The organism is Ensifer sp. GW101-20A05 (genome assembly GCF_059424735.1).
On the sequence record NZ_JBWKZT010000024.1, the window covers coordinates 1 to 56,221 of the forward strand.

At 59.6% G+C, this 56,221-nt stretch carries 58 protein-coding genes and 4 pseudogenes (1 of these 62 cut by a window edge); 26 read left to right on the top strand and 36 right to left on the bottom strand.

The genetic code is table 11. The features are described from left to right. Positions 1-425: 425 nt before the first annotated feature. Both AC070A_RS32165 and AC070A_RS32170 read left to right on the top strand, forming a co-directional pair. On the top strand, positions 426-986 hold the full coding sequence (locus tag AC070A_RS32165; protein WP_113737925.1) for a PIN domain-containing protein: 561 nt from the start codon (positions 426-428) through the stop codon (positions 984-986). A gap of 437 nt (positions 987-1,423) precedes the next feature. After that, a complete protein-coding gene (locus AC070A_RS32170) occupies positions 1,424-1,885 on the top strand; it encodes a hypothetical protein (protein ID WP_492383647.1) in 462 nt (153 codons plus the stop codon). 471 nt (positions 1,886-2,356) lie between these two features. Here AC070A_RS32170 and AC070A_RS32175 read toward each other — a convergent pair. Both AC070A_RS32175 and AC070A_RS32180 read right to left on the bottom strand, forming a co-directional pair. Beyond that, positions 2,357-2,853, bottom strand: a pseudogene (locus AC070A_RS32175) (L,D-transpeptidase); the annotation flags it as partial. A gap of 353 nt (positions 2,854-3,206) precedes the next feature. Further along, entirely contained in the window at positions 3,207-4,061 is an 855-nt protein-coding gene (locus AC070A_RS32180; protein WP_162771046.1) for a hypothetical protein, read from the bottom strand. Positions 4,062-4,480: 419 nt separating this feature from the next. Between AC070A_RS32180 and AC070A_RS32185 the strand changes: the two are divergent. After that, positions 4,481-4,758, top strand: a pseudogene (locus tag AC070A_RS32185) (type II toxin-antitoxin system Phd/YefM family antitoxin). Positions 4,759-4,806: 48 nt separating this feature from the next. On the opposite strand, the gene AC070A_RS32190 reads toward AC070A_RS32185, so the two are convergent. Beyond that, positions 4,807-5,193: a type II toxin-antitoxin system VapC family toxin gene (locus AC070A_RS32190; protein ID WP_113737928.1), complete on the bottom strand. Its 387-nt coding sequence runs from the start codon at positions 5,191-5,193 to the stop codon at positions 4,807-4,809. Continuing rightward, complete coding sequence (locus AC070A_RS32195) at positions 5,193-5,447, bottom strand: type II toxin-antitoxin system VapB family antitoxin (RefSeq protein ID WP_057251454.1); 255 nt, start codon at positions 5,445-5,447, stop codon at positions 5,193-5,195. Before AC070A_RS32195 ends, AC070A_RS32190 begins: the two co-directional genes overlap by 1 nt. Positions 5,448-5,882: 435 nt before the next feature. Here AC070A_RS32195 and AC070A_RS32200 point away from each other — a divergent pair, with 435 nt between their 5' ends. Then, complete coding sequence (locus AC070A_RS32200; RefSeq protein WP_057251455.1) at positions 5,883-6,089, top strand: cold-shock protein; 207 nt, start codon at positions 5,883-5,885, stop codon at positions 6,087-6,089. A 345-nt stretch (positions 6,090-6,434) separates the two neighbouring features. Further along, positions 6,435-6,680: a hypothetical protein gene (locus AC070A_RS32205; protein WP_492383648.1), complete on the top strand. Its 246-nt coding sequence runs from the start codon at positions 6,435-6,437 to the stop codon at positions 6,678-6,680. Here the strand turns inward: AC070A_RS32205 and AC070A_RS32210 are convergent. From AC070A_RS32210 to repA, 6 genes and pseudogenes are all read right to left on the bottom strand, one after another. After that, a pseudogene (locus AC070A_RS32210) lies at positions 6,665-7,552 on the bottom strand (site-specific integrase); the annotation flags it as partial. The gene AC070A_RS32205 and the pseudogene AC070A_RS32210 overlap by 16 nt on opposite strands. A gap of 21 nt (positions 7,553-7,573) precedes the next feature. Further along, positions 7,574-7,996, bottom strand: coding sequence for a type II toxin-antitoxin system VapC family toxin (locus tag AC070A_RS32215; protein ID WP_058324702.1), 423 nt, complete (start codon positions 7,994-7,996; stop codon positions 7,574-7,576). Continuing rightward, positions 7,993-8,244, bottom strand: coding sequence for a FitA-like ribbon-helix-helix domain-containing protein (locus AC070A_RS32220; protein WP_057251457.1), 252 nt, complete (start codon positions 8,242-8,244; stop codon positions 7,993-7,995). Before AC070A_RS32220 ends, AC070A_RS32215 begins: the two co-directional genes overlap by 4 nt. A gap of 501 nt (positions 8,245-8,745) precedes the next feature. After that, positions 8,746-9,960, bottom strand: a complete 1,215-nt coding sequence (repC, locus tag AC070A_RS32225; RefSeq protein ID WP_113737553.1) for a plasmid replication protein RepC — start codon at positions 9,958-9,960, stop codon at positions 8,746-8,748. Positions 9,961-10,166: 206 nt separating this feature from the next. Then, the gene (gene repB, locus AC070A_RS32230) at positions 10,167-11,186 is read right to left on the bottom strand and encodes a plasmid partitioning protein RepB (protein WP_113133067.1); all 1,020 of its coding nucleotides are present in this window, start codon (positions 11,184-11,186) and stop codon (positions 10,167-10,169) included. Beyond that, the gene (repA, locus tag AC070A_RS32235) at positions 11,183-12,406 is read right to left on the bottom strand and encodes a plasmid partitioning protein RepA (RefSeq protein ID WP_162733654.1); all 1,224 of its coding nucleotides are present in this window, start codon (positions 12,404-12,406) and stop codon (positions 11,183-11,185) included. Before repA ends, repB begins: the two co-directional genes overlap by 4 nt. 479 nt (positions 12,407-12,885) lie before the next feature. On the opposite strand from repA, the gene traI reads away from it, so the two are divergent. The 11 genes from traI to trbI are packed head-to-tail and all read left to right on the top strand — an operon-like array spanning position 12,886 to position 22,822. Further along, complete coding sequence (traI, locus tag AC070A_RS32240) at positions 12,886-13,521, top strand: acyl-homoserine-lactone synthase (RefSeq protein ID WP_113737552.1); 636 nt, start codon at positions 12,886-12,888, stop codon at positions 13,519-13,521. After that, the gene (gene trbB / locus AC070A_RS32245; RefSeq protein WP_113737551.1) at positions 13,518-14,483 is read left to right on the top strand and encodes a P-type conjugative transfer ATPase TrbB; all 966 of its coding nucleotides are present in this window, start codon (positions 13,518-13,520) and stop codon (positions 14,481-14,483) included. The genes traI and trbB overlap by 4 nt, the downstream gene beginning before the upstream one ends. Next, on the top strand, positions 14,473-14,847 hold the full coding sequence (locus AC070A_RS32250; RefSeq protein ID WP_057251463.1) for a TrbC/VirB2 family protein: 375 nt from the start codon (positions 14,473-14,475) through the stop codon (positions 14,845-14,847). The genes trbB and AC070A_RS32250 overlap by 11 nt, the downstream gene beginning before the upstream one ends. Further along, positions 14,840-15,139, top strand: a complete 300-nt coding sequence (locus AC070A_RS32255) for a conjugal transfer protein TrbD (protein WP_112997045.1) — start codon at positions 14,840-14,842, stop codon at positions 15,137-15,139. The genes AC070A_RS32250 and AC070A_RS32255 overlap by 8 nt, the downstream gene beginning before the upstream one ends. 10 nt (positions 15,140-15,149) lie before the next feature. Beyond that, positions 15,150-17,600, top strand: coding sequence for a conjugal transfer protein TrbE (locus AC070A_RS32260; RefSeq protein ID WP_113133063.1), 2,451 nt, complete (start codon positions 15,150-15,152; stop codon positions 17,598-17,600). Next, the gene (gene trbJ / locus AC070A_RS32265; protein WP_425989226.1) at positions 17,593-18,369 is read left to right on the top strand and encodes a P-type conjugative transfer protein TrbJ; all 777 of its coding nucleotides are present in this window, start codon (positions 17,593-17,595) and stop codon (positions 18,367-18,369) included. The genes AC070A_RS32260 and trbJ overlap by 8 nt, the downstream gene beginning before the upstream one ends. Then, positions 18,366-19,583 (top strand): P-type conjugative transfer protein TrbL, encoded by a 1,218-nt coding sequence (gene trbL / locus AC070A_RS32270; RefSeq protein WP_425989223.1) that lies wholly within the window; start codon positions 18,366-18,368, stop codon positions 19,581-19,583. The genes trbJ and trbL overlap by 4 nt, the downstream gene beginning before the upstream one ends. Before the next feature lie 24 nt (positions 19,584-19,607). Then, the gene (trbF, locus tag AC070A_RS32275; protein WP_113133061.1) at positions 19,608-20,270 is read left to right on the top strand and encodes a conjugal transfer protein TrbF; all 663 of its coding nucleotides are present in this window, start codon (positions 19,608-19,610) and stop codon (positions 20,268-20,270) included. A gap of 17 nt (positions 20,271-20,287) precedes the next feature. After that, complete coding sequence (trbG, locus tag AC070A_RS32280) at positions 20,288-21,097, top strand: P-type conjugative transfer protein TrbG (RefSeq protein WP_113737549.1); 810 nt, start codon at positions 20,288-20,290, stop codon at positions 21,095-21,097. A gap of 3 nt (positions 21,098-21,100) precedes the next feature. After that, positions 21,101-21,538, top strand: a complete 438-nt coding sequence (locus tag AC070A_RS32285) for a conjugal transfer lipoprotein TrbH (RefSeq protein ID WP_113133059.1) — start codon at positions 21,101-21,103, stop codon at positions 21,536-21,538. Positions 21,539-21,547: 9 nt separating this feature from the next. Then, positions 21,548-22,822 (top strand): IncP-type conjugal transfer protein TrbI, encoded by a 1,275-nt coding sequence (trbI, locus tag AC070A_RS32290; RefSeq protein ID WP_113737548.1) that lies wholly within the window; start codon positions 21,548-21,550, stop codon positions 22,820-22,822. Positions 22,823-22,875: 53 nt separating this feature from the next. Here the strand turns inward: trbI and AC070A_RS32295 are convergent, their stop codons facing one another. Both AC070A_RS32295 and AC070A_RS32300 read right to left on the bottom strand, forming a co-directional pair. Next, the gene (locus AC070A_RS32295; protein ID WP_113479959.1) at positions 22,876-23,589 is read right to left on the bottom strand and encodes an autoinducer binding domain-containing protein; all 714 of its coding nucleotides are present in this window, start codon (positions 23,587-23,589) and stop codon (positions 22,876-22,878) included. A gap of 152 nt (positions 23,590-23,741) precedes the next feature. After that, complete coding sequence (locus AC070A_RS32300; RefSeq protein ID WP_057251472.1) at positions 23,742-24,497, bottom strand: response regulator transcription factor; 756 nt, start codon at positions 24,495-24,497, stop codon at positions 23,742-23,744. Between the two features lie 613 nt (positions 24,498-25,110). Here AC070A_RS32300 and AC070A_RS32305 point away from each other — a divergent pair. Then, complete coding sequence (locus tag AC070A_RS32305; RefSeq protein ID WP_113737547.1) at positions 25,111-25,869, top strand: response regulator transcription factor; 759 nt, start codon at positions 25,111-25,113, stop codon at positions 25,867-25,869. 1 nt (position 25,870) lies between these two features. After that, complete coding sequence (locus AC070A_RS32310; protein ID WP_113133054.1) at positions 25,871-27,217, top strand: amidohydrolase family protein; 1,347 nt, start codon at positions 25,871-25,873, stop codon at positions 27,215-27,217. A gap of 11 nt (positions 27,218-27,228) precedes the next feature. Here AC070A_RS32310 and AC070A_RS32315 read toward each other — a convergent pair whose 3' ends face one another. The 4 genes from AC070A_RS32315 to AC070A_RS32330 form a co-directional block, all read right to left on the bottom strand. Continuing rightward, entirely contained in the window at positions 27,229-28,563 is a 1,335-nt protein-coding gene (locus tag AC070A_RS32315; protein WP_113737546.1) for an MmgE/PrpD family protein, read from the bottom strand. A 43-nt stretch (positions 28,564-28,606) separates the two neighbouring features. Further along, entirely contained in the window at positions 28,607-29,656 is a 1,050-nt protein-coding gene (locus AC070A_RS32320) for an ornithine cyclodeaminase (RefSeq protein ID WP_113737545.1), read from the bottom strand. A 221-nt stretch (positions 29,657-29,877) separates the two neighbouring features. Further along, positions 29,878-30,189, bottom strand: coding sequence for a HigA family addiction module antitoxin (locus AC070A_RS32325; RefSeq protein ID WP_112997037.1), 312 nt, complete (start codon positions 30,187-30,189; stop codon positions 29,878-29,880). Positions 30,190-30,327: 138 nt separating this feature from the next. Beyond that, positions 30,328-30,705 carry a helix-turn-helix domain-containing protein gene (locus AC070A_RS32330; RefSeq protein ID WP_162728181.1) on the bottom strand — a complete coding sequence of 126 codons (378 nt, stop codon included), beginning with the start codon at positions 30,703-30,705 and terminating at the stop codon, positions 30,328-30,330. A 147-nt stretch (positions 30,706-30,852) separates the two neighbouring features. Between AC070A_RS32330 and AC070A_RS32335 the strand changes: the two genes are divergently transcribed. Beyond that, complete coding sequence (locus tag AC070A_RS32335; protein ID WP_057251479.1) at positions 30,853-31,077, top strand: helix-turn-helix domain-containing protein; 225 nt, start codon at positions 30,853-30,855, stop codon at positions 31,075-31,077. A 9-nt stretch (positions 31,078-31,086) separates the two neighbouring features. Here the strand turns inward: AC070A_RS32335 and AC070A_RS32340 are convergent, their stop codons facing one another. The 7 genes from AC070A_RS32340 to AC070A_RS32370 form a co-directional block, all read right to left on the bottom strand. Then, entirely contained in the window at positions 31,087-31,941 is an 855-nt protein-coding gene (locus AC070A_RS32340) for a carbon-nitrogen hydrolase family protein (RefSeq protein ID WP_057251480.1), read from the bottom strand. Beyond that, a complete protein-coding gene (locus tag AC070A_RS32345) occupies positions 31,938-32,588 on the bottom strand; it encodes an RraA family protein (protein WP_113479958.1) in 651 nt (216 codons plus the stop codon). The genes AC070A_RS32340 and AC070A_RS32345 overlap by 4 nt, the downstream gene beginning before the upstream one ends. A 32-nt stretch (positions 32,589-32,620) precedes the next feature. Then, positions 32,621-33,487 (bottom strand): TauD/TfdA dioxygenase family protein, encoded by an 867-nt coding sequence (locus tag AC070A_RS32350; RefSeq protein ID WP_112997034.1) that lies wholly within the window; start codon positions 33,485-33,487, stop codon positions 32,621-32,623. A 113-nt stretch (positions 33,488-33,600) separates the two neighbouring features. Continuing rightward, positions 33,601-34,683 (bottom strand): ABC transporter ATP-binding protein, encoded by a 1,083-nt coding sequence (locus AC070A_RS32355; RefSeq protein ID WP_113479957.1) that lies wholly within the window; start codon positions 34,681-34,683, stop codon positions 33,601-33,603. After that, on the bottom strand, positions 34,680-35,483 hold the full coding sequence (locus AC070A_RS32360; RefSeq protein ID WP_057251484.1) for an ABC transporter permease: 804 nt from the start codon (positions 35,481-35,483) through the stop codon (positions 34,680-34,682). The genes AC070A_RS32355 and AC070A_RS32360 overlap by 4 nt, the downstream gene beginning before the upstream one ends. Further along, on the bottom strand, positions 35,480-36,262 hold the full coding sequence (locus AC070A_RS32365) for an ABC transporter permease (protein WP_425989344.1): 783 nt from the start codon (positions 36,260-36,262) through the stop codon (positions 35,480-35,482). Before AC070A_RS32365 ends, AC070A_RS32360 begins: the two co-directional genes overlap by 4 nt. A 130-nt stretch (positions 36,263-36,392) precedes the next feature. Beyond that, on the bottom strand, positions 36,393-37,424 hold the full coding sequence (locus AC070A_RS32370; protein ID WP_255571501.1) for an ABC transporter substrate-binding protein: 1,032 nt from the start codon (positions 37,422-37,424) through the stop codon (positions 36,393-36,395). Positions 37,425-37,660: 236 nt separating this feature from the next. Here AC070A_RS32370 and AC070A_RS32375 point away from each other — a divergent pair, with 236 nt between their 5' ends. Then, a complete protein-coding gene (locus AC070A_RS32375; protein ID WP_057251487.1) occupies positions 37,661-38,350 on the top strand; it encodes a helix-turn-helix transcriptional regulator in 690 nt (229 codons plus the stop codon). A 46-nt stretch (positions 38,351-38,396) separates the two neighbouring features. Here AC070A_RS32375 and AC070A_RS32380 read toward each other — a convergent pair whose 3' ends face one another. The 7 genes and pseudogenes from AC070A_RS32380 to traA all read right to left on the bottom strand — a co-directional run bounded on the left by AC070A_RS32380 (position 38,397) and on the right by traA (position 46,726). Next, positions 38,397-39,656, bottom strand: coding sequence for a flagellin (locus AC070A_RS32380; RefSeq protein WP_492383675.1), 1,260 nt, complete (start codon positions 39,654-39,656; stop codon positions 38,397-38,399). 198 nt (positions 39,657-39,854) lie between these two features. Continuing rightward, a pseudogene (locus tag AC070A_RS32385) lies at positions 39,855-40,247 on the bottom strand (flagellin N-terminal helical domain-containing protein); the annotation flags it as partial. A gap of 292 nt (positions 40,248-40,539) precedes the next feature. Next, on the bottom strand, positions 40,540-40,818 hold the full coding sequence (locus AC070A_RS32390) for an HU family DNA-binding protein (RefSeq protein ID WP_057251489.1): 279 nt from the start codon (positions 40,816-40,818) through the stop codon (positions 40,540-40,542). A gap of 250 nt (positions 40,819-41,068) precedes the next feature. Then, positions 41,069-41,692 carry a lysozyme family protein gene (locus tag AC070A_RS32395; protein ID WP_057251490.1) on the bottom strand — a complete coding sequence of 208 codons (624 nt, stop codon included), beginning with the start codon at positions 41,690-41,692 and terminating at the stop codon, positions 41,069-41,071. A gap of 12 nt (positions 41,693-41,704) precedes the next feature. Further along, positions 41,705-42,868, bottom strand: a complete 1,164-nt coding sequence (locus tag AC070A_RS32400; RefSeq protein ID WP_113479953.1) for a conjugal transfer protein TraB — start codon at positions 42,866-42,868, stop codon at positions 41,705-41,707. After that, the gene (traF, locus tag AC070A_RS32405; RefSeq protein WP_244495630.1) at positions 42,858-43,361 is read right to left on the bottom strand and encodes a conjugative transfer signal peptidase TraF; all 504 of its coding nucleotides are present in this window, start codon (positions 43,359-43,361) and stop codon (positions 42,858-42,860) included. Before traF ends, AC070A_RS32400 begins: the two co-directional genes overlap by 11 nt. A 59-nt stretch (positions 43,362-43,420) precedes the next feature. After that, positions 43,421-46,726 (bottom strand): Ti-type conjugative transfer relaxase TraA, encoded by a 3,306-nt coding sequence (gene traA, locus AC070A_RS32410; RefSeq protein WP_113479952.1) that lies wholly within the window; start codon positions 46,724-46,726, stop codon positions 43,421-43,423. Between the two features lie 249 nt (positions 46,727-46,975). Between traA and traC the strand changes: the two genes are divergently transcribed. The 4 genes from traC (at position 46,976) to AC070A_RS32430 (ending at position 49,732) form a co-directional block, all read left to right on the top strand. Next, positions 46,976-47,245: a conjugal transfer protein TraC gene (traC, locus tag AC070A_RS32415; RefSeq protein WP_057251494.1), complete on the top strand. Its 270-nt coding sequence runs from the start codon at positions 46,976-46,978 to the stop codon at positions 47,243-47,245. Between the two features lie 4 nt (positions 47,246-47,249). Then, positions 47,250-47,465, top strand: a complete 216-nt coding sequence (gene traD, locus AC070A_RS32420; RefSeq protein WP_057251495.1) for a conjugal transfer protein TraD — start codon at positions 47,250-47,252, stop codon at positions 47,463-47,465. Further along, complete coding sequence (gene traG, locus AC070A_RS32425; RefSeq protein WP_113479951.1) at positions 47,452-49,374, top strand: Ti-type conjugative transfer system protein TraG; 1,923 nt, start codon at positions 47,452-47,454, stop codon at positions 49,372-49,374. Before traD ends, traG begins: the two co-directional genes overlap by 14 nt. 97 nt (positions 49,375-49,471) lie before the next feature. Further along, positions 49,472-49,732 (top strand): WGR domain-containing protein, encoded by a 261-nt coding sequence (locus tag AC070A_RS32430; protein ID WP_057251506.1) that lies wholly within the window; start codon positions 49,472-49,474, stop codon positions 49,730-49,732. Between the two features lie 110 nt (positions 49,733-49,842). On the opposite strand, the gene AC070A_RS32435 is transcribed toward AC070A_RS32430, so the two are convergent. Then, positions 49,843-50,154, bottom strand: coding sequence for a DUF736 domain-containing protein (locus tag AC070A_RS32435; protein WP_057251497.1), 312 nt, complete (start codon positions 50,152-50,154; stop codon positions 49,843-49,845). A 425-nt stretch (positions 50,155-50,579) separates the two neighbouring features. Here AC070A_RS32435 and AC070A_RS32440 point away from each other — a divergent pair, with 425 nt between their 5' ends. Further along, positions 50,580-50,759: a hypothetical protein gene (locus tag AC070A_RS32440; protein ID WP_112997027.1), complete on the top strand. Its 180-nt coding sequence runs from the start codon at positions 50,580-50,582 to the stop codon at positions 50,757-50,759. Between the two features lie 395 nt (positions 50,760-51,154). On the opposite strand, the gene AC070A_RS32445 is transcribed toward AC070A_RS32440, so the two are convergent. From AC070A_RS32445 to AC070A_RS32465, 5 genes are all read right to left on the bottom strand, one after another. Next, on the bottom strand, positions 51,155-52,009 hold the full coding sequence (locus AC070A_RS32445) for a DUF932 domain-containing protein (RefSeq protein WP_112997289.1): 855 nt from the start codon (positions 52,007-52,009) through the stop codon (positions 51,155-51,157). A gap of 647 nt (positions 52,010-52,656) precedes the next feature. Then, positions 52,657-53,253 carry a mobile mystery protein B gene (locus tag AC070A_RS32450; RefSeq protein WP_057251500.1) on the bottom strand — a complete coding sequence of 199 codons (597 nt, stop codon included), beginning with the start codon at positions 53,251-53,253 and terminating at the stop codon, positions 52,657-52,659. Continuing rightward, positions 53,250-53,711, bottom strand: a complete 462-nt coding sequence (locus tag AC070A_RS32455) for a mobile mystery protein A (protein ID WP_113480223.1) — start codon at positions 53,709-53,711, stop codon at positions 53,250-53,252. The genes AC070A_RS32450 and AC070A_RS32455 overlap by 4 nt, the downstream gene beginning before the upstream one ends. Positions 53,712-54,097: 386 nt before the next feature. Then, a complete protein-coding gene (locus AC070A_RS32460; protein WP_113480224.1) occupies positions 54,098-54,385 on the bottom strand; it encodes a helix-turn-helix domain-containing protein in 288 nt (95 codons plus the stop codon). Between the two features lie 5 nt (positions 54,386-54,390). After that, positions 54,391-55,728, bottom strand: coding sequence for a type II toxin-antitoxin system HipA family toxin (locus tag AC070A_RS32465; protein ID WP_113480225.1), 1,338 nt, complete (start codon positions 55,726-55,728; stop codon positions 54,391-54,393). 287 nt (positions 55,729-56,015) lie between these two features. Here AC070A_RS32465 and AC070A_RS32470 point away from each other — a divergent pair, with 287 nt between their 5' ends. After that, positions 56,016-56,221, top strand: the 5' portion of a protein-coding gene (locus AC070A_RS32470) for a mechanosensitive ion channel domain-containing protein (protein WP_112997291.1). 1,285 nt of this gene lie beyond the right edge of the window; only the first 206 of its 1,491 coding nucleotides appear in the window; the start codon lies at positions 56,016-56,018; the stop codon falls past the right edge of the window.

Genomic DNA, 56,221 nt, shown 5'->3' on the forward strand with positions numbered 1-56,221 from the left:
GAGTGGCTGTTGGACGTTAACGGTTTGTCGCTTCGCCATCGCGCTTTTAACGGCCTCGTTTCGAAGTGCTTTGTACAAATAAGAAATGCGTTAGAAATTGCTCCGTTGCAAGCGTGTTTTATTATGTGAATGGAAGGCCGCCAGAACCGAAACAGCATGAAGGATGACCAATCTCCCGCAAGTGTCCACGAAAACGCGCCAGCGGCCTTCAATGGAGGAAATGCCGCAGCAATCATCGCGTGAATTCGCTAAAGGTCAGCGCAGATCAACACGACCCGCAGCTATCTGCGCGATCTTAGGCGAAAGGCTCAACTCAGGATCGACTGTTCCACGGGTCTTGCGAAAGACCGAACCGAAATCGTAAGCTGGGATTCTGACTTGTCAGATTTTGCCTTTTTTTCCGGCGCACGCTCTCCGGCGCTACGATGTTTGATTTCGATGCGGCCCTTCGCTGGATGAAGTTCGATCCCGGTCGGACTCTCTCAAGGCGTCCTGACAACGAGTTGCCCTTTCTTGGGGAGCAAGCGGAAGCAGGGCCGGAACTTCTCCTCGAGACCTGCGTCTACATCGATGGTTTGCAAGGGCGGGCGCCGGAAGTTGTTGGAGACCTGCTCGAACTCCGTCACAGCAACCATTCCACGATCGCCATCCAGGAGTTGATGCACACGGTGGGCGTACTCGATCGAGCACACCCGAGTACGAAACCTGCCATTCAACAGATCAGGACGACGATTGCCATGCGGCCCCATCGCGTGTTCAGACCCGATGCGGATGTCCTCGGACGCGCCGCATTGCTGTCAGGCATGTTGGGTCGCCTCCAGGGCTATCAGCGCGATGCTCGCTTGCGAGCGCTGCACGACTGCGTCTTGTTTCTGCAGGCCCAAAAGCTCGGGCTTACCGTGCTTACCGCCAATGTGAGCGAATTCGACTATCTGCTCCAACTCATGCCAGGCGGAAGGGTCATCTTCTATAGGTCGGGCAATTAGTCTGAGCTGTAGGCTCAGTTGATCGAAGCGACTGCAGTTTCGACGGTATCCGCTCGGTGTTCGACCGACTCTGCCATACGCGGCAGAGGAAGGGGATACCAACCAAGAACCGTAAACGTCCGTGCCAGATCGAAAACGATCTCCGGATTGACGTGCTTCTCGTCGAGCAACGCGATCTGAAGGCCGCGTCTAATTGCGCCGCTATCATGCACGCCCCAGCTGAATCTCAGTTGACGTGGAAACGGCCCAGCGCTGTTCTCATATATCTCAATTCAACGCCAACTCTCAAATTACGTGCGAGGCTAACTATCTGATATCGTTCAAATGAAATTCTCACGATAGGCCCGCCGCCAGCATCGTGATTGGACAGCGCAATTGACAGGGATCACTCTATTGCTGGGGTCTGCTTTCGCAACGTCGTTTGATTGGAGGCGACAATGAAGCATCACACCTTGGAACAACTGCAGACCGTCGCACAGGTTGAGCCCTGTTTCGATCCAGACGGTATGACGTGCCGGCAGCGGCTGGAGCGCTGGGCCGAGCTTCTGGAACTAATCAGGTACAGACACCTGGACACGCTTCATGAAACCGAATTCCAGGTTATGGATGAGCGAAATGCCCTGCGCTGCGACTATTCGCCGATAACGATCGCATTTAGGGATCCGGTGCTCCGTGCTGCAGGTATGGAAACGGACACCTATGGCGAGGCGAAGCGCTTCTTCGAAATCAGCGATGACGAACTGCATGACGTTGTCTGCTACTGCCGCTTTGGCACGACGGTAAGTGCGGCGGTGGCAGCCCGCCAGGTTCGCTCGTTACTCGCCGACAAGCCGAAAGGCTTCTGGGCGTCGGTAGCAGGGTTCTTCATCGGCCGACAACCCAAGGAGCAGCCATCCTAGGATTAGGTTTCCGTACTTCGCCCGCGGACGGAGGGGGAAAGGTTGCTCAGATCATGCCGGCAACTATGATCTTCTTGCGTCCTGCGGGGATCCGCCTAGCTCTGCCGCAGGGATCGACGAACGCGAGCAGCGCCCGGCGGGCGCCACGGGGCTTCCATGCCATCGCGAGATCCCAGGTGAGATCGTTTAGCATTCCCGTGAGCGGCACCATCACCACACCGTCCACCCGCATCGAGCGCGCCCCTTCTGGCTCAAGATCGTGTGCATCAAGCGCCCGTCAGCCGACCGTGTAGCGATGGTCCTTGAACATGGGGGAAGAGTACAAAGCACCCTTTTAACAGTTCAGCCAGATCGACAGGGTGGGCGGCGGTGACGAACAGCGTCCATTCGTGGGGATCACGCTAGCGACCGTGCTCCCGCGACCATAGAAACTCACCTTTCCCGGCCGAGTTGGTATGCGGTCCGCACCGATCAATTGACGAACTTGACGACGACGCCGAACTTGACCATCCCTGCGAGTTCTTCGGCATCCCAGTTCGTCAGGCGGACGCAGCCATGCGACGCTCCCTGTCGATGAGGTCGGGGTCGGGAGTTCCGTGGATCCCATAGGTCGGTTCGGTTAAATCGATCCACACGCTGCCGACCGGGCCATTCGGTCCCTTGGGGATGATAAGAACCTTGTTGTTCTTGCCCTGCTTAAAGTTCACATTCGGATCGTACCTATAGACGGGCATCCGGGCGACGCCCTTGACCTTGTCCGTACCGTAGGGCGATGGATTATCCTTGCTTCCAACCGTCGCGGGATAAGCCGCCAGCAGCTTTCCTGCCTCTTCATAGGCGAGCACCTGTCCGATTTTTCTACTCACCTCGATCCGCTTGACATTCCCCTGTCTTGGCGGGCCCGTCCCCACAACCTGAACCGTCTTGCCGGGTGCAAAGTCGGCGCCGGCATTAAGCGCTTTCAGCAAGTGATGCGGTGTTGATGGCTACCGGCCGAAGCCCCTGGGCAGCGACGATGCCGGACGAGAGAAACAATGCCAACATTGCGATCGGAGCGATAGTGTTCGTACACGATCGAATAATCTTCGGTGCAAGTTGTTCCACACAAAGAGTTGGGACAACCTCGTGCGGGTTGTCAACCGCCGTGGGTAGGGCTGGATCGTTGAGCGGCTCCGACGCGCCGTTCATCGTATGGTCCGCCCGCCGCAACAGATGTACAGCTATAGCCCAGTCGGCCCAAAGCCGTGATTTTGGCCGACTTGGGCTTACACCGCGAAGCCGCTCCTGGCCGTAGGCTGAGAACCGCACTCACAGCGGACCGTTAGCGCGAAACCGGGGTCAGGGTCAGCACCTCGCTGTTGGTCTTGCACGAACCCGGTACGCCGTTGATGCAGCCCTTCGTGGTCTGCTTGATCGTCAGCGTAGAGCCATCGCCCGACGGACCGATCGTATAGGTGCCGCTGCCGGCGCCGGAAAAGCCGCCCCCCGCAAGCACATATTTCACAGTCCCGCCGGAGCGCGACGTTGGCGTGTAGACGAAATCCGCGGTGCCACCGGGGAACTTGCCGACGACCTTGAACGCCTCGTTCAACTTCGCCACGGTTCCGCTCACCTTGATCCGGGCGCCGCCGCCGGTGACCGTCCACGGGCCGGGACAAAGCTTGTCCAGCACATGTTCGGCAATCCGGGCAGCCTCGTCCAGATACGCATCGTCGTCTGAAAAGCCGGTGAAGCTGTCGACAAGGTCACCGCCAGGGTTGGTTCTTGTCTCTATGGTCCAGTCGGCTTTTCCGGCGCCGAATGTGATGCGGCCGCCAATCAAAAAGTCTGGTGCGATAGTACCCAGCTTCTTGATCGCCGTGGCCGGATCGGCATATTTCGACTGCTGAAACTTCTGTTCCTTGATCACCTCGTCGATCCGCCGCCATTCGACGACCTTTCCCGCGCACCATGCAAACTCCCCGCCGTCGCCCAGCGTGGTGACGAGGTGGTGCAAGATAACCTCGCCCAGACCATTGCCAGCAGACTCCCGACCGGGATAGTTGTCATCGGTGATTGTGCCGACCGCCAGCGCCACATCGGCTTGCTGCGCTGATGCGATCGCCGATGACAGCAAGACAAGCAAAAGCGCACAAAGCACCGGCACGAAATGCGACGCTAATGACCGAACCTGCACCTTGATGCGCCCCCGCTCACGGACCGTGCCGTTACACTGCCTCTCTAACCAGGGGTCTGTCCAACGAAATCTCGGGTGAGGTCCAGGCCATCCGATCGGGCAAATGAGTCCGCTGAACAAGGGTGAGGAAGGGACTGCAATGCCTGGATTTCCGGCGTTTCCGGTGATCCAGGGCGGCTGACATACGGCGTTTCCGACTCCAGATCCATCATGATTGATACCTGATCCTGCAGCGCAGCCGGTTGGTCGCGCCGATCAAACGGCAGGATGCGTCGAGCGCGTCGAGCGCGTCATGCTCTCGATGCACCGCTTGGCTGTCAGAAGCCGCCCTTCTATGGTTGTCGATCATCGGACCACAGTCTCCAGGGGCCTTGCCGAAATTACGACAATCCGTTCTTTCCGGAAAAAGGAGTATCAAAATGACGTCGACCGTCACCGCTGCGGCGGTTTCGAAGATTTCGGCGCCTACCAGGATGCCGCCGTGCGTGAGCCGGTGATCATCACCAAGAATGGCCGGCCGCGCATCGTGCTGCTTGCCTATGAGGATTATCTGCGGCTGTCGCGGCGCGACCGTCGCGTCGAGGCGACGGCGGACCTGCGCGGCGCCGATCGCGCCGCCGTCGAAAAGTCCGAAATGGAGCCGGGCCTTGATCATCTCAATGCCGAACTGCTGACGAACAAGCATCCTGCCGACTGATATCTCGGATCATTGCGTTTGCGGTTCCCTGGTGCAGTGGATGCCATGTCACGCCGCCTCGATGTCTGTGCGGGAGAAATCATCGCCTTTGTACAACAGCGGTTCATTGCGTGTCTTGGCCAGCGCATAGGAGAAGCAGTCCCCGTAGTTCAGGCAGGCCGGATGTCGGCCCTTGCCATAGCTGCGCCAGGCTCGCCTTGCCACCGCGATCTGTTCCGCGTCGACGGCGACGATTTCGACACCCGCCTTGTAAAGCCACAGATCGAGCTCTGCGGCACCTGCCTCGCCGAGGCGCGCCTCGATGACGATGGCGAGTTCAAGGATTGTCGCCGCGGAAATGAAGCGCCGTGGCGCGTCGACGACCTTTTGTTCGTAGGTTTCTGCTTCGGGCTCATTGAATGCGATCGCGACGATGGCGGACGTGTCGATGACCATTAGCTGGGGAGCCCGTTTTCGTCATACCCCAAGATCTCGTCGGCAGAGCGGTTGTCGACAATCGGCAGCTTGGCCCAACGCTTACGGCTGGCGGCCAGTTCCTCGAGAAGGACATCGCGACTTGCGGCATTTGCGAGGCGCCGCAGCCGTTCCTCCAGTGCGCGGCGGGTCGCCATGGTAATGGTTTCACCGGTCTTCTCGGCCAGTGCCTTGGCAAGGCGTTCCGTCTCTAGATCTTTGATGCTCAGTGCCATTCTCTGGTTCCTTGGTGCCTAATCGTCTATATTCTACCTCGCTCCGGCTGGGACACAAGCGCCAGGACATCGTATCTGGCCGAACCTTCCGGACTTTCGCGCGCAAGACTTTGGCTCTTAATCGGCTGTGATTGCCCCGAACGCAGTCGTCTGCGACTCTAAATCGATCCCTATCGATACTTAAAAGTTTTCGCTCGGGCCAATGCTGATGGCGCTGATGCGCTCAAACGCGCCTGCCGGCAGCAAAGTTGAGAAACACGCCTCCTAAGATGAAGCACCACAGAAATGATCGTGCCGTCGGAACCACGCCAGGTTGACAGTCCTTCGAGATGAATTCAGCCTTGTCCGGGGCGCGAAAGCGTCTAATTGTTCACGCGTAGAGGCAAGCCATGTCCGCCGTTGGGGCGGCACGGCAAATGATCGAAGGAAGACACTATGGCGACTGGTACCGTGAAATGGTTCAACGCGACGAAGGGGTTTGGCTTCATCCAGCCGGATGGCGGCGGCGCTGATGTCTTCGTCCACATTTCTGCGGTCGAGCGGGCTGGGCTGCGAGAGCTGAAAGATGGTCAGAAGATCACATACGAACTGGTTTCGGACCGCAAGTCAGGCAAGATGTCGGCGGACAATTTGCAGGCCTAGGCCGATTTCGCACGGCGATCTTTTGGGGAGGGCCGGGATTGCTCGGGCTTTTTCGCTTGCAGTAACGTCTGACAGAAACCACACCGCCCGGCGTGATGGCTTGGACTTACTGCGCGGTAACGCCATTATCCATTTATTGGAGCAACCACGCCTCCTGAAGCGCTTCGGTCCAACGGGCAGCGCTCCTCGTGCTCCGCTGGCGGTCACTCACGCTAGGGTGGCCCACCTCCTTCTACGCCAGACATTTTTCGTTGCGCCAAACTGTGAGGTCTAATGAACCATCGCGATTCTGCCCTTGTTGTTGATCATCATTGTCCTCATGCAAACAGAATCTCGGGAGCGATGATGAAAACGGACGACCGCGAACTCATCGTCGTGATGAAACGCTATTTTGCGGTGAAGGCCGAATTGGCCACACTTACGGCGGAGTTGGAAGCGGAGCGAAAGGCGGCCGGTGCGCAAATTGGCGTGTTCTACGATCCGCGACAAAATGCCGAGCGCGCCGCCGACCTCCAACGCTCGCATCACTTGAAGGCAGAGATGGCGTCGCTTATGCAGCGGGCCGAAGCCTGGGGAAGGGCGGTGCAGTAGCCGCTGACCTGCGCGATAGATCGGAGGCGGGAGGTGAGCCAGAAGAGCGTGAGCGCACGGCGATCGATGTTCCCCCACTGATCGATGCGCCGAAAGACCGGACCGTTCCTGAGACCGGCCTGCTCCAACCATCCTTTTAAAGCCAGCACGGGCCGACCGATCAGAAACACCTGGTCGTCATCATCGTTCGTGGTCGTCTTGGTGCGACCGAGACGGATCGACAGGCAGGGGAGGGGAGCCAGGATCTGCCGGATCGGTCTGCACGGGATCCCCATCTGTCAGGTCCTCGACACGAAGCGCGGCCACTTCCGACCGGCGACGGCCGCCGGAGGCGAAAGCGGTCAGAAGCAGTGCCCTATAGCGCAGATTGACGGGGCGCTCGCCGGCTGCAGGCCTGCAGCAGCTTTGCCAGGATATCGCCGGTCACCGCTTGTCTGCTCTTGCGTTGACGCGGCCGAGCGCTGGCTGCGGACCGCAAACCGTGGCGCCGACTTGAGCGAGGAACCATCGAAGGCGCCTGTCAGGCCGCGCCAACGGGTAAGGATCGACCAGCTCGTCAACCGGCGCCGCACGGTCTCGGGGGCATGCGGCCCGTCGGCGCTCAACAGAGGTTGGGAACGCAAGCCAACTTCCACCTCCGCCGGCATGCCATGGCTTGGATCTTCCGCGCACTTGTCCGGGTCCCAGAGATGGTGGGCGACGAACTTAAGTAGCAGGCTCTCCGGCGCCGACCAGGGGAGGGGGCTGCCCGTGGCGACGTCGTCGTCCGTCAACAGGGCAGCGAGTTGGTCGCGACGGTCGAACGGCAGGATGGCATCAAGCGCGTCGAGTTGCTCGGCTCGATGCAGTATCGAGCCGGCAGTAACGTCGATCGATTTGCGGCGTCCGCCACCTTACCTGTCCCGCCACGGGTTTATGATTACCAAACCGACATCCTCGAAATCCGGAACATTCCGAGTTGCCAGCGCGGCGCCACGCGAAAGGGCGATGGCGGCGATCTGGGCGTCGAACTGACTGATCGGGCGACCCGCTTTGCGCCGCTCAGTTGCAATCATCCCATAAACGTCTGCGGCCTCCCGATCGAACGGCAGCACGCGACCGGCGAGGTCTTGCGCAAAGATCGGCAAGATTGCCGCTTCAAGGTCGCGCCGGCGGCGACCATCGGGAAGCAGGCGTAGACCATATAGGATTTCGGCTTCAGTGATCGTGGTCGTGAAGATGGCGGCGGGAGGCTGTTCCGCAAGCCAATCGACAACCGCGGGCTCGGGAGCCGGTAACAGCAGCTCAGATATGATATTTGTGTCGAGAACGATCATATTGCAGAGAAATCCGGAGCGTCACGGATCGGTTCGCGCGCGGGAATTTGCAGCTCGACGCCGCCAAGCGGCTGCAAGCGCGCGCGGATCGCGCCAGCGAGGTTTCCCGCCGTTGTCTCCTGCTGCGCCAACACCATTTTCAGGATATCACGGGCCTCGTCTTCCATCGATCGGCCATGGGTCGCTGCGCGGACTCGCAGCCTCTGTTTCAATCGATCGTCGATGTTGCGAATGGTCATGCTGGCCATGTAAATCGCCTCCAGTCATCATTGATTGCATATAGTGCAATGATGGCATTTTTTCAATTGGAGCCACAGTTTCCGCGGCCGGAGTAGGCAAAACGTCGAGCGAAACATGGCTGTTACCCGGGACCTCGCGGTAGGGTTGGGTACAGATCGACCCAGGTCGGGACCGTTCCTGGTCGCCGACAATGAGTTGCCACTGTTCGAGGGGCGTGGCGGTAACTCGGCCGGATCTATCTCATGATAGCTGCTTCTACACCGATGGTGCACAGACGGCGGCGCCCGGATCTTCTCGGAAACCTGCTTGAGCCCCGCCACAGAAACTGTCCACCATCGAGAAGCGCATGCCTCAAGCGGGGGTCCACACGAACGGTCCGACTTTGTCGGCCGCACGTCAGAAGAAGCCAATGTGCTCTCCTCTCAGGATCGGCCGCATACTGCACGGGTTGCCACTGTCGCGTCCGGTTCCGCCAGGAACGACAATGCGAAAACCGGGACGGACATCGTCTACCCAACCTGCCGGTCGGGGCTTCCGCTCGCTCTCAACAGGGCCATCAGCATAGGGCCAAGTGAAAATTCGCCGCGTCGCGCCTTTGACGTCAGATCGCGCAAGTAACCTCCGGCCGAGTTAATGTGTCCTGCCCGCTCGAGCAAACACGCCATGGCAACCGCCGCATTTTCAGGTCCCATCACTTCGCAAGCATCCTGGTAAGCGCTCGGGCTCACCCCCAGCATCGAACGCACCACCACGGCCGCCGCCATCAAGTCGCGCCAGCTCGATATGGTCCCGCCTTGTCCGTACATCGTGATCTCAGGGCAGGCCCGCATCACCATACTCAACGGGAATGCCTTCAGCGGCTCCCTCAGTGGCGGCTTTTCTGGCTCAGCCTTCGCCCCCAGCTCGTTTCTAGAGCTAGGTTCAAGTTCATTGGTGGATTCGGTATTTGAATTCTGTATGTGACGCTCAATATGAGCATCATTGCTGCTCATATTTTCAGAAATATCCAAAACATCCAACTGATTGACTATCTCTGCGCAGAGAAGATCCATCTCTTCGAGGATCGATGCCAGGTCGTGGATCGTCGGAGATCGCGGTATCCGGGCTACGAGCGCCAGGTACACGCCTTCAATCTTGCCCCAATCGCCGCTCGCGCCTTCTTCGATCGCTGCCGAGATGAGCTTACGGGCATCGCGTCGGCGAATGGTGAGCGCCTCTTTGGTCCGGCGAAACAGTGCGCGTTCTGCCGCCATCTGCTGGGCCATCTGCGCGAGCTCCTCCGATCGGGCAAGGAGCGGGGAAAGATCGAACCCGAACGCATCCTCGATGTCGCCAGCCCTGTCCTTGCGGACATAACGCTTCCCATTTGCACTGTCTTTGCGAACAATCAGGCCAGCGTCAACGAGCGTCGCCAAGTGTCGCCGCAACGTGGCGCTGGCGATACCGTGCGCACGGACCGACAACTGAGCATTCGACGGAAAGACGATGAGAGACGCTCCCTGGCGCAGATCGGTCTCAGGATAGAAGCTCAAGAGCGCGTCAAGCACGGCAAGTGCACGATCCTGTAGCCCGAGAAGCGTCCTGGCTTCGCAGGCGTCACGAAACACTTTCCATTTGTCAGCCGTCTTGTCCGAACTGATCTCGGTGGATGCCATCTGCCGTCTTACCAGCGCAAGCGTCATCGGCCGCCGCCCGAAGGGCGTCGTCACACTTCCACTCTGCATTTCCTTCACCTCTCAAAAGGCAAAAGAAGTCCGCTCACCAAATTCGGTGCCAATCACTCTTGACGGGGATTCGTGGAAATGCGATTCTCAGATTGTCCAGATATGAGAGAGGCTTCCACTACGGCAACGTTTGGGGGCCTTTTTCTTTTGCGGTGTTCCTTTCCGTATTCCCTTGTCGAATGAGACCCTCTGACAGTGTCAGGGTTCTAATTTTCACGCTCGCGAGAGAAGCGTTCAATGAGGGCTGGCAACTCCTTCCCGACGAACTTCACGAACTCAAGTCCGAGAGGGCCGTCCGCCGAGATTCGAAGCTCCTTGGGCGACATCTTCCAGGCACCCAGTTTCATGCCATCGCTGGCCGCTAGTTCATTGCGGTCCTCTCGCGGCTGGGTCGACGGCTTTATCGCTTCGAAAGCCCGCTGGAATCGTTGATCCGACACCGATACACCGTCACCCGCATCCGTGAGCACCTGCCGAACCACAGCTAGAGAACCTGGATTGCTTGCAATGGTTTTCGCGAACTCTATCCAGCGCGGCCGCCCCACCTTGGGAGCCCGCCCGATCGCTTCGATCACATCGGCAGGTATTGATCGATAGACGCCGCGCATACGAGCGAGCTCTGCATCCGCAATCGACAGTGCCGCATAGATGTTCCGCGCTTTGATTCCGGCATCATCCATTCGCGATGCAAACAGCGTCCGCTCGATCCAGGTCAGGTCCTGCCGGCTGGCATTCTCGATGCCTTGCGCGACGACCAGATCCAGGTCGGAGATCTCAACCTCGAGCGCACGAACGGCGCGCCCAAGCTCCCTGGCAGCACGCCAGCGCCTGTGGCCATAGACAATCTGATAGCGCCCGGAGGACGACGGGTGGCGCCGAACCTGAATAGGAACCTTTTGCCCTTCGGACTCGATCGAACCCTTGAACGTCTCAAAATCGCCGGCGTCGTCGTCCGGCAGCCGGTCGGGATAGGGGGAAGGGTCGATGAACGCGGGATCCAGATCAAGGATCGCCCCCCCGCCTGTCTCGACGATCGCCCTCAAACGGTCCCGTTCAGCCCTGATGTCATCGATAGCACGATGTGCTGCACCGACGACGCCCGCGCCGACACGCGGCGACGGGGCAGGAGGTGGCACAGGGTGCGGGTCGTCTGCGAGCTTGCTCTCCAGTTCTTGAGACAGCAAACCGAAGCTCGCGACAATCGACTTGCGAGAAGACTTGCTCATGGCCGCCCCCAGCTATCGTTGACAAGGCGGATGATCGCCTCATTGACCGCATCGACGGCTTCGCGGGCGCGCTTATGGGTATCACGCCCAATCTGGCCCATTTCGAGCTCGTAGATCGAACGCTTTGCCAAGCCGGCCGCTTCAACCGCTGTGCTTTCGATGGCAGTGGGCAGGAGGACGTCTGTCCCGAACATATGCCGTAGCATCGCAACGACTTGCGACTGAGGGGCATCGTTTGGGTCATGCCGCGTCACGAGATATCGGATGAAGTCCTGGTCGAGTTGGGCACCGTTCTCATTCAAAACGCTGATCAGATCGCCCATCATCAGGAGGAACTGGCTCATGGACGCCACATCCAGCATGGCGGGGTGAACGGTGATGACCATGCTTGTAGCAGCGTAGATTGCGCTGAGCGTCAGGAAGCCAAGGGACGGCGGCGTATCGAGAAGGACGATGTCGTAGTCTTCTTCGACATCCGCCAGGGCAAGCTTCAGACGCTCGAAGAAGATTGCACCGGAGCTCGACTTATGCGCCAGGACACGAGGGGTCTCGTGCTCGTACTCCATGACTTCGAGGTTGCCGGGAACGAGATCGACGCCATCAAAGTAGGTCTTGCGGATGATGTCCCTGATCGGCCGCCGCTCAGCGTCGTCGTAGCGAAGCGCCGCGTAGATCGTTTCGTTGGCGCCGACATCGATTTCCGGCTGTGCGCCGAACATTGCAGAGAGCGATGCCTGGGGATCGAGGTCGAGTGCGAGAACGCGATAGCCTTGCAAAGCGAGATAGTGCGCAAGATGAACACAGGTCGTCGTCTTGGCGCTTCCGCCCTTGAAGTTCGCGATCGCGAGGACCTGCAAGTGCTCGCCCGGGCGTCGGCGAGGCAGAAAGCGCAGGGCCTCGGCAGGCTTCTGCTTGGCAAACAGCTCCCGAAGCTCGTTGATCTGGGCGAGGGTATAGACCCTGTGATTGTTCTCAAGGCGGCTTGGCGTCGGCCCGCGACCCTCGGATGACATCAGCTTCAGGGTCGAATCCGGTATGGATGTCAGCTTCGAAACTTCGTTGGTGAGAAATGACCTCAAGGTCTTCTCGGATTTCGGCGGGTACATGCGGGTCCGCAGCTGCTGCAGCTGGCTCGACAAAAGACCGGCGTGCCGCAAGATCTTGGCGGCAGCGTCTTCCTTGAGTTGAACGTCAGTTTCTGCGCGTCTAGCTATCGCCATTTTTCCCTCTTGGCGGCCTAAAGCCGGTTTACCGACCATTGCCCGCCAAGAGGTAGAACACGATTCTCCCGAACCGTCCAGAATTATAGGGTTAACAAAGCCTTAACGCTCAACGCGAGCCCTCAGCGTTGAAAACCGGCCTACTCCCTGAAATTGCAGTCTTTTTTGCTGAATGCAATCTAGGCCACCCGATGAGTTTACGCACACTTTTGCTCACCTGACCGACGTCGTTAGCGCGGCGATCTCCCACACATTGCACCCCACCCGCCCGAATCAGCGTCGGTGCATCAGCCACGACCGGCCACATTTCGACGTTCAAAATGCGCTGGCTATTCTCCGACGAGCCGCACATCCCTTCGGTCAGGGAAGATTTCTCTGCCCCTAGAATCGACGTGGCGAAATTTCAGGAGCATTTTTGCCCCTCGCGACGCGTCCTCAGTCGTAGCACTTCTCCTCCAATAAACGGAGGAGGACGACTGATGATGGTGATTGCCATTGAGAATGGCGGTTCGAGCGGCGCCCGGCACTTCCTCGACCAGATGTTTGCGCTCCGCGCGAAGGTCTTCGATGAACGCCTGGGTTGGCAGGTCGCCGCGCGCGATGGCCAGGAGCGCGACCAGTTCGACGATCTCCATCCCGTCTACATACTCGCTATCTCTGCAAAGAATGAAGTAGTCGGCTGTGCTCGCCTTCTCCCCGCCATGGGTCAGACGATGCTTTTGTCCGTGTTCCCGCAACTCGTCTCGGAGCAGGCGTTTCACCCGCACGCGCGGATGATCGAGAGCTCGCGCTTCTGCGTCGATACGACCACACAACGGAAGGGTCGCGGCGGTCTCCACCACGTTACCCGCCTCATGTTTGCCGGCATCCTCGAATGGTGCCTTTCGCGCGGATACACCGAGGTCGTCACGGTCACCGACATTGCCGTCGAGCGCATCCTTGGGCTTGCCGGGTGGTCGCTTCATCGGCTCGGACCGCCGCAAATGGTAGGCCAGACAACAGCCTTGGCTGGTGTTCTCTCGGTTGACGCAGGCATCTTCCAGCAAGTCAGGCCGGTTGGGTATGTCTCAACCTTCGATCGCCCCGCCGCACCGACCTCGTCGGTGTTGTCATGACGCATAGCCGCTCCCTTCCCCGCCTTGTCCGCAAGCTCGAGGAAGCCCTTGGTCCAGCAATTCGGGCTGCACTCGATGACCCGAGCGTCGTCGAGATCATGCTCAACGCGGACGGCAGCCTCTACGTGGAACGCCTCGGTCAATCGATCGCGCGCCTTGGAGAAATGGATACCGCCGCCGCCGAGATCGCAATCGGCAGCATAGCCCATGCGACAGGTACGGCGGTCGACGAACACAGACCAATCGTGTCGGCCGAGCTGCCGGTCAGTGGACACCGTTTCGAGGGGCTGCTGCCACCGATCGTCGCTGCACCATCCTTCTCCATACGCAAGCGCGCTTCGCGTCTCATTCCTCTCGAGCAGTATGTGGACGATGGCTTCATGACGGGGAAGCAGGCTCGTCTCCTAGCAAGGGCTGTTGCCGATCGGCTCAACATCCTCGTCTCAGGCGGGACCGGCTCCGGCAAAACGACACTGGCAAATGCGCTCATTTGCGAGATCGCGACGGTCGCACCGGATGACCGCCTCATCATCCTTGAGGACACGGTCGAAATACGTTGCGGCTCGCACAACGTCCTTTCGCTGCGCACCAGCGACGAGATCGACATGGCGCGCTTGCTGAAGAGCACACTCCGGCTGCGACCGGACCGGATCATCGTGGGCGAAGTCAGAGACGCGGCCGCCCTTTCTCTTCTCAAGGCATGGAACACGGGGCACCCCGGAGGCATCGCGACGGTGCACGCCAATTCCGCGCGTTCGGCACTTCGCAGGCTGGAGCAGCTGACCGCGGAGACAAGCCGGCAGCCAATGCAAGACGTCATCGCCGAAGCAGTCGATCTCGTCGTTTCGATCGAACGCACGGCGACCGGCCGGCGGCTCGGAGAGCCTATGCGCCTCATTGGACACGACGGGACTGCTTATCGACTGGAGCCTTATCAAGGAGGGGAACGGCATGCAGCGTGAAACACGAATCGCAATGGTAGCTCTCGCGGGACTGCTGACCTTCTTCAGCGGGGAACCGGTGTTCGCCGGCTCGGGCGGCGGTCTGCCCTGGGAGGGTCCACTCGAACAAATTCAGCAGTCGATTACAGGCCCTGTCGCCGGCTTCATCGCGCTTGCCGCGGTCGCCGTCGCAGGCGGTATGCTGATCTTCGGCGGCGAGCTCAACGATTTCGCCAGGCGATTGTTTTACATCGTGCTCGTCGCCGGTCTCCTGCTCGGCGCGACACAGATCGTCCAGCTGTTCGGCGCAACCGGCGCATCGATCGGCGACCATTCGCTCAACGTCTTCCACACCGAAACGAGGGGAGGCGCGGGCAATGCCTGAGGTCTTCTGCCTACTCGAGCGAAACCGTATCCATCGTGCCCTCTCTCGCCCAAACTTGCTCTTGGGCGCCGATCGCGAGCTCGTCCTCGTCACGGGGCTTGCGGCGGTCATCCTGATCTTCGTCGTCCTGACCGTCTATTCGGCCCTGATCGGCCTTACCCTCTGGATCCTGGCGATCGGCGTCTTGAGGCGGATGGCTAAAGCAGATCCCCTCATGCGCAAGGTCTACATCCGCCACATGCGCTATCGGCGGACCTATCGCCCGACCGCGACGCCATGGCGGAAGGGCTGACGGTGTCGCGATGGTCAATCTAGCGCGCTTCCGCTCGACCGAACCCTCCTTTGCCGATCTCGTGCCCTATGCCGCACTTGTCGACAATGGGGTCATCCTTTTGAAAGACGGCTCACTGATGGCAGGGTGGTACTTCGCAGGCCCCGACAGCGAGAGTGCCACGGACCTGGAGCGCAACGAAATATCGCGCCGGATCAACGCGGTTCTCGCTCGTTTGGGATCTGGGTGGATGATCCAGATAGAGGCGCTGCGGATAGACGCCGCCACATATCCGAGCGCCGACCGCTCGTATTTTCCCGATCCGATTACTCGCGCGATCGATGCCGAACGCCGGAAGCATTTCGAAAGGGAGGGGGCACATTTCGAGAGCCGCCACGGCCTCATCCTTACGCAACGTCCGCTCGAAGCAAATCGACGCGGGCTCGCGCGATATGTCTACGCCGACCCTGAAAGTCGTCAGAAGGGCTTCGCCGACGCGGCGCTTGATCTTTTTCGGACCCGTGCCCGCGAGGTCGAACAGTATCTCGCAAACTGGATCTCGCTTCGCCGCATGGCAACGCGAGAACTCGATCCAGGCAACGGAGCACGAAGACACCGCTTCGATGAGCTTTTCCAGTTCATTCGCTTTTGCATCACCGGGGAGAACCATCCGGTCAGATTGCCCGACATAGCGATGTACCTCGATTGGCTGGCAACAGCCGAGCTCCACCATGGTATCAACCCGATCGTGGACAATCACCACGTGGGCGTGGTGGCGATCGATGGGCTGCCATCGGAAAGCTGGCCCGGAATTCTGAACAATCTGGATCGCCTGCCGCTCAGCTACCGTTGGTCATCACGGTTCATCTTCCTGGATCCCGAGGAAGCTCGTGAACGCCTCGAACGCACCCGCAAGAAATGGCAGCAAAAGGTTCGCCCATTCTTCGACCAGCTTTTTCAGACGGACAGTCGATCCGTCGACCAGGATGCAATCGCCATGGTCGCCGAGGTGGAGGACGCGATCGCCCAGGCATCATCCGAACTGGTTTCCTATGGCTACTACACGCCCGTCGTCATTGTTTTTGGGGTCGACAGCGCTACTGTCCGCGACAAATGCGAGATGATCAGGCAAGCGATCCAGGCGGAAGGTTTCGGAGCGCGGATCGAAACGCTCAATGCGACCGAAGCCTATCTCGGCAGCCTCCCCGGCATCTGGTACTGCAATCTTCGCGAGCCATTGATCAATACGCGCAATCTTTCCGATCTCATGCCCCTCAACACGGTCTGGGCCGGGAACCCAACTGCACCATGCCCCTATCTGCCGCAGCAGTCGCCGCCTTTGATGCAGGTCGCCTCTGGCTCTACACCCTTCCGTCTCAACCTCCATGTCGATGACGTCGGCCATACGCTCGTATTCGGTCCGACGGGATCGGGAAAATCGACGTTGCTTGCACTGATTGCTGCGCAGTTTCGCCGCTACCTCGGAGCGCAGGTATTCGCTTTCGACAAGGGAAACTCGATGCTGCCCCTGACGCTTGGCGTCGGCGGTAATCACTACGATATCGGAGGGGAAGGGGAGGGGGCCGCTCTTTGCTTCTGCCCGCTTCTCGATCTGGAAGGGGAGGGGGACCGAGCATGGGCGAGCCAATGGATCGAGACACTCGCAGAACTGCAGGGCGCATCGATCGGGCCCGATGAACGCAATGCGATCTCCCGTCAAATCGAACTAATGGCCGGGTCCCCCGGACGGTCCCTGTCCGATTTCGTGAGCGGTGTTCAGCTCAAGGCGATCAAGGATGCTCTCCGGCACTATACGCTCGACGGTCCATTGGGCAGCCTCTTTGACGCCGAGACCGATACACTCTCGTTTGGTGACTTTCAGACTTTCGAGATCGAACAACTGATGAGCCTCGGCGAGCGCACCCTCGTTCCGGTACTCACATACCTCTTCCGCCGCATCGAGAAGCGACTGAGCGGCGCCCCGAGCCTCATCATTCTCGACGAGGCGTGGCTGATGCTCGGCCATCCGGTCTTTCGCGATCGTATCCGCGAATGGCTGAAGGTGTTGCGCAAGGCAAATTGCGCCGTGGTGCTTGCGACCCAGTCAATCTCGGACGCCGAACGTTCCGGCATCATCGATGTGCTGAGGGAAAGCTGCCCGACGAAGATATGCCTTCCCAATGCCGCCGCCCGCCAGCCGGGCGCCCGAGAATTCTATCAGCGAATGGGTTTCAACGAACGCCAGATCGAGATCATCGCGGCGGCGACGCCGAAGCGAGAATACTACGTAACCTCTCCGGAGGGCCGGCGCCTTTTCGATATGTCTCTCGGTCCGCTCGCGCTCGCCTTCACCGGTGCAACCGGCAAGGACGATCTCAAGCGCATTCGCGCGCTTCATCACGATCACGGCCGAAACTGGCCCACCCTATGGCTCAAATCGAGGGGGATTCCCGATGCGGAAACGCTTCTTGCAGATGACTGAGTTCGCGGTCCTGTCGCTCCTTGCGATGGCGGCAAGCAACTATCCGGCACGCGCTGGCGGGGCCACGGGTGCGGCCACCGAATGGACCCAGCTTGCCAATAATGCCGAGCTCATCAACCTGCTGGAAAAGTCCGGCGTCCAGATCGAGAACCAGGTAAAGCAGATCGGTCAGCTTGCCGAGCAGATCCAGAACCAGCTGAAGATTTACGACAACATGCTGCAGAACACCGCTCGCCTTCCGCACCACGCGTGGGGAAAGATCGAAGCGGATCTCCGTCGCCTACAACAGGTCGTCGATGGCGGCCGGGGAATATCCTTCTCCATGGGCAACGCCGATGACGTCCTGCGCCAGCGCTTCGCAAGCTACGCCGACTTCAAGACCGGATTGCCTGATGGGAGAACATTCTCGTCGCACTATCAGACATGGTCCGACACCAATCGCGACACCATCACCGGCACACTGAAGGCTGCGAACCTCACCGCGGCGCAGTTTTCGAGCGAAGAGGCGACGATGCGCTCGCTTCGTTCGCTCTCGGAAACCTCTGATGGGCAAATGAAGGCGCTTCAGGTCGGCCACCAGATAGCCGCCGAGCAAGTCGGGCAAATCCAGAAGCTGCGCGGCCTTGTATCCCAGCAGATGACGATGACGGCGACCTGGTACCAAAGCAACCAGACGGACAAGGATCTCGCCCAAGCCAGACGGGAGCGTTTTTTCGATGGGCCGGCCCAATTCGGTCCTGGAGGGCAGAAGATGGAGCTTCGCTGGTGAGCAAGTTCGACCTCAACACCTCTCCATTCAGCAACAATTCCGCCCAGCTAGCTCGGTCATTTGTCGTGATGTCCTGCCTACTGCTCGGCTCTGCCCTTGAGGTCCAGGCACAGGATGGAAGCGTCCTAACCGAACTCGAAAATCAGATCGCCGCCGCTGCCAAGGGGTGGGAGGCGCGGGTGCTTTCGGCCGCGCGATCTCTGTTCTGGATCCTCGCCGGTATCGAAGTGGCAATCGCTGCCGTGTGGCTTGCTCTACAGGCAGCGTCGCTCGACAGCTGGTTTGCCGAGCTCGTACGTCGAATCATCTTCATAGGCCTCTTCGCCTTCGCGCTCGAGCAAGGCCCTACCTTTGCAAAGAGCGTGGTCGACAGCCTCTTTCAGATCGGCGCCAGTGGTGGATCGGCCTCGCCGGCGGATATATTCGACGCAGGGATGCAAGTCGCTTCGCACATGTCGAAGCAGATCCAGTTCGGGCTTTTCGAAGACAATGCGCTGGCGATTGCGGCGGTCCTTGCAATGGTCGTGGTGGTGATTTCCTTCTCGCTCGTCGCGGCAATCTTCGTCGCCATCATGGTCGAGGCGTATGTCGGCCTCCTGGCCGGAATGATCATGCTGGGGCTCGGAGGTTCTTCCAATACGAAGGACTTTGCCGTGCGCTATCTCGTTTACGCGTTCAGCGTCGGGCTGAAGCTGATGGCGCTCGTGATGATTGCCCGGATCGGTTCGGAAGTGCTTTTGGGTCTCGCCAGCGCTCCGACTGGAGAAACACAGCAATTCGTCACGACGCTCGCCATCGCCGGCATCTCGGTCGTCGTCTTCATCATTGCGATCTACGTTCCAAACATTCTGCAGGGCGTCGTCCAAGGCGCATCGGTCACCGGCGGAATGGAGGCGATTCGACACGGCGGCCAGGCGGCTTCCTTTGCGACCGGCGCTGCGTTTCTCGCGGCCGGAGGGACGGCTTCCGGCTTTGCGGCGGCAAAGTCCGCCCGAGCGGCCGGTGCATCGGCTACGGCCTCAGCTCTTCACGGCATGAAGCATGGTGCCGCCGCCAGCGCGCAGGCAGCAGGTTCAGCGGCAAAGGACAAGGCAATCGGCGCGCCCGGCGCTCACGCCTCCTCCTTGATGGGCCTTGCCAACGACAAGCTCGACAACAAGGCCTCTGCCCACGGTAGAGGCAGGCGATCGCCGCCCGACCCTACAGACCACTGAAGCGCTCAAGGAGGATCATGATTGATGGCTGCCCGAGATGCCCCCGAGAACCCCTACATCGCCGCGCGCCAGGAGTGGAACGAACGCTACGGCTCCTATGTTCGATCAGCAATCGCCTGGCGCATCATCGGGACGACCGCCATGGCGATCTCGATCATCGGTTTCGGCTATGGGCTCTACCAGAGTTCGAAGGTCAAGCTCGTGCCCTACATCGTCGAGGTCGACAAGCTCGGAGCGGCCGTCAGCGCAGGCTTCCCCGAGCAGATTGACTACGCCGACCAGCGCGTTGTGCGTGCCTCGCTTGCAGGCTTCTTTGCCAGTTTCCGGTCCGTAACGCCTGACGCCGTCGTCCAGAAGCAATACATCGACCGAACCTATGCGCTGCTTCGGAACGCCGATCCGGCGACGGGCAAAGTGAACGCCTGGTTCCGGGACAATTCGCCGTTCGAAAGGGCGCGCCGCGCAACCGTCGCGATCGAGGTGAACAACGTGGTGGCGCTTTCGGACCAGACCTACCAGGTCGACTGGACCGAGTTCGAACGCGACCGGGCCGGCAAGGAGACCGGCGTGCGGCGGTTCCGCGGGATCGCGACGGTCACCCTGACGGCGCCACAGGATGAGGCGGTTATCCGTTTCAATCCAATCGGACTCTACCTCAGGGATCTCGATTGGACGGCGCAGCTTTGACGGGAAGGAGAAAAGTCGTGAGTTACGGTAGAGCAGCCTTGCTGGCACTGATTTTGGGTTCGTTGGTGCCGAGCGGAGCCGTTTACGGCGAAGCGATCACGACGAAGGAAGCGAACGCGGCCCGGCTGTCGGCAAAATGGCGGGCAGCTTCCGGCGTTACCACGACCGGACCCGATGGCAAGGTCATCTTCCTTTACGGCGCTAGCCAACCATCGATCGTGTGCTCCCCACTCCAGGTGTGTGACATCGAGCTCCAGGCGGGCGAGATCGTGCGTGACGTGCTCGTTGGCGATACCGTTCGCTGGAAGATTGAGGCGGCGACATCTGGCGCCGCCGGCGGGCAGGCGATCCATCTCGTGATCAAGCCGTCCGAACCTTCGATAACAACGTCCATGGTGGTGACGACGTCGAGGCGCACCTACCATATCCAGCTGAAGTCTCATCCGACCCATTACATGGCGCGCGTCGGCTTTGCCTATCAGGAGGACAGGTCCGCGAGCCTCGCCGATGCCAATGCCCGGCTGGAGGCGGGCGCCGGAAGCGTCCCCGCCGAACGGCTCGATTTTACCTATTCGATCAACGGTCGAGCCCGCTGGAAACCGACACGGGTCTATTCGGATGGACAGAAAACCTACATCCAGTTCCCGAAGTCGATCGCCAGCCAGGACGCGCCAGTCCTCTTCGTTGTTTCCGGCGGCCAGAACAGGGTCGTCAATTACCGAATGAAGAGCGGGGTGATGATCGTCGATTTCGATGTTGAGCGCGCAGTTCTCGTCTCGGGCGTCGGATGGCGCCAGGAGAAAGTCACGATCAGAAGGGGAGGGTAGGTGATGAGGGGTCTTGCTGCGCCCATTCTCGTCGCAGTCCTTGTGAGTGGTTGCCAAGGTGGCGCGCCTTCGCCGACGATTGACGCGCTTCCTCAAGAAATCTCGATGAGTGCCGAAACAGCAATTGCCGGCGATATGGCAAGCCGCTTCGTCGAAGCGATGGGAAACGAGAAGCCACCTTCGATCTCTGTGTCCCCAGGCGACCGATCGGGCGAAGCGCTCGAAACTGCACTCAAGCTCTGGGGGTACCCGGTGCTCGCCAAAGAGGAACAGGCTCCGGCGAAAAATCCGGCAACTGAGGTCACCTATGGCAGCACGGCGTTCGAAGATGTCGTTCTCGTGCGGCTATCGACACCTGAGGTTACCCTGACGCGCGCTTACCGGACGAGTCCAGCAGGTGCTCAGCCCGCGACACCGCTCGCCGTCACGCGTCATCGATAGGAACCTGTCATGGCTCAATCGCTGCAGCTTTCTCACACCCCGAAACACATTCGCAGGGTCAATCGGCTACCGCTCTTTGTCGCGGGCGCGATGATGATCATTTTCTTCGCCGTCATCGTCGCCGGCCTCACCTCGCGAGGAATCGGACACCGAACCGACATTGGGGCGGAGGTGTCCTCAGGCGGTTCGGCATCATCCTTTGCCGAAAGCATCAAGCGGGGCGTCGCCGACGGCATCATCGCCGAACCGCTGGAGACAACGCGCACTGGAGGCGTTGCGGCCGAGCCTTCAACCGAGGTGCCTTCGTCGGACGTCCAAGCTGCCCCCGAGAAGACGTCGCTTCCGGCCTACGCTGCTGAAACCAGGAGCCAGGGGAATGAAGATGATTGGTTGGACCAGTTCCAGCGTGAACGAAAGGAACAGCTTCTTCGTGAGCGCCATCGGCAGGACATGGCGAGACTTCAGGCAAGAGACGCAGCCCTCGACTCTCCTCTCACCGTTGAGATCAAAGAAGGGGCGGAACCCACGAAGATGGAGAGCGCACCAAGCAGCAATATGCCCGCATCTCGTAATCCCGCAGAGGTCCTGGCAAGAGCGCTCGAGGGCAAGGAGGCAGATCCCAACCTCCAGGCATCCAAGGAGGCCTTCTTCAACTCTGACATCAAGGAGCTTGGATACTTGCCAAAGGGGGTCATTGCCGCGCAATCGCCTTTCGAGCTGAAGCGAGGCTCGGTTATTCCCGCAACGTTGATTACGGGCATAAACTCCGACCTCCCGGGTCGTATCTCGGCCCAGGTCAATCATCCGATCTATGACAGCGCCACCGGTCGCCATCTCATCATTCCCCAAGGCACCAAGCTCTTCGGCCGTTACGACGCCGAAGTCGCTTTCGGGCAGTCACGGGTGCTGGTGGTCTGGACCGACCTCATCTTTCCGAACGGTTCTACCTTGCAGATCGGCGGGATGGCCGGCACCGACGCCGAAGGCTATGGCGGCTTTAAGGACAAGGTCGATCGACATCTCCTTAGAACCTTTGGCTCCGCAGCGCTCGTCGCCTTGATCGGCGCGGGTATCGATATGTCACTTCCAACCGACCAGCGCGACAGAGGGCGCGATACGGCCTCGGACGCCGCCCGTCGCAGTTTTGCCGAGACCTTCGGCAGGGTGGCCGAACGGACAATTGCAAAAAACCTCGACGTGCAGCCCACGCTCAGCATCAGACCGGGCTACGTCTTCAACGTCCTCGTCGACCAGGATATCGTCTTTCCCGGCGCCTATCGATGAGATTGGCCAAGACAGGCACGTCCAGCTGCGGCAGCATTCCCATACGCTTGGTTTCAGATCAGCAAGCGCCGGGTGGCGGCCGCGGTCGCTTGAGACAGCTTGCAGACACCGAGCTTGTCCATGGCTCGCTTGAGATTGCGGCGCACACACGAATAGGTGATATCGAGTATGTCGGCGATCTCCAGCATCGTCTTTCCCTCGGACGACCACTTGAGGCAGGCGAGCTCCCGAGCGTTTAGCGCTGGCGTGCAATTGCTTTCCAGATGTTCCATGTTTCGCATCCTTGAGTGTAGGAAGGCTGCGGCAGTTATGCCGAGCCCGGTTATCTCGCCGGCAATGCAGCCGCGCGCACTGCTCAGTGACGATGATGTGAAGGTGAGGATGGCGAACCGTCCGAAACCGGCCGATACCGATACCGACAGCCCCGTCTTCAATCCGAAATCGGCAGCCTCCGTGTAGAAGCGCCGCAACTCCCGGCAAACTCTTGGCCGCACGTCGTCGACAGACCAGCGGAAGACCTGGGTTCCGCGCTTGGCTGTCGTCACTACCGGGTCGAGCGTCACATAGGAACGCGCAAAGTAGAGCCGCTGCCATTCAAGCGGATAGTCGGTGGCCACGAAATTATCGTTCGGATGGGCTCTGAAATAGGCATAGTGATCAAACCCGGCAGCTCCTGCCAAACGCGCAAGAGACTTGTTGATCGTGCTTGACGATGACTGGACCTGACAGAGGTCTATCACTCGTTCAAAAATGCGTCGTTCGTTCATGCGATTTCACCTCCGGCGCGTATTGGTCGGATTGAGCCTTTCGCAGGCGGGCAACGACACACGGTCTAGATGCAGGCGCCTTCGCCTGCAATCCATTGTAACACTGTCGCAACAAAACTTAACATTTCGCGGGGACGGTTCACCGGGCTAAGTCATTCAATTTCCACGGTGTGTGCCAACAGGTAGCCGCCGAGCCTCACCGTCTTCACATAGGTCGGCTCATCCGGATCGGGCTCTATCTTTTGCCTCAGACGCCGGACATGCACGTCAATGCTGCGCTCCGATGGACCGGCAAGCCCAAAGCGAGTAGCCTCAAGCAATTCCTCTCGCGAGAGGACCTTTCCAGGGTTGCGAGCAAGAGCAAGCAGGATATCGAACTCACCGGCGGTCAATGTCCTCGTCTGCCCATCGCGGTCGTGGAGCGTGCGTTTACCCGGATCTATGCGCCAGCCGTCAAACATCAATACTCGCGTATCCTCGACACGAGCCCTAGCGGAGCTGGCACGGCGCAGGAGGCTGCGCAACCGGGCAAGCGTGGCGTCTTCTTCGCCAACCCTCAAGACACAGGCATCCGCACCGGCGTTTAGTCCTTCGACAACGATGCTGTCATCGTGTCTGTCAACGATAAGAACGAGCGCAATGTCGCTCACAAAACGAACCTGCCGGCAAAACTGGAGGGATGCGGCAGATGGCAGTTTTCCCTCAACCACAAGCAGGTCAAACCTCCGGATTTTTAAGAGCCGAAGGGCCAGTGTGGCGTTGGTGAGGTGGATGTCGTAACCGTGGCCGATGAGAAGGGAGGCAAACCGACGACGCGTTTCCTCATCGTCGATCACTGCCAGAACGACTTTTGAACGGCCGGCGATCCGCTTATATTTGGACAACGAAACTCCCTGCAAAGTCGGCATGGGCATTGATTGCCATGCAACCTCTTGGGGAGCTAACGCCGCAAACGGGTCTGCTCAAGGCACAGAAATGCCCCTTAACGGTATCGCCCTTTTGAAACGCGAGCTCGATTGACGCGCATCGCCGGCCCGTGGCGGGAGGCCGACGCACGTTGTCCCCCGCCGGTTATAATGTTTTCGCGAAAACCTTATAACTCTCCAATTCTTTCGGCGCGCCACCATTGGCGAGCTCTTCGCGACATGCAATTGGCAACGAACCACACGCCCCCGAAGCGAAACGCGGACAAATGTGACACGCCGTACGTTCTCCTGGCGTTCGGCATTTGGGGCGCTCCGTCAGCCGATCATCGTTCTGCCTATCAATAGCTCCGTGTTCCGGGTTCGGCATCGCGCTCCTCCTTCAATGCCACCCAATGATGGACCCGCCCGCCGGAAGCCTCCAATTGAGCAGGCGCTGCATTCATATGGCCCGACGATCAGTCTTCCTTGCGAAGGGATCACGTCCGAATCGTCTGCAACAATTCTTAATAGAACTTCGAGCCGCAGACCTTGAGAGCGAAACCTGTGCGTGCAATCATTCGACATTGCGTCAAGCACCGCGACCGGGAGGCAAGCGATGCCTACCGCCGAAAACGGACCCTTGATCGTGGTCAGCTCGCGTGACGCGGGCTTCAGCCTCACCCATCGCCACATTCTCGCGGCAGCGGGATACTCCACTGATCTGTCGCTCGGCGCCGAAGACTTCGCATCGATCACGGTCGGAAGATCGGTCGAGGCCGTCCTGCTCGATGCCGCGGATGCAGGTGTCGCTGGCTTCTGCCAAGGCCTTAAGCAGGACACCTCAACAAGATCGGCTGCTATCATAGCACTGCTGCGAGCCAAGGCGGCCGTTGCACTTCCGGCACTCATCCGCGCCGGTGCTGACGACGTGTTCGTCTGCCCGGTTGAACCGCAACGCTACCTCGACGCGCTCAAGCACCATCTGTCGGCATTGGACGATACGCGCGCCAGGACTGGATTACTCCATGCCGGCGGACTTGCGGTCGACCCTCAAAGCCACCGCGCCACCTGGCGTGGAGAGCAGTTTCATCTGGGCCTTCTCGAATTTCGACTGCTCGGGACATTGATCGGGGGAGCGCACAAGGTTCACACGCGGCGTGAGCTGATCGAACAGGCCTGGCCGCGCGGGATCTTTGTCGATCCTCGAACTGTCAACGTTCATGTCGCCAGGCTCCGAAAAGCGCTAATCACCACGACCGGCTACGACTGGATCCGCACCGTGCGCGGCGTCGGCTACGGACTGGCGCCGCTTGCTCCTGGCTTCGACCATCCCTCGGATTACCACCCGCTCACCGATTTGCGACTGGAGGCATGACATGGACATGGTCATCGTCAATGGCAGCTTGATCACCGGAGACGGGATCACCTTTCTTGAAAAGGCCAGCGTCAGGATCAGAGGAACGAAGATCGTCGACGTGACGCCTTACCAAGTGACGGCAAACGAGGGGGACCGGATTATCGACGCGGGCGGAGCAGTTGTTTTGCCCGGCATCATCAATGCTCACGCACATGGCTGCATCGCCGGCCCTTCCATGCCATCCGGATCGCTGCCACTTTCAGCGCAGGACATCTCCTATCAACGCAACCGCCATCTGCTAAGCGGCACGACGACGCTTCTCAACGTTTGTGGTCTCGCTACTCCAGATGAAATCGGATCCGGCGCGCTTGCGTCCCACGCGTTGGACGTTCAGGTTTCGACGGCCCACACCCCGAGCAGCCTCGGGGCTGCCCGTGTCTCGGACGGAGCGGGGCTGTCGGCGCACCACCTCTCTGCCACCATCGACGACATGCTTGCGCGCGGCGCAAAAGCGCTCGGAGAAGCCGGCGGTGGTCAGACGCTCGGCGGTGGCGCCCAAGACTACCGATATCTGCCGCAAGCCATAGAGCAGGCAACCGGTGTCACCATTCACCCGAAGATCGCCCGATTGTTCAAGGAGGCGGTCCTCGGACGAAGGCTGGATGGCGCAGCGGCCGCTTCGAACGATGGGCTCGAAGCGCTCCTCGACCAATACGCCCTTATTGGCCATCTGACTGCCGCGCAACTCCGCGGGATCGTCGTTGAGACCGTCATGCCGCCGGTTCACCTTGCGATGAGGGGGCTTTCCGAGATCGCCGCCCAATCCGAACGTGTCGGAATGGCGGCGATATTCCACAACGCCGCGCCGACGGCTGCAACCCTCGTGCAGTTGGCCGAAGCCTATCCCCGAGCCCGGATGATCGCCGGGCATTCGAACCACCCGATGTTCCTGCCTGAGGAAGCTCTGACAACGGCAAGGTTGCTGAAGGAACGGGGTGTGACGATCGACGTGTCGACGCTCGACTGCATCACGACCCGATGGCGCAACGGCCCCGAAAACCTTGATCTTCTTGCGACCGAAGGGGTGATCGACACCTTGTCGACGGACTATGCCGGCGGCGATTGGGATACAATCCTTTCGGCGATCCAACGCATGATCGCCAAGAAGCAGATGCCGGCACCGCGCGCCGTGGCGCTTGCAACCGGCAACGTCGCCAAGGCAATCCCCGAACTTGCCGGCGACCGTGGATTGATCGAAAAGAGCAAGCAAGCAGACATCGTCATCTGCGACGCCCATAACCTTGCCCGTGTACGTCATGTGATCGCTAAGGGGCGCCTGGTCATCGAGAATTGCCGCATTCTTTGACGTCCGGCGTGTTAGCGAAGCGCCATGAGCAGCCCGGAGCCATGGTCATCGGGCATATCGAGAACGCCACCAACGATCTGGCGCTGCCGCTCGGGCGTAAGTACCCGACGGGTTACGCGGAGGAACTTCTCCTCGATTGCTTCGAACGACATCGGATGTTTCGGATCGCCAAGCGGGCCGAGGATCTCAGAGCACAATCGCCGAGAGGACGTCGATATCGTGACACGCGCAAGCGTCTCGACCGGGAACAGCGCATCGATCTCGTCGTTTATCGATAGCAGTACCTTCTCGGAAAACGTTGAAAGGTCCTCGCGCCCAAGGAGATCTTCCCCGAGGGGCGCCAGTGCATCACGCCCCTCGATCGCGGCGATCGCGATGCAATAGGGCAGGCTGTACTGCATGTCGACGAGGGTGGTTGGCCGACGCTTGTTGCCAAGTTTCAGCGCCCAGCCGAAGGTTTCGACTTCGACGCATTTGATGTCGCTTGCATCAATCTCGCTCCTGTCGACAAGCATAAGGAACGCATCCAGCGCGGCATGGATATAGCGGCAGCAGGCGTAGGGCTTGAAATAGGTGCCGACGAGGTGAGATCGCTCCCCGAGGTCAGCCACGATCGTTTGCCGGTTGTAGTAGTCAGGATGATCAAAAACATCAGTTGGGCCGGAGTGCCCGCCGATCGCCAGCTGGACGGCGGCGAGCCCGAGGGTTGCACTCCAGGCGATGCCCTCCTTCACGTCATTACCCGTCAGTTGTGAATAGCCCGAGCTGCCATTGGCCTGCTGGTTTGGCGCAAGCACCGCGGCGATGGCGAGCGCATGGGCGACCTGATCCTCGCGGCAACGCAATAGTCGCGCAGCTGCCGCCGCCGCTGCGACCGACGCCCAACGCCCGGTCTGACGGGTCGCGATCATTTTCGGCATTTGCGCCGACGCGATACACACACCGACGTCATAGCCAACGGAAATCGCCGAAATCAAATCGTTTGCCCCGGCACTCGTTTCGGGAAGCAGCGTCAGAACCGTGGGTATGACTGCCGCCCCCGGATGCCCACGCGCCAGCCGATGTCCGTCGTCGAGATCGAGCGCAGATGCGGCCGCAGCGTTGGCAAATACGGCGCCTGCGAGCGAAGCCGTCTGTCCCGTCGCCCAGATGGAACTCGAACCAGCCCCCATAAGTGCACGCGCTGTCGCTCTGACGGCAGTCGGACCCGGCATGTCCCGGCCGGCGATTGCCGCGCCAACAAGGTCAAGCACGCACTTCAGGGCCATGTTCCTGTCGTCACAGCTCGGCTGACGGCGTGACGTCACCAGAATGTGCTCGGCAAGAACTTCTGTGATCAAGGGCAACGTGGCCTCCCGGCAGCGGGTCTGAGCTTGGCGAGCCAGTTATCTAAACGCGTCGCTTCAAGAGCTTTTCCCAAGTCGCTTCTGCGACATAGAGATCGAGCATCGGGAGCCCGACGCAGGTCACGCAAACGGGTCCGGGGCGGGAATCTTGCCAGCCGGTTGGTGCCGACAACTCGCCAATTCCAAGCAGCGGGCCAGCCGTCTCAAGGCTCATGTCCCTGCGTGAAAAATAAAGCGAAACGCTCTGAGAGTTTCGACGGGAAACGGTCTTCAAGTCGTCGCAGATGACAGTGCCGGTGCGAAGAGCACGCTTCAAATAGGCCTCAGGGATCTCGTCGCCGCCGAGGTGGAGGGTCGCAGCATCCCTTGCAAGCTCATGATCCTCGAATATCGGTTCGCGCGCATTCGTTGCCGTGACGACAAACGCACATTCGGAAAGCGCGGAATTATCCTCCACCGGAACCAAGGCAATCGGTGTGGACGACGCTGCCGCCTCCGCAAACCGGGCGGCACTCTCCGGAAATCGGCTTCGAATAAAGATGCGCTCTATGCGCTCCGCACCCGTCAACGAAAGGCAGTCGATGACGCTTCTTGCGACCGGGCCGGCACCAAAGAGAAAGACCGATATCTTCATTGGCGTCTCGACGAAGGTCTCCAGCACCAACGAGGCGTAGGTTCCCGTCCGCGCGGCCGAAAGCGCGGTTCCATCGAAGATGGCAACGGGCCTGAGCGTCGTCTTGTCGAGAAGTAGGTAGGTCGAGGTCGACCGGGGCAAGCCGCGCCGACGGTTGAATGCATTGGCGCCGATAATCTTGACGCCGCCAAACCGAGGATTGACACTGTAGAGGGATGAGAGCTTCCACCCCAACCGTTCCGCAGCGAAAGATTCACGCTGTGCAATAAATTCGGGCATCGCCCAGAATTCGTCCTCGGGCAGAGAAAGAACGGCCTTTCCACCGACCGACGAGCCGCGTCGGATGTCGCGCCACGCTGTCTCGACCGCTTCGTGCGTCTCGGCTACAGACAGCTCCGCACCAAGATGGCGCAGTTCCTCGGTAGATACGACATTGAGGACGGGTTCGTGCAAAGTCATGCTCGCCTCCCATAGATGAAGAGCCGAGCATACGGGAATGGCTGAGGCGGCGAGGCGAAGGTTTGGAGAATGCTTGAACACGCAGGTGACGTGACGGTCAGAGCACGAAAAAGATTCGGAGACAGTACGGAAAAGTACCGGATCTGGATTGGTTCGAGCAGATTGGAACTGCGCGAGCGCTCACGGCGCGCCAGTCACCTTTGTCGATCGTACGTCGCCGCCTATGAAGCGAGGGCGTATTCCGGATCTATTTCGGGAATTGCCGCAAGGTCCTTCTCCAACGCCGCGGCCTCAATCTTGAGATCATAGCTAGCTTGCAGGTTCATCCAGAATTCAGGACTTGTGCGGAAAAACTTAGCCAACCGCAGTGCTGTATCTGTAGTTACAGCAGTCTGTTCATTCGCTAGGCGCCCAATACGGGTGCGAGGAACGTTCAGCTTCTTGGCGAGCGCTCCTGCGCTCATGTGGTAAGGGAAGAGGTACTCCTCGCGAAGGATTTCGCCCGGATGTACCAGGGGTAGTATACTTGTCATCGTTCGGTCTCCTTCATACCGATCTTAGTGGCAGTCGACGAACTCGAGATTGTCGACGCCACAAGTTTCAGAATGTCTGCTGGGAATCCTTTGGGAGCTTTCCCACTTGCCAGCCCGAGAATAATGGTTCCTGCCATTTCAGAGCGGCTGGCTACACACTTCGATCAATGCGAGCAATGAACGACGCACTGCCGCGGACTTGATACGCTGAAAGGCCGTGTTAAGGGCGTTTCCCTCTTTCGTCACAAGAAAAGCGGCCAATTCGGCCAGTTCCCGACTTGCCGTGGTGTCGAAGTGAGCCTCGTCACGATCAACAAGGAAGGCAACCGGAACATCGAGGGCGACGGCTATGGCGGCAAGACGGCTTGAGCTGATCCTGATGCGGCCGTTTTCGTATTTCCGGATCAGCTGGACCGAAACGTCGAGGTGCATTGCGAGATCCTGCTGCCGCATGCCGATCTTGCGCCGAAGCGTGCCGATGCGGCGCCCCACTTCCACATCGACGTCGTTCGGCATTTGCGATTGCTTGCTCATTCGCCCCCAAACAAGCCCTCGGCCGAAGCGAACCCGCTGATCTTCAAGTAGCTCCGCCCTTCCGCATCACATGCGTTTACATATTATAGTTGATAAACTCAAAGTTTCAGGCCTGCCATCAGAGAGCGCATGGATATGCGCAAATTGGTCGGCCGGAATTTTGCCCGCCTGCGTCGGGAGAAGGGACTGACGCAGGAGGACGTTGCCGCGTCAGCCGAGATCAGCCAGCAATATGTCAGCGGTCTGGAGCGCGGTGAGCGCAACCCGACGATCCAATCACTCTACAAGATCGCTCGGGCGCTTGGGGTCAGCCACATGGACCTGGTCAGGCCCGATGGTGACGCCGATACGTGACCACATCGATCAGCGCTGGGCCTTGCGGACCGCGAGTTGCACATTCTGCAGATCGACCCGGTGAGTTGCCATCGGAATAAGGCTGCGTACCGCGGTAATGCAGGTCGGATCGATTTCGACTTCAAGGACGCCAACCTCATCGCCCGCCTCGGCCACAACCTTTCCCCAGGGATCACACACCATCGAATGTCCGTGCATGTCACGTCGCTCTCCGGCAGGCGTTTCGTAGTGCCCGCATTGACCGCAGGCCACGACATAGGCCTGAAACTCGATCGCACGGGCACGGCAAAGCACCTCCCAATGATCCTTCCCCGTCTGCCTGGTGAAGGCAGCGGGTAAAACGAAGATGTCGACGTTCTCCTGGGCCAGGCGGTCGAACAGCCGGGAGAAGCGAAGATCGTAGCAGATGCAACAGGCAATCCTGATGCCGCCGATCTCGTAGATCAGAAGGCTATCACCCGCAGCGACTGTCTCCGACTCGTTGTAGACCTTTCCATCAGGGGCCACGATGTCGAAGAGGTGGATCTTCCTGTAGAGACCGATCTCGTTGCCATGGGCGTCGAATACCACACTCGTGTTGTGGATCCGTTTGGAACCGACCCTGGTTTCGAGCAAGCTGCCCGCGTGGATTGCGACGCGGTTTCGCGCAGCAAAGCTCTGGACCAGCTTGTAGGCCGCGCCGCCTGGCACATGATCGGCTGCCGCGCGCTTCTGCACCGCCGTGCCCCCGGTCCAATCGAAATGCTCCGGCAACACGATGAGATCCGGTCTCCCCGAGAGGGCTTGCTGCATGAGTTCTTCGGCCTGCCGCAGGTTTGCAGCGCGATAGGGTTGGGAGTTCATCTGGATGAGTGCGATTTTCATGATTGGAGTTCCGGCTGGAAGTCGAAGATGGAGTGGCCTGCCGCAAGGTGCCGACGCACGGCGATTGAATTCTGCTGGCGCGCGATCGCGGCGCGCGCCAGCGTGAGCATGCGGTCGCGCGGCGCGACGAACACGCCTTCCCTGTCGGCAAGGACCGCGTAGCCCGGCAGAACCGCGGCTCCGCCGCAGGCGACCGGTTCGTTGATCGAACCGCCGATCGAGATGCGCCGATTGGTGGTCTTTGAGGAGATCCCGCGGCACCAGACCGGCAGGCCCAATGCCGCGATTTCCTCGGCGTCGGTGCAGGGACCGTCGATGACGACGCCGACGGCGCCCCTGGCCTTCACCGCAGTTGCGACCCCGCCACCGACACAGGCGATGTCGTCATGATCAACCCGCGCAATGACGAGAAAGTCACCGGGCATCAGGAGGTCGATGGCTCGGTAGATCACCGTGCCATCCCGCCCGGGAGCCGCGACGGTAACGGCCGAACCCGCCGCGCTTGCCGGAAACACAGGCAGGACCCCATTGCTGACGAAGCCGACATGTTCGACATGGCCGATCGTGGCGGTTTCGGCCTTGCCCATCAGTGTGATGAGTTCCTCGGGAAGGGGAGGGTGACTGTGATTGATCCGGTAGTGCGGCATCTTCTCTGACCTCCTGATGATCGTTCTTGAGGTCAGACTGGCCGTTCGCCTGATGTGGTGGTGCGATGCATGATGCGGATCGAGTTCGGGTCGAACCCGTCCCGTCGATGCATCGTGCAACGGTTGTCCCACATCATGATATCGCCGACATCCCACTGCTGGACGAAGACCTCGCTGGTCGTGGTGGTGTGTTGCCAAAGCTCGGCGAGAAGGGACTCGCTCTCGTCGAGCGGCATGCCGACGATCCACGCGCCTTCGGACGTTCCACCGAGATAGAGCGACTTGCGCCCGGTTTCGCCGTGAAGGCGAACGAGCGGATGAACGATCCCGCTCCATTCGCGGAAATCGCGGGTCTTTGGTGCGGACTTGCCAAGCCGGAGCTTGCCTGTCTTGTCGTAGACGTTCTGGAAGAAGATCTGCCGTCCATCGACCGCTTTCTTCAATGCCTCCGGCAAGGTCTCGTAAGCACGGTAGGAGGAGAGGAAGTAGGTGTCACCTCCGGTCGGTGGCACGGCGACCGCGCGCAGGATGGCGCCCGCCGGCGGCCGCTCATAGAACCAGGTGTCCGTGTGCCATGTGGCCTCGCTGTTGCCCATGGCGCCGCTCGGCTTGCCGTCCGTCATCGCATTGCTGATGACCAGGATTTCCTTGTGGGTCGGATGACCACCCTCCTGCAGCTGCTTCGGATGGATCACGAATTCCCCGAAATGGCGTGAGAACGCGACTTGCTGGGCGTCGCTCATGGACGTCTTCTTGAAGCGCAGCACGCCGTATTGAAGCCAATAGCGCCGGACGGCGTCGATGTCCTCCTGGGTGTAGTTGTCGAAGTCGAAACCCTCGATGTCGGCGCAGACATTCGTTTCATGCTGAACGGCACGAAGCCTCTGTTTATCAAGCATTTTCATCTCCTTTAAAGCGACCTCTTGAGGTCGCAACGATCGTAGGATGCAAGGTTCCAGTGGTTCCAATAACGATGCTTTCGGATTGATCGCCCCACCCTATGGATCACTTGTCACGCGCTGAGGGCCTGGATGTCGGCGTCGTCGATACCCAGGCGAATGGAGTCACCCAGTTTCGGGGGAACGCTCGCGCGGGTCGCGCGAAGCAAGACGTGGAGATGCACGTCCGAGCCGAGATCGGCGTCAATTTCGAAGGCTGCCCCGAGGTTGACGACACGCCGCACGGTTCCGTCGAGACGATTGGCGAACTCATCGCCGCCGGCGCCAGGAGGAAGGACCGCGATGCTTTCCGGGCGTATCGAGCAGTATCGGACCTCAGCCGAGGGCTCGGTGTTGCGGGCCTTCAGGATTACTCCTTCTCCGACCCTCAATTCGAGATGCGCTTGCCCCGTCGCCGTGGTCTGCACGGCAAGGATATTGGATTTGCCAATGAAATCGGCCACGAAGCGTGAGTTCGGTTCGCGGTAGAGGTCAGCCGGCTGTCCCTGCTGCGCAATCGCCCCTTGCCACATGACCACCACCCGATCGGACATCGCCATGGCCTCCTCCTGATCATGGGTGACGTAGACGAAAGTCATCCCGAGTTGCTGCTGAATCTCCTTCAGTTCGATCCGCATCGCTTCCCGGAGCTTCAGGTCGAGATTCGAGAGCGGCTCATCGAGAAGCAGGACAGACGGACGGGGCGCGATCGCCCGGGCAAGTGCTACCCGCTGCTGCTGACCTCCGGAGAGCTCGCGCGGATAACGCTCGCCCATGCCTTCGAGGTGAACGCTGCGAAGCGCGCTCTTGACGGTCGCGGCAGCTTCCTCCCGCCGGCCCCCCTTCATCTTCAAGCCAAAGGCAACGTTCTCAGTGACCGTCATGTGCGGAAAGAGTGCATAGTTCTGGAACACCAGACCGATGTTGCGGCGTTCCGGTGGTACGCGGACCTGGCTTCGCCCCTTGATGCGAATGTCACCGCGGGAGGGGGCGGTGAAGCCGGCGATCATGTTGAGTGTGGTCGTCTTCCCGCAGCCCGAAGGGCCGAGGATGCTGACGAATTCGCCTTGAGGAATAGCGAGGTCGATATCCCTGACGACAGCCATGCTGGCGTAGGACTTGCTGACCGAGACGAGTTCGATGTCGAGTGCATTCATTTGCTGCCACCATGGAGTTGCGCGGAGAACCCGCCGATCTTTTCAAAGAGGAAGATGACCGTCAGGATGAAGGCCATCGACGCGACGTTCACCGCCGCCAGCACCGGATCGAGGCTGTATTCGAGGTAGTTGATCACTGTGATCGGCAACGTGCTGTCGCCGGGTCTGACCAGGAAAACCGAAAGCGGGATGTTGTTGAATGAGATGATGAACGCGAAGGTCACGCCTGACAGAACCCCGGGCTTGATCATCGGCAGCACCACCAGCCGGATGCGTTGAAGCTTGTTCGCTCCAAGGATCTGGGCCGCCCGATCGAGGTTAGCATCGAAATTGGCGAGCGACGTCGCCACCATGCGGGTCACGAAGGGTAGGGCGAGCACGACGTGCGCGGCGATCAGTGCCGGAGTGCCGAGAAACCCCTGAAGCCCGATCATCGAAAGGAAGAGCACGATTGCAACGCCCTTGACGATCTGCGGCACCGAAAGCGGGGACAGGAGGTAGGACATCAGGCCGTCGCTGCCCGGAATACGCTCGTAGACGACCGCATAAGCCGCGAACAATCCAAGCACGCCACTGATCGCCGCGACGACCGTCGCAATTCTGAAGCTCGCAAGGAACGGGTCGAGCCAGCGGCTTGACCAGAGATCCGCATACCACCGGCCGGTCCACTCCCAGGGCTGTAGCGTGACAGCCGATGTCGGGCTCAACGACGCCGCGACGACCACGATGAGCGGCAGGGTGATGAAAGAGAGGACTGCGCCAAGCGAAACCCAGTAGAGTATGGAAATAAGCCTGTTCATCTTTCACCTCCCGATGAGACAGAGGCCCGCGACCTGCGGCGGCTTTCGTAGCGAACGCCGACGAACGAGATGGCCAGCATCATGAGGAGCAGCGCCATCGCCATGACTGAAGCGAACGGCCAGTCGATGTAGAAGAGGACCTGCTCGTAGATCATCGTCGCCAGCACCTTGAAGCCCGCGCCGCCGAGAAGAGCCGGCGTGGCATAGGCGCTAGCCGACATGGTGAAGGCTATCAACATCGAGCTGACGATCCCCGGCACGGAAAGGGGCAGTACGATCGTCCGGATCACCGCCAGCCTCGAGGCGCCGAGCATCTGCGCTGCCCGCTCGAGGTTCGGATCGATGCCCTGAATGCTCGTCATCAGCGAAAGGATGCCGAAGGGCAGAACGACATGCGTCAGGCCGACGACGACGGCAAAGAGGTTCTTCGACAAGGGAAGCGGCGAGGTAATGAGGCCAAGATGGAGGAGCAAATCATTGATGAACCCCCGATCTTCCAGGATGATCAGCCAGCCGTAGGTTCGAAGCACGACGCCGGCGAGTTCCGGGGCAAGCGCAAGCGCGAACACCACGGCCCGCCAGCGCGTCGTCGACCGCGCCAGGAAGTAGGCGACCGGATAGCCGAGAACGGTTACGCTGATCGCGACCAGCAAGGACATCAAGGCAGTGCGACAGAAACCGGCAAGCGAAAGGCCATCCGTGAAGAAGCGCTGATAGTGTTCGAGGGTAGGGGATAACGTTTCCGTCTGAGCAAAGCTCATTCCGATCATCATTCCCATCGGCAGCGCAAAGAACACCGAGAGCACCAGGAGTGACGGCGTAAGCGCCGCGATCGGAAACCACTGTGGAGGGTGCCGGCGTCGGGCCGGCGGATGCAAGTCGAGAGCAAGGCTTTTCATGAGTGTCCCTTCAACGGGCGTTGGGAACGACGTCGCGTTCCCAACGTTCCGCCCAATCCGGCAGTTTTTCCTGAAGTCGCAGCAGATCGGGCAGGTGCAGAGGTTCGTTGTCAGATCCACGCGTGAGTTGGCGGTCTTTCAGCTCGTCGGGCACGGAAATATCGCTGCGCGCGCTACCGACCCTATATCCCGCGACCCATGCTTCCTGGCTCGACTTTTCGAGGAAGAAATCGATGAACTTCCGGGCGGCCTCCTTGTTTGCAGCGCCGACTGGAATGTTGAGGGTTGCGACAAGTGGAATGGTCCCTTCCTTCGGCCGAACATAGTCGACCGGCAGGCCCTCATCGACCATCAGCTGCGCGCGGCCGTTCCAGAAGGGCATGGCCCAGACGGAGCCTTCGCGCAGATAGCTTTCGAGAATGGCCGAGGATTGCTCAAACCCCACCGATTGGGCAGACACCTTTGCCATGGCGTCAAATCCAGGACCGACATTGTCGATAAGATCGCCTCCGTTCGTGACCGACATCATCTCGAGCAGATAGACGGCCATGATGTTCTGAAAGGTGGGGAGGATGACCCGCTTCTTGAGTTCGGGCTCGAGCAATGCAGACCAGGAGACAGGCTCTGTGGCGAGCTTGTCCGTGCGGTAAAGGAGGGAAAGGTATTGGACCTCGTGCACTGCTCCGCAAGGTCCCGCGACCGCCGCTAGATCGGCTTGAAGGGCGTTGAGGTTCGGGATCGACGCCGGCGTCAGTTTCTCGAGCAGGCCATCCTTGCATCCTTGAAGTGACTGTGATGCCGTCATGACGACCAGATCGAACCCAGGCCGGCCCTTGGTAGCCTTGATCTTGGCGTAGTCCTGCTGGGCAGATCCGACGGCATCATAGACGACGTCGATACCGGAGCGTTTCTCGAAGGGTTCGATGATCCGCTCCCGGATGATGTCCTCGTATGGGCCTCCATAGCTGTTGATGACTAGCGTTTCGGCCCCCGCCGATCCGGTACCGATGCCCGAAACTGTCAGGCACAAAGACGCAAGCAAGCGTTTCGCTCCCACGGTGTCTCTCCCATTCGTTGAAAACAGAACGAATGGTGCCCCCCGGGAGTCCATGGGTCTAATCGGCGATCCCTAGGATTAATGTCCTAGGCATATTAATTCATCACATGCGCTGTGGTCTGAAGGGAGCCTTTCGAAGGCGTCTCAGGGTACTTTTCCCTATTGCGGCTGCTCTGCTTTAGATTGTATTTCGTATGATAATTTCACTGGCAAGCATGGCAATGGCGAGAGAAACACCCTTCAGCGCAGTCGCACGCAAGATGCTCGACAACTGGCTTCAGACCGACCCCGAGCAGCCGACTTCACCAGAAATTGTATATCGCGACATCGTCGACATGCTGTCGATAAAAATGCGCCTGACCGTGTTCACTGTTGAAGGCAACGACCCGAAGCGATGGTTCATGAAAGCCATCCGGCATTCCGGCTTCACGTCCCGCATTCTGAACATCAACAAGATATTTTCCGACGCCTACATCGGTGATTTCAAGGATCAGAGCTACATGGAAGAGGCCGTTATTCCGCGGCTCCAGCAGGTCGTATCCAGCCAGCAGCCTTCCATGGAGCTCGTCAAGACGCGTCTTTTCGGCGTCAACGTCGGCTATGATCGCATCCTGCTACCCCAGCGAAACATCGATCGACCAAAGTGGATCATTTCGTCCTCCTATGCTCAGTTCCTGCTCAGTCCGCCACGACGGCTCGAACAAATGGACGTCGCTGACGAAGCGATCATCCAGCTGCTGATAGAGGGCGCGACCGCAAAGGAAATCGCCGCCGCACTTTCAATCTCCCATCGCACCGTCGAACACCGTCTGGAGCGGATGAAGGAAAGGTTTGGAGCCAGGAACACGGTCCATCTCGTGGCCATGCTGATCGCCACGCACATCGAACGCGGGCACAGCATCGCACCATAATGATTGTCTGGTGCAAGGCATCAGGTGTAGGCAGGAGAACTCTGGATCACCTGAACAATTGCAGGATCGCTTCGCTGTTGTTGTTGGCAATATGCAGCGACTGGATCGCAAGTTGCTCCTGCGTCTGAAGCGCCTTGAGCCTTGTCGACACCTGGTTCATGTTGGCATCGACGAGGCGGCCGATGCCCTTGTCGATGGTGTCAATAAGCTTGTTTGCGAATTCCGAATGCATGTCGATGCGTTGCTTGAGGGCGCCAAGAACGGCCGCACCGTCGACCACCCGCTGTCCCGACACTTCGATGTAGTTCATATAGTGGTCGACCAGGTCAGGGTTCCGCTCGATGTCGATGTTGAGGAAGTTGATAGCTGGAAGCGGCTCGATGCTGACGACGATGTCCGAAAACCCCGCGCGCGTTCCGGCGCCCCACTTGCGATCAACCAGAGGGTCTGACTTGACGATGATCTTGCTCGGATCGGCGCTCGAGACTTGGATGACCGTGTCCGGCCAGTCCGCATCGAGCAGGGACCGCAGCAGGGTTACCATCTCGTCGGCCGTTTCGATGGCACCCGTGTCCTTTCCAAGAAGGTTGTTCACGTATGTCCGGTCAAAGGAGTACAATTTCGAGGGGGCACCGTTTATCGCAAATTGAAAACTGACCTCGACGCCGTCAGGGGTGTCGCCGTCCATATGGAGCGTAAATGGGTCGAATTGCAGCGACAGCGCTGACCCTCTTTCACCGTAGTTGGATTTTTGTATCAGACCGCCCGTGCTGACCCCGATGCTGCTCAGATTGACAATCTCGACGTAGGAGCCGTTTCCGTGCGTCTGGAGCGTTGCAATGCTCATAAGGACGTCGTCGTGAATCCAGTTGTTCGAGCCCGGTGGCTGATAGTGGCCATAGTTTGCGCTGACAGACGCTCCTTCCGGATTTAGCAGCGTATTCAGCAAGCCGGCGAACTGGGTGTTCGTGGAGATGATGCCCCCAAGACTGGCGTCATAGGCGTCAACCTGCGCTTTGGTAATCGTTATTGTCTTCGTGTATCCAGGGTAGTACGGGCCCGGGAGATCGCGAAGCTCTGCGGTGATCCCGGTATCCCCCGAGGGGTCGTATTCCCTGTCCAGGATGATATCGAACTTGATTTCAGCGCCCGGGCTACTGAAATCCAAGGGCGATCCATTTGAAAAATCAAAGGAGAAACTTCCCGCCACCCCGGCATTCCACCTTGGGTTCATCCAGCTCGATCCTGTTTCGGTGTAGTAGATCGTGGACGAACCGCTTTGAGGATAAACAGTGTCGTACCTCATGCCCCCGATTGTCTTGACGTCGCGAGGATCGGCCTGGAGCAAACCTCCGCCTGTGGTGTTGAACAGGCTGATCTCGTCAAGGTGGAGATCGATCGTACCGAGCGAGACGCTGCCTGACGATCTGGAGAAGGAGGATACGAGCGACACCTTGTTCGCATTGAGGTCGTAAATTTGTCCGATATCCGTATTGAGCCAGTTCTGTCCGCCAAATCCGGAGGACGTAGCAATGCTTACGACCATCTGCTTAAGCTGATTCAGTTCGGACTGGATCTTTGCCTTGTCGACGCCGGGCTCCTTGGCCGCAACGAGCTTCGCCTTGAATTCTTGCACTACATCGATGACGGCCTCCATCCCGGCATAGGCCGTATCAATCTTGGCTGCGCCGAGACCGAGCGCGTCCGCTACGGCGGAAATCGACATTTTGTCCGAACGCATGGTCGTTGAAATAGACCAATATGCCGCGTTATCGGCGGCGGTGCGGATGCGGAGCCCCGAACTGGCCTGGACTTGTGTCTCTGCAAGGTTGGAATTGATCGACCGAAGGATCTGAACTGCGGAACTAGCTGAAGTGTTCGTCAGAATGCTTGTCATCAAACGGTACCGATTCTATCAATTTTTCAAAATGAACGGCGATCGTCATGATGCCAGGCCGGCTGTACGAGCCGCCTGCTGACTATGGTTTGCAAAGAGTTAACCGAAACGGCTGGTCGGCAGGGTAGAAATACCTGCAGACCATGGATCGCCAAATTGGCGCATGTTTTGCGCTGCGGATCGATCGACGAAAAGCACCGCTGAGCAAACAGACGTTATTCGTTCGCTTGGCTGGTGTGTGCCACGGTCACGACCTTGAATGGCCCCGCGCCGGGGTGCGGGGCCATTTTTCCTAGCTGTTCAGCGCATCCTTCAAGGCCTTTGCTGGCACAAAGGTCACCTTCCTGGCGGCGGAAACCTTGATCGTCGCTCCCGTTGCGGGGTTTCGGGCCTCGCGTTCCGGCGTGGCCTTCACCTTGAATTTTCCGAAGCCGGGCAGTGACGTCTCGTTGCCGGAGACCGACGCGGCAGTGATCGCTGCAAGCACCGCCTCGACAACGGCTTTGCTTTGAACCTTTGTCAAACCGTGTTCGCTCGATAGCTTTTCAGCGATTTCATTCGTTGTCGTCAAAGCTGTTCCTCCTTGTTTTTTGACGGAAACGATCCTCCCCGTGAGCGCGAGCGATGTCACCGGATTTCGTTGCTCGCGCCCCCTCGACAGGCGATCTTCCACAGTTTGTGCTCATCGGCGACCACTTGCGGGGGTCGGATATCGGAATTCAGGTCAATGATCGCGCGAGCATCACAGCTCGTAGAACATCCTCGCCAAGGCGATCGGATTTCGGATCGCATCCCTTGCAGGCTCAACTTAGGTGATCGGCCTATCTAACCGGCTCGCCCGCTGCGTTCACACCGGTGCGCGAGATATCCACCCGCATGCCGGCAGAAGTAACGTCATCAGCCTCGACCTCGCCACGCACCGGCAATGGCGCTTCATCCGTAGAAGATTGCCCCTCGGCGGTGACCCCTTGCAGGAACATCCGTCCGCCTGGGTCCTGCGCCCGGAATACATCCTTCCCTTCGAACTCACCCGAAACCCACGCATTGAGGCTGTCGGACAGGACATAGGGTAGCGCTTCCTTGCTCGCGTTGCTGCCATACCACGCGGCGACGATCCGCATGACTTTTGCGAACATGGCTGTCCCCATGCGAAGGTTCTCGCAGGCATCGAAGAGGGCAGGGCTCAATTCCATGCCACTCTCGATCCCAAGGTGAGCGGGGTACGAAGTCACTCCAACCCGCACGGTCGCCTGCCCGACATACCGGCGGGCGATTGCGAGCGCCTCATCGGGGGTCGCTGCCTTTTCCACCAGGATCGTCTTCCGACCGACCTTGACCGTCACAGCCAGTGGATCGCCGTCGCCAACCGCGTTGACGAAGGCATCGACCACATTTGCCTCAAGCGACGGATCTGCGCATTTCTCGATCAGGAGCGCCTCAAGCATGATTGATCCAGATCACGTGTTGAAGGAAATCACGAGCGGTGTGCCGAACAGTCGGGCCCATGCGGCCACGCTGGCGCGTTGGATATCTACGATGGAACTGCCTGCCGTCCACCAGCCGTTCCCAACGGCGACCATGATGTCGGGCCCTTCCAGCATCGACTGAAGAACCGGCCAGACGAGCAACTGCTCATAGCAAATCAGCGGAGCAATCCGGCGACCGCCCACCTCGGCAACGGGGTTGGCAAAGAAATGCGCACGCGCACCACCGTGTTCACCGAACCATGGGCCCCAGGGACGCCACATGGAGACCGGAACAGGCATCCGCTCCCGGTAGAGGATGTCACTGCCGCCGCCATCGATCATGAGGAGCACGTTGTCGTATCCTGCAGGATCGAGCACCGCGGCGCCGGCAATGACGGTGACCGCGCTTTCTTGCAGACTATCCCTCCACAATGTCGAGAGCGTCGGCGTCCAGAACCCCAGAGCACTCTCCGGGAGAACGATGACGCGTGCGCCTTGGTCTGCGGCCTCATGAACCGTTGCGATCAGGTCACGCTGCCGCCCTAGAGATGCGTCGCGGCCAAGCGACGACCCCATTTCGAGGTCGACGCCACGCCATGAGAACGGTACCGTTGGATTGGTCCAGATAGCGGCGGACCAAAGCCAAAAGCCTGTCAAAGCAACGGCGACAGCCGGTCCCATGCGGGTTGCGAGGCCCATGAGCCCGGCTGTCATGGCCGCCAATCCCCACCATCCCCAGCCTGGAAACAGAACGCCCGAGGCGGTGACCGGATGTGCCCAACCGGTTATCCCGAGGGGTGGAACCGCCATCACCAGCATCGCAACAAGAAAGCCAAGCGGCCTTCGGGCCTGGCGCTTGCTCCAGGCCGCCAGATGAACCAGGACGAAGCTCACGGACGCTACGAGCCAGAAGAAGAGGCCCGCCCAGACGCCCGTTGAATAGAAGTGTGAAACTCCATGCGGAAGCCCTCGCGATGCCGCCATAAAATACCCGGCGGAGACGAGCACGACCGCCATCCTGTTCGGCGCCCTCGACCAGATCAGAGCGAACGCACAAGACGCCGGCAACAGCAGCACATTTCCGCTCCAACCGATCCATCCGGCCAGAATGGCAGCAATCGCCAGCACTCCAGTTAGCATGAGATCAGGGCGCATAGGTCAGCACCGCCTCAGCCAAACCGAGAACTCCGTCTGCAGGTACCGGACCGAAGTACCGGGAGTCCCAGGAAGCGGAAAAACGGGAATGGAGGAACACGTGGCCGGCCGGCACAATTCCGCTCTTAAAAGACGAAAGCGGGCGGCCACGACCATCGCTGCTTCGAACATCGCTGTGTTCGATCACGCGGCCGTCAATCCGAAGGACGCGACCGATCTCAAAGCCTTCTCCTTCAAGCGCGATCACCGTCTTTATGAGCGGACCGTATCCGCCAGGGCAAAGGCCGCCCCTGAGATAGCCGCGCAAGAGCGCCTCGCGAAACCGGGGGGCGTCAGGCGGGCAAACAAAGACGAGGTCACCAGTCGCGACCGCACCTGTGAGCGGACGGATGCGCCAAAGACCGAGCGATTGGCTTGGCGTCCAGTTGAGCCGATAGCCGCAAGCCAAACCGTAAAAGAGAATGGTGAGCGATGGCAGCAATCCGGCCAACATCACCAGGATCGGTCTTTGACGCCATTGGCGCGTTGTTCCTGAACGAGGGGAGACGTTTGTCACTTGAGGCCGAGCCCTTTCGTTTGCGATTGGCGGTGCGTTTCAGACAGTTTCAGGCCCTCGGCGAGGCGATCACGCGCAGAAAGCTCCTGGATCGTCCGCATCAGGTCCCAGGCCAGTCGCACTTCAGTCTTCTGTTGAGGGGTCATACCCGCGGTGACGGACGCAAAGATCTCGCCATCCGGCACCTTGGCAACAACCCCGAGGAAGGTGCGCTCGCCGAACCTTTGGCTAACCGCCGTTGAAAATCGCTCCAGTTCTGTTCTGACTGACGGGTCGAGCGATGTGCGTTCAAGGCGTGCCGGATCATGCCGGTCGAGCGCTTCGCGCATGTGTTCGAGCGACCGCTTGGCCGCCGGAGAGAGAGCTGGGATCTCGATCGCCAATTTCGAACGAAGGGCATTTTCCTCCGCTACATAAATGCGTTCGGCCTCAGTGCGTGCGTGAATAAAATCCGCGAGGTTTCGAGCGAGCGCCGGCACATTGAGAAGTGCCGTGTCGCGATCGTGCTTGTCGGATCGGCCCGCAAACATTCCGGTCCTGCCGTTGAGCGCGCCGAAACGCTGAGGCTCGCTGGCGAGCTTTTGCAGGACGGTCGCAGCGAGCGACGCATCTTTCAGCATGGCATCGACCTTGGCGGCCGCAAACGCGACCTCCGGCTCGGCGTAGACGAGCTGGAAGCGTGTCGAGACGTCTTGCCATCTCTCTCTCAAGCCCACGTCCGACGCGAGCCTATCCTCAACCGCTTGCTCGACAGATCTCGCAAAAACCGTAGTCGCGGAAACCATGGGTCCTTGAACGACGAACACCGAGGCCGCGTACTCAAGCTTGCCCCGCGCGAGCCCGATTGAGGAAGCGACACCGGCCAGTCGCGCGCCCAGGTCCGTGAGCGTTTGCTTTTGCCGGATAATCCAATGAAGCCGGTCGCGAACGATCCTGCGGGCAACGCTCATCAGGTGAAAGCCGCGTGCCTCTGCAAACCGCAGGGCCTGGCGATAGAGAGGTCCCGTCCCGTAATCGAGCGTCGTTTCCTTGGCGTTGCGACGTGACAGGATCGCCACCAGGCCACCTGACTTTGCGAAGGAGCGGCGGCCGTAATAGACGGCGAGTTCGTCGCGATGGCGTGTCATGGCGACATAGGTGAGATGGCGATCGAGTGACAGGGAAGCCAGCACCTTCGCCCGATCGACGGTAGCGCCCTGCGACTTGTGGATCGTCGTCGCGTATCCGTGGTCGACATTGTTGTAGAAGCGCTGCTCGACGGTAATGTTGTGCCGATGTGTCCCTTCGCCGATGGTTGCGATGAGGCGGCCAGGAGCCGCCTCTACCACGCGACCAAGCATACCGTTCTTGACGCCGAGGCTGGCCTCGTTCCTCAGGAACACGATCTGATCGCCGGCGGAAAAATCGCGATTTCCGTCTGCTGTCTTGAACGCAACCCCTTGGCCGACAACGCCGCGTTCGACGAGTCTCGCGCGAGCAAGCGCATTGAGCATGCGCACATCTCGGCGCAGGTGCGCGAGGATCAGACTGGTCTTTGTCGGGAGATACTCACTGTCCCAATCGGTGATGAGGCGTTCGACAGCTTCAGATTTGAGCTCCGCACTGATTATCTTGCGATTGGCGCGATACGCATCCACCGCCTCGCCAATCCTGCCCCGCGCCAGATCGAGCGAAGCGCTGCGCATCCACGGTGTGCGCTGGCGATAGATGGTTTGGAGTTCGGCATAGCCGACCCGGTCGACGATCGCGCGAAATGCGGCACCGGCCTCGATCGGCTGAAGCTGTTCGGGATCGCCGACGAGAACAAGTTTCGCGCCGGTCTTCACGATGACTTCGACGAAGTACGCCATTTGCCTCGACGAGACCATGCCGGCCTCGTCGAGGACAAACACTGTTCTGTCGTCGAGACGGTCGATACCTTGTGCCCAACGCCGCTCCCACGACGAAAGCGTGCGCGAGGCGATGCCCGCCTCCTTCTCCAGTCCCTCGGCCGCCTTGCCAGCGAGAGCCCCGCCGACAACGCGATACCCCGCCGCCTGCCAGACCTCGCGAGCGGCTTTCATCATTGTTGTCTTGCCGGCGCCGGCGCGGCCAACGACTGCAGCAAGAGAGGCATTTTCGGTCAGACGTTCGATCGCTGCCTTCTGCTCATCAGAAAGTTCAGGGCTGCGATAAAAAGCCGTATCCAGAACCCCGCGCCGCACGCCATGCGACGCTCGCCTTGCAAGCCAGGAAGCGCGGTTCACCATCTCCGCTTCGAGCCGGATAAGCTCCCTGGTCGTGTACCGTTCCGGGGTACGCACCCCCGTCTCAAAGTCGATACGCTCCCCGGTCAGGCGCAAAGCCCGAGGGTCTTGCAGGATGCGCGACACCAACGATCGGAAGAGCCCCGCATCGTCGATGTAGCGATGAAGTATCTTGGCGACGTCCCGCTCATCGAAGACGCTCTTTTCGCGGGCGATCATTTCAAGGACGATCTCCGGGCGGCGCACGATGCGACCCGCATTTTCTCGGCGTCGAACCTCCTGAAGTTCGAGGCGGTCCAGCAAAAGCTGCTTTTCCGATGCGGCTGACTTCCGCTCGATCGCCTTGGCGCCGACGCCGACATGGATCGTCGGCTCCGCCTCGATCCCTTGACTATTGTAGGAACGCCCGTCCACGCGGATGTCGAGGCCCGCAAGTGCCAGATGCCTGTTCTGGCACTCGAACCAACCGTCTCGAAAGACGTTGAAATCGTCGGCGCCGCCGGCCCACAGTTCATAGACAATTTTACCGGCATCGTTGCGCAAAGGCCGGCCGTCCGGCGACAACACCTGTACCTTCTTGGCTCCGAACCCTTCGGCCGTAAGCGGCCGCAGCGTCGTCATCAGGTGAACATGCGGGTTGCCTGGTGCATCATGATAAACCCAATCAGCGACCATGCCTCTGGAAAGGATGTGGCTCGCGACGAATTCGCGCATAAGTGCGATGTTCTGGTCCGCTGTAAGTTCGATCGGCAAGGCGATCGTGACATCCTTGGCCAGCTGAGCATCGGAGCGCTTTTCGAACACTTCGACCCTGTTCCAGAAGGCCTCCGATGCGCCTGACACAGAGCGATCGGCGATCAAGGAGGAAAGCCAGGCTGGCGCATCTGCGGGTACCACGAACTCTTCATGCAGCAGCCCTTGCTTGGCGCGATAATCGACAGCGCGGGCCTCGCGTTCGAAGTCCATCTTCGCGCAGTGGCGATAGGCGGCCGACATCACGGCGCTGCGGCCCGCGCCGCGGGCGACGATGCTGACGGAGAAATGAGGGACGGCCATTTCGACAGACACTCCTGATCGCAAGCGAAATCAACGCGTTTCGAGAGGAGGGATAAGATTGCCGAGATCGCAAATCAGGACGTCGCGCCAGCGACGTATAATTGCGCCCTTGGATGCCGCTCCTTCGGAACGGCCGGGATAATCGTCAAAGGCGTTGGCGGTGCCAACGGACAGTTTTGTCCCTGGATGGGCCGACCCATCCAGGGAAATCTCGTGCCGTTCGAAACACGGCACGAAAGGACAATCGGAATGAAAAAGCCTTCTTCGAGAATTCGAGAGGAGATCGCAAAACTCCAGGAACAATTGCGACAGGCCGAAACCCGCGAAGCCGAACGGATCGGTCGTATTGCCTTGAAGGCGGGCCTCGGAGAGATCGAGCTCGACGAGACCGATCTCCAGGCCGCCTTCGAGAAACTGGCGGCACGCTTTCGCGACAACGGGGCAACAACGGCAGCAAGAAACAAGGCGACCCCGCCGCTCGACGCTGGCGCGGCTGAGAGCCGCACTGACGGGGCTTGAGCGGATGGCACGCGCGATCAAATCCGATGCCCGGCGAAAAGATGCCCGGGAAAAGATCGAACTGGGCGGCCTCATCGTCAAAGCGGGCTTGCGTTACGAGACGCGCGCACTGCTGCTCGGCGCATTGATCGAACTTGGCGAGCGGCTGCAGCGCGACGAAGGCGAGCGTCCACGCCTGACAGCAATCGGCGCGGAGGCCTTTCGCAATGGGCGGGGGTAGGATCGCGCTCGCGGCGGCGCCTGTCACTCTGATGGTGCTAACCTCAATCGCCACGACAGGGGCGGAGGACTGGCTCGTGGGGTTCGGCAGGACGGAACCTCAGCGCGCGCTATTCGCCCGAGCAGGTGCCGCGTTGCCCTATGTTCTCGCCGCGATCACCGGCATCGTCTTCCTGTTTACCGCCGCTGGATCCGCCAACATCCGCTTCGCGGGATGGGGCGCATTCGGGGGAGGGCTGGTTTCTTGCGTGCTCGCGCTCATCGACGGGTACCATCACACTACCGACCAAGACCCATTCCTGCCTTTGCAGTTCCAGATGATACCCATTGAACCGTCGGCGCTCATTGGCGCGGTCGCAGCACTTACATCGTCAGGGTTCGGATTGCGGGTCGCGATGATCGGAAACGCTGCCTTCGCAAGTACCAAGCCGAGGCGCGTTCGTGGCATGCGCGCGATCTACGGTGAAGCCAACTGGATGAAGCTTTCACACGCAAAAAGGCTCTTTCCGGAGGCGGCGGGGATCGTGATTGGCGAGGGCTACCGGGTCGATGAAGACAGCGTCGCGGCCATACCGTTTAGAGCAGACAAGCCTGAGACCTGGGGTGCGGCCGGTCGGTCGCAGCTTTTGTGCTTCGATGGCTCTTTCGGCTCGTCGCACGGTCTCGTCTTTGCTGGTTCAGGCGGCTTCAAGACGACCTCGGTAACGGTACCGACAGCGCTCAAATGGGGAAGCACGCTCGTCGTCCTCGACCCTTCCAATGAAGTGGCGCCAATGGTGGTCGATCATCGCAAAGCCGCCGGCCGGGACGTTCGGACACTCGACCCGAAGAAACCCAAGGCGGGGTTCAATGCACTCGACTGGATCGGCCGGTATGGCGGAACCAAGGAGGAGGATATCAGCGCGGTTGCCTCCTGGATCATGAGCGACAGCGGTCGCGCGATCGGGGTGCGCGACGATTTCTTCAGGGCATCCGGGCTGCAGTTGCTGACCGCACTCATTGCCGATGTCTGCTTGTCTGGTCACACGCGCAACGAAGACCAGACGCTCAGGCAGGTTCGCAAGAACCTTGCGGAACCGGAACCGAAGCTGCGCGAACGCCTGCAGGCAATTCACGCGAACTCGAGCTCGGACTTCGTGAGAGAAAACGTCGCTGCATTCGTCAACATGACACCGGAGACCTTTTCCGGCGTCTACGCCAACGCGGTGAAGGAAACGCATTGGCTCTCCTATGAAAACTATGCAGGCCTGGTCTCAGCTAAGAGTTTTTCGACGGAACAGCTCTTGAACGGATCGCTGGACGTCTTCATCAATATCGATCTGAAGACACTGGAAATGCATCCAGGCCTTGCTCGCGTCATCATCGGATCCTTCGTGAACGCGATTTACAATCGCAATCGCTTCGGCGGCGATCTGGCTCTGTTCCTCCTCGACGAGGTGGCCCGCCTCGGTTACCTGCGCATTCTTGAGACGGCACGCGACACCGGCCGCAAGTACGGGATATCACTCACGCTGATCTTTCAGTCGATCGGCCAGATGCGCGAGACCTTCGGCGGCCGCGACGCCACGAGCAAATGGTTCGAGAGTGCGAGCTGGATCTCGTTTGCCGCCATCAACGATCCTGAAACGGCCGAGTACGTTTCAAGGCGCTGCGGCGCGACGACCGTCGAAGTCGATCAGCTGAGCCGCAGTTTCCAATCGCGGGGGTCGTCACGTACGCGCTCGAAGCAGATTGCGGCGCGGCCGCTCATCCAACCGGACGAAGTGCTGCGAATGCGCGCTGACGAGCAGATCGTGTTTACGGCGGGAAACGCGCCTTTGAGATGCGGTCGCGCCATATGGTTCAGGCGCGCCGACATGCGAGGCTGCGTCAAGCAAAACAGATTTCGCACTCCGCCGACAACCACCTGATTTTTCCCGACGATCCATCACAATCATGAATCGATCAGGCCGGATCGATTCAAAACACTCGTTGGACGGGAATCCGGGCATCGGCGATGGTACTCCCATGCTCAGTCAGCCCTACCATCTCTATGTCGAACGAACCGACGCAAACAGGAACATGGCCCGGTTCTATGCGCTGTCGATCGATCGGACGCTATTTGGAGAGGCCTGCCTGACGCGGCGCTGGGGAAGGATCGGTCAAAGAGGCCAATCGATGGTCCATCATTTCGACAACGAGCAAGAGGCGGTCGCGTTGTTTCTCGACGTTCTCAGGAAGAAGCGCACCCGGGGATATCGGCCAGCGGTAAAACGCCCCTCGAAGTGACGACGAAGTTCGCCGAACGCAGTGAGAACCGATGCGGCCGCGAACGGTGGTCGTAATCGCTTGGGCGAACCACGAGAGGTGGCCCCGCCTGGAGGCGGGGCCCAGTTGCCTCAGTCCCTGTTGGAGCGAGACCAGATCAGCTGGTAGCCGTCTTCGCCTTCGACTTCCGCAAGCGTCGCGTAGATTGGAGCGGGGAAGCTCGGGTCGTCGAGCTTGACCGAGAGGTAGTCGCGGCCAGTCTGTTCGGAGCTCTTCTGCCAGGCCGCACCGAATTCGACGTTGCCGGCATAGATGCGGAAGTGAGGACCTTTGTCGGAGGGGTGTTCGATCCGTGCGATGCGAGCCTTGACGTTGAGGGTCAGCGTACGGATCGACCCGTTGAAGCCGTTGTCGGTGGAGGTGAAAGTGCCAATGGTTGCCATGTCGAAGTTCCTTTCTCGTGTTTCGGGCCGCGCCCTTCGCGGCCTCGATGGCTGTCGAAAGGACCGGGGACGATCGGACCGCACCCATAGGGCCAAAATGAAATGGAGGGCGGCAAGGAGCAGTTTTGTTCGATGGCGAGGAATGGCGGCTTGAGCCGCCAGGGGTAAGAAAACTGCGGATGCCGTTGCGGGAGGACGATCGAGGCTCCAGCCGCTTTCCGGTCAGACACGCCCATCGAGCCCGCGCAGGACGCTGCCGCAGCAAGAGAGAACATTGCCCTGGCAAGGTAGGTGAAACAGGACCATCCTGCGGACTTCGTCTCTGTACCGGCCCGCTCGCACCGCATCTCCATCCTCGATCAAGGCAGAGTTGCCAATGGGCTAGCGCACGATCGTTCGATTGGGATTCGTCACCTGGGGGAACCATGCGCCAGCAGACAACGTCATTCATCGTCGAGATTAAACAGTCGCGCAATCCGAAGTCCGGCACGCGGAAAACGTCGATCTGGGGAAAGTTAGATCTCAGGGCGAGCGACGAGCTGCTTGAAACGACACGGACCGGACAGGAGGCGGCTGCTCCGGCTAAGGTCGGCGAGCAACGTTAACCCAACGCCGGTCGCATCGTTGTTCGAACCGAATGTAGGTTGGAAAGGGGCCGGCGACGACGCCAGCCCCAATCTGATAGTTGCTACACTCGCGGTTTCGATCGACCGCTCAAACACTCTAGGTCAACTTGGGGCGGGCACAAGATTGCGGCGGGGACGCACTAAATATCCCCCGTCTTTCCACCGGTCGTCCACAAGATAGGCAAACCCTACTGCAATGAAAGAAAAACCGTTTTCGCGCGACGCGACGATTACCATCGGCTTGCACGGATGTGGATAAATTTTCGGGCGGGCAGGGGTGTTTGAGGGGCGGGGCTTTGGGGCGCCCCTCAAGAAGTTGCCGTCGAAGATCGCCTCGTATCCAGACTGTTCTGGACGCGAGGCGATTGAAACCATCATCGGTTGCGCAGCAATCTGGCCATGCGTTCCCCTACAAGCCAAAGAGCCTTGTTGAGCTTGATATCCTGATCGATGCCATTGATCGGGCGTGACGTTGATCTGCGCGGCCTGCCAGTTTCATCGCGGCCCACACCGCGCAACCCACCTTTGATGCTGTTTTCTTGAACGACATTCCATACGGTCCAAAGGTCATCAGCGCGATCCTCCTGGCGACGGGGCACAAGCAGTTGTTCTGGCTTGATCGGTGTCGTCACAGCGCCGTCGGCGTCACCAAAGCGAAGCAGATGCGCCGCCTCCGCCAACACCTCCTTTGCATCCCGCCCCATTGTGAAGCTCGACCAGTCTTGGGGCGCTGCCAGAGCTCGTTCGGCCTCCGCGAGCACGCGATAGGTTCCTTCGATCACCTTGCCTTGAACATCTCCGGAGTGCCGGACTTTGATCGCGTCAATCGTTCCGGTGTGGGCCACGAGTGAATTGAGGCAGCAAACTCGGAATAGCCCCGCGAGCAACTCATAGGCACTCGTTCCATCATTTGCGTTTTTGAGGAGAATTTCGCAGACGGTGTCACCCACTTTGTAGACATTTCCGTCATCGAGGCGACGAAGACGGATAAGGTGCTTGGTAAAGTTGGCCTTTCCTTCCGTGCGGCTGACTGACTGGCGCGCTCCGACCGGCGCGAAGCCCTCCTTCATCAGCCCACGCAGGATTTCGATTGTCGGGATTGGCATGAAGCGCTCGGAGCGGCTTTCGTGTGCCGAAGTCGCGAATATCGAAGGCGCAATGGTGCGCATCTCATCCTCGGAGAGCGCGCGACCCGTGTCGAAACGGGCGGTTTTGGCGTAGATGCTCATACTTAGATCTCCTTTTCCCTTGGACCGCGAAGCAGGGCCGCGTCCTGCTTCCCGGGGCCGCGCGAGCGGTGGGGACGGAGGGGGAAAGCAGTCTTCGCGGGGAACCGCCTGCACGGAAGCGCAGCGAAGGAAGGTGGGCGGAAGACTGTTTGGGGGAGAGAAGGGGCAAAGTCCCTCGGCCCCCTTCAACCGATCCGATAGGCTCGGTCATTTCACAAAGAAGCGTATCGGAGCTTTCAGCATAGCGCCGCGTCCTCGCGGGAAAGCGGGAATTCGCGTTACGCGAAGGCGGAAAAAGGGCCGCCGCAGGAGCTTCAACATAGTGGCCCGAAGGGAAGCGGGACCGACTGCCCCCGTCCGAAGCGTTCCGGTAGGCTACTTTGAGCACGGGTGTTGCAAAGGCATCTGCCGCATTGGTGTTCTTTGGTTCAAAATTGGACGCCGCATCACTTTAAATTAGACGAACGGCATGCTGGAGGATGCCGCCGACGGCAGTATTTGGGTTTTCCGACAACGCACTGGGCGTGAACCAGGAACAGCCGGCCGATCCTCTCCGGTGTCTCCGGTGATTGGCAGTGCCCGCTTCGATTTCCGCAATCTATGTCGGCTAGGGCCCAAGCCCTACCCATGACCAGTGGCGACATTTGTCAGGTGCGCGCGAATAGCAGCAGCGGTGCGATATCATGGTTGTCGGCTGCACGAAGTGCCGCCATGTAACGGGTGCGAAGCTCGCCGACATCGGCCAGCGTCCCGCCACCCCAGCTGAAATGTTCGCCGCCAAGGCGCTCGATCAGAAGATCGGCTACCAAGCGAGCGTGACGACCATTTCCGTTGGGAAATGGATGGATGGCAACCAGGCGATGGTGAAACCTGATCGCAATCTCATCCGCCGGAAATGTCTGATGCCCAATCCAATAGTGGACGTCGCTTAACAGGCCCGCCAGCTCCATTCCGATGCGGTAGGGTTGAACGCCGATGTTGCGCTCCGTCGTTCGGAAGACGCCGGCCCATTCCCAGACGTCGCCAAGCATCCGCTTGTGCAGTGTTCGCATGAAATCCTCGCTGAGCAGTCGCTCAAGCGATACGCGTCGACGACCACGCGCCCAGGCCGCACCTTCGACAATGTTCTCCCGCTCTGCCTCGTTGAGATCACGACGGTGCGTGATCCATGTCTGAAGGAGCCCCTCGCGCTCATTTGGTTCCAGGGGTGTTGCGTCCTCAGGCTCCTGAAACAGGTCCGTCATGTCTCGTTCCAGAGGTCGCGTTCGGAGAGCCTGTCGCGAATGTATGCCTGGACACGGGATTCGAAATCAGCTTCGTCCGTGCCCTGAGCTTCGAGCCGCATCGTGTGCGCGACGCGGTGAAGCTCCCGCGTCGCGATCTTCCTTGCGCGCGCCTCGATGAGAGCCTCAAGTGAACTGTTGGGAACAAGTGCGTAAACGAGCGTGCAATCCAGCGCCTCAGCTGCGCGACGCAAGGTTTTGAGTTGGATCGTGCCTGCAGCTTCCGACTTCTCTATGGCTTCTACGGTTTGGGGTCGCACCCCAATGCGCGCGCCGAGCTGGGCACCCGTCATCCCGAGCGCGTCACGCAGTGCACGCACCCATCCTTTCGGCGGCGCCTTGAACCGATCGATTGGTTGGAGCGGCCGAAGTCTTTCATCGAGGCGCAGGCGCCCCCTTTTGCGACTATCGCTTTTCATCCACGTTCTTCAGACTGTGAGCTGATCGTACAACAAGTTTTATCAGCATGCAGGCTGATTATCAACATGCACTATTCACGCTACAGTATGATTTTATCAATTAACGCATCAGCCTGCAGTCTGTTGATCGTGTGCGGAAATTAGCCTGGAGTCTGCCCCTGATCACCTGCGTGGATGATTGCAAGCTCTCACTCTGATTTGGAGCAGAGAGTTTACGCTCGCGCTGGGGGCCTAGGCACTCAGCGCATCGGAGTTCATGCCATCAGCCTGCTGACGCCAATCGCCGTTGAGCTTCAGACATAGCGCTGCTCGCGTTTGCACAGGATCTCGGCCAACCGATCCGGTAACCTCCAGAACGGATGCAACACGTCGAGCGAGAACTTTGATTAAGGATCCTGCCGTCGCTTCGGCACGAAACCCACTGCGAAGCCAAACAGCCGGCCAATCTTGTCCAACGTCTCCAATGTCGGGTTAGCAATGCCCGCTTCGATTTCCGCGACCTGTCTACGAGTAAGGCCGAGGGTGTTGGCAAACTCCTGCTGCGTGAGGCCTATGCTTTTGCGCATATCCACCACAGCATCCGGCAAATGCAAGCCGCCGCGTCGCGCCTGTTCTGCAAGATCCTGGCGCATCACCGAAACCTGCTCTTTCGTCGGCTTTTTCCACCGTGCCACTTTGATCAGGCTCCTTCCGGTTTAGAGAACGCGTCATCAACACCGTCAGCGATCTCGCTGCAGCGCATCATGGCTCGTTCGATGATGACGTCCGGCGCTCCCAACTTTTTCGCATGGCTCGGCACCAGTCTGAGGCGCTGTGCGAAAGCCTGCAGCTCTGACATCAGCTTCGTCTGAACATCGCGGTCCGGCCAGACCTCAGCACAAATCCGTTTCCAGTCAGGAGAATGGTCCAGGCCGCCGTCACGCATGGAGGCCCAACGGGTAGATCGCACAACACCCTCTTTCGCCAACCGCATGGGAGCAAAGTCAAAGAGTGGTGACAGTCGGATCTTTCCGTTGGGGTACTTGCTCAACGCGGAGTTACGACCGTGATTATCGGGATTGCCGAGCGCGAGGTTGGCGATATCGCGTTTCAAATATTCTGCAATGTCGGCAATCGGGTCATCGGAATGTCGTTTCAGTAGCTCGATGTAGGCCTCATGTGTGCCGATGTGACCGAACTCTGCAACACCGAGCGCCGAAACGAGGCTTTCCTGTCCGAGCCGGATCGTCTTCCCATTCGCGCTAAGGCTCCGGTCAAAGCGAGGGATGATCAGCACACCGTCAGCGTAAATCGACGGTTCTTTGACTTTGAGACCAAGTTCCAAGGCAATGCGCGAATAGATCGCTTCGCCTTCAAGTATGGTGCGGTCAACTGCTTCAGGGCCACGAACAAGCTTGACGATGACGTGCCGTAGGGCCTCGTCGTCGGTCACGATGCTGTCGGGATAAAAGAGCCCGTTCTTCGCCTGGGTCATTGACACTTTTGGCCACTCACCCTGCAGTCCACTAGAACCGGAAGCCAACATTGCGAAACGGTCGGCAACTTCCATGAAGCGGTCCGATCGCCCCAGGATATCCGCCTCCGTTACGCCCTGGCGCTGCAAGCCGCTCAATCGAGCGGACTCCGCCTCTGCCGCTTCCTTGATGCGGATGTTGCCAATTCCGCCCGTTGCGGCTCGGAGGAGCAAAGATAGATCCGATGAACGAGCCACTTCGTCGAGCCCCATATGCTCAGCCAACTTTCGCCGTGCATGGCCTTGTGGCATGAGATCCAGGAGGAAAGCTGGCCAGTGACGGCTGTACCGATTTTCAAGGTCAATCGGATAGCGAACAGACAATGCGCGGTGATCGCAGACCGTCTGACCCGCGGCGAAACCCTGCGCGGCCGTGGCGAGAAAGTAGTCGAGATCGTAGTCGACGACCGAACTACCGACGTAGCCGGCATCGTCGTCTTTCAGCTCAAGAGCTGCCGCGTCGTGCCATTCGCCGTCGAAGTGGATCTGCAGCGTCCGTTTCATTGTCGACCCCTTTGATGGGATCATTACCGTCGAAATTCGAACTTATCAACCCCCTAAAAGGGGCAATAGTGGCAAAAATCGCGTAATCTATATTATGGAACACCCGAGCGGATTTGCCGCTGTTGCTTTTTGCTCTGAAATCGCCGTTGGCGCTGTTGCGAGCCGCCTCGATAGCGATTGGCAGTCATGCGCGAAGCCGGCGGCACTGAACGAACACCGGACTTCTGTTCAAGAGTTTCGGGCGGCGATAAGCGATCATTGTTGGGTATCTACGTTGGGTCCAAATCATGATGTATGTATTCGATCCGGTCGCGCAATTGGTCGCACTAAGTGTCGCGTTCGCTCTCGTCCATCTCTCGGCGAGTAGTCGCGCATTTCAGTTCGGCGCACATACCGTTCTCTTTGCACTGTTGACGGCAGTGCTGCTCGCTAACGGCATCGAGCCATACATGGCATCTCAGTATCCGGCGGGTCTTCCCCTTCACCTGTTTTA

Coding starts and splice junctions, on each gene's coding strand:
- AC070A_RS32170 (WP_492383647.1), top strand. CDS start 1,424: ATGAAGCATCACACCTTGGAACAACTGCAGACCGTCGCACAGGTTGAG.
- AC070A_RS32440 (WP_112997027.1), top strand. CDS start 50,580: ATGCGCCAGCAGACAACGTCATTCATCGTCGAGATTAAACAGTCGCGC.
- AC070A_RS32345 (WP_113479958.1), bottom strand. CDS start 32,588: ATGCCGCACTACCGGATCAATCACAGTCACCCTCCCCTTCCCGAGGAA.
- trbI (WP_113737548.1), top strand. CDS start 21,548: ATGGCTCAATCGCTGCAGCTTTCTCACACCCCGAAACACATTCGCAGG.
- AC070A_RS32335 (WP_057251479.1), top strand. CDS start 30,853: ATGGATATGCGCAAATTGGTCGGCCGGAATTTTGCCCGCCTGCGTCGG.
- AC070A_RS32250 (WP_057251463.1), top strand. CDS start 14,473: ATGCAGCGTGAAACACGAATCGCAATGGTAGCTCTCGCGGGACTGCTG.
- AC070A_RS32340 (WP_057251480.1), bottom strand. CDS start 31,941: ATGAAAATCGCACTCATCCAGATGAACTCCCAACCCTATCGCGCTGCA.
- AC070A_RS32320 (WP_113737545.1), bottom strand. CDS start 29,656: ATGACTTTGCACGAACCCGTCCTCAATGTCGTATCTACCGAGGAACTG.
- AC070A_RS32360 (WP_057251484.1), bottom strand. CDS start 35,483: ATGAACAGGCTTATTTCCATACTCTACTGGGTTTCGCTTGGCGCAGTC.
- traG (WP_113479951.1), top strand. CDS start 47,452: ATGGGCGGGGGTAGGATCGCGCTCGCGGCGGCGCCTGTCACTCTGATG.
- AC070A_RS32325 (WP_112997037.1), bottom strand. CDS start 30,189: ATGACAAGTATACTACCCCTGGTACATCCGGGCGAAATCCTTCGCGAG.
- AC070A_RS32205 (WP_492383648.1), top strand. CDS start 6,435: ATGAAAACGGACGACCGCGAACTCATCGTCGTGATGAAACGCTATTTT.
- AC070A_RS32220 (WP_057251457.1), bottom strand. CDS start 8,244: ATGGCCAGCATGACCATTCGCAACATCGACGATCGATTGAAACAGAGG.
- AC070A_RS32435 (WP_057251497.1), bottom strand. CDS start 50,154: ATGGCAACCATTGGCACTTTCACCTCCACCGACAACGGCTTCAACGGG.
- AC070A_RS32375 (WP_057251487.1), top strand. CDS start 37,661: ATGGCGAGAGAAACACCCTTCAGCGCAGTCGCACGCAAGATGCTCGAC.
- AC070A_RS32395 (WP_057251490.1), bottom strand. CDS start 41,692: ATGCTTGAGGCGCTCCTGATCGAGAAATGCGCAGATCCGTCGCTTGAG.
- traI (WP_113737552.1), top strand. CDS start 12,886: ATGATGGTGATTGCCATTGAGAATGGCGGTTCGAGCGGCGCCCGGCAC.
- AC070A_RS32300 (WP_057251472.1), bottom strand. CDS start 24,497: ATGCCGACTTTGCAGGGAGTTTCGTTGTCCAAATATAAGCGGATCGCC.
- traD (WP_057251495.1), top strand. CDS start 47,250: ATGGCACGCGCGATCAAATCCGATGCCCGGCGAAAAGATGCCCGGGAA.
- AC070A_RS32445 (WP_112997289.1), bottom strand. CDS start 52,009: ATGAGCATCTACGCCAAAACCGCCCGTTTCGACACGGGTCGCGCGCTC.
- AC070A_RS32165 (WP_113737925.1), top strand. CDS start 426: ATGTTTGATTTCGATGCGGCCCTTCGCTGGATGAAGTTCGATCCCGGT.
- traC (WP_057251494.1), top strand. CDS start 46,976: ATGAAAAAGCCTTCTTCGAGAATTCGAGAGGAGATCGCAAAACTCCAG.
- AC070A_RS32310 (WP_113133054.1), top strand. CDS start 25,871: ATGGACATGGTCATCGTCAATGGCAGCTTGATCACCGGAGACGGGATC.
- AC070A_RS32330 (WP_162728181.1), bottom strand. CDS start 30,705: ATGCCGAACGACGTCGATGTGGAAGTGGGGCGCCGCATCGGCACGCTT.
- AC070A_RS32190 (WP_113737928.1), bottom strand. CDS start 5,193: ATGGTCATCGACACGTCCGCCATCGTCGCGATCGCATTCAATGAGCCC.
- repB (WP_113133067.1), bottom strand. CDS start 11,186: ATGAGCAAGTCTTCTCGCAAGTCGATTGTCGCGAGCTTCGGTTTGCTG.
- AC070A_RS32350 (WP_112997034.1), bottom strand. CDS start 33,487: ATGCTTGATAAACAGAGGCTTCGTGCCGTTCAGCATGAAACGAATGTC.
- AC070A_RS32355 (WP_113479957.1), bottom strand. CDS start 34,683: ATGAATGCACTCGACATCGAACTCGTCTCGGTCAGCAAGTCCTACGCC.
- AC070A_RS32465 (WP_113480225.1), bottom strand. CDS start 55,728: ATGAAACGGACGCTGCAGATCCACTTCGACGGCGAATGGCACGACGCG.
- AC070A_RS32260 (WP_113133063.1), top strand. CDS start 15,150: ATGGTCAATCTAGCGCGCTTCCGCTCGACCGAACCCTCCTTTGCCGAT.
- AC070A_RS32430 (WP_057251506.1), top strand. CDS start 49,472: ATGCTCAGTCAGCCCTACCATCTCTATGTCGAACGAACCGACGCAAAC.
- repA (WP_162733654.1), bottom strand. CDS start 12,406: ATGGCGATAGCTAGACGCGCAGAAACTGACGTTCAACTCAAGGAAGAC.
- AC070A_RS32455 (WP_113480223.1), bottom strand. CDS start 53,711: ATGAAAAGCGATAGTCGCAAAAGGGGGCGCCTGCGCCTCGATGAAAGA.
- AC070A_RS32380 (WP_492383675.1), bottom strand. CDS start 39,656: ATGAGGTACGACACTGTTTATCCTCAAAGCGGTTCGTCCACGATCTAC.
- traF (WP_244495630.1), bottom strand. CDS start 43,361: ATGTTGGCCGGATTGCTGCCATCGCTCACCATTCTCTTTTACGGTTTG.
- AC070A_RS32200 (WP_057251455.1), top strand. CDS start 5,883: ATGGCGACTGGTACCGTGAAATGGTTCAACGCGACGAAGGGGTTTGGC.
- trbJ (WP_425989226.1), top strand. CDS start 17,593: ATGACTGAGTTCGCGGTCCTGTCGCTCCTTGCGATGGCGGCAAGCAAC.
- trbF (WP_113133061.1), top strand. CDS start 19,608: ATGGCTGCCCGAGATGCCCCCGAGAACCCCTACATCGCCGCGCGCCAG.
- AC070A_RS32365 (WP_425989344.1), bottom strand. CDS start 36,262: ATGGGAATGATGATCGGAATGAGCTTTGCTCAGACGGAAACGTTATCC.
- AC070A_RS32295 (WP_113479959.1), bottom strand. CDS start 23,589: ATGAACGAACGACGCATTTTTGAACGAGTGATAGACCTCTGTCAGGTC.
- AC070A_RS32195 (WP_057251454.1), bottom strand. CDS start 5,447: ATGGCACTGAGCATCAAAGATCTAGAGACGGAACGCCTTGCCAAGGCA.
- traA (WP_113479952.1), bottom strand. CDS start 46,726: ATGGCCGTCCCTCATTTCTCCGTCAGCATCGTCGCCCGCGGCGCGGGC.
- trbB (WP_113737551.1), top strand. CDS start 13,518: ATGACGCATAGCCGCTCCCTTCCCCGCCTTGTCCGCAAGCTCGAGGAA.
- AC070A_RS32450 (WP_057251500.1), bottom strand. CDS start 53,253: ATGACGGACCTGTTTCAGGAGCCTGAGGACGCAACACCCCTGGAACCA.
- AC070A_RS32285 (WP_113133059.1), top strand. CDS start 21,101: ATGAGGGGTCTTGCTGCGCCCATTCTCGTCGCAGTCCTTGTGAGTGGT.
- AC070A_RS32400 (WP_113479953.1), bottom strand. CDS start 42,868: ATGCGCCCTGATCTCATGCTAACTGGAGTGCTGGCGATTGCTGCCATT.
- AC070A_RS32305 (WP_113737547.1), top strand. CDS start 25,111: ATGCCTACCGCCGAAAACGGACCCTTGATCGTGGTCAGCTCGCGTGAC.
- AC070A_RS32255 (WP_112997045.1), top strand. CDS start 14,840: ATGCCTGAGGTCTTCTGCCTACTCGAGCGAAACCGTATCCATCGTGCC.
- AC070A_RS32215 (WP_058324702.1), bottom strand. CDS start 7,996: ATGATCGTTCTCGACACAAATATCATATCTGAGCTGCTGTTACCGGCT.
- repC (WP_113737553.1), bottom strand. CDS start 9,960: ATGCAGAGTGGAAGTGTGACGACGCCCTTCGGGCGGCGGCCGATGACG.